Here is a 55,763-nt window from a genome sequence, read left to right on the forward strand (position 1 = left end):
GCCGACGGTGTAGACCGGCGTCAGCGCGGACAGCGGGTCCTGGAACACCATCGAGATGCGGCGGCCGCGGATCTTCGACAGCTCGGTGTCGCTCTGGCCGATGAGCTCGCGGCCCTGGAACCTGATGGACCCGGTGATGCGCGCCGAGGACGGCAGCAGGCCCATGACCGCGAGCGACGACACGGACTTGCCCGAACCGGACTCGCCCACGATGCCGAGGACCTCGCCGGGCGAGACCGAGTAGCTCAGGCCCCGCACGGCCTGGACCCGGCCGGCCTCGCTGGGGAAGGACACGTGGAGGTCTTCGACCTGCAGAACCGGTCCCTCGACGACACGGTCGGAAGGCGTGTCGAACTGGAGCTCCGAGGTGGTCATCAGGCGGCCTTCTCCTTGGTGTTCTTCTTCTCCTTGCGGCGCACGCGCGTCGAGGTGGGGTCGAGCGCGTCGCGGAGCCCGTCGCCCACCCAGTTCACCGCCAGCACGAACACGACGAGGAAGCCCGCCGGGAACAGGAACAGCCACGGGAAGGTGGTCGCGGACTCGGCGTTGCCGCCGATCAGCGTGCCGAGCGAGACGTCGGGCGACTGGACGCCGAACCCGAAGTAGCTCAGGCCCGTCTCGGCGAGCACGGCGGAGCCGACGTTGATGGTCGCGTCGATGATGAGCAGCGAGGCCATGTTCGGCACGATGTGCTTGGCGATGATCTTGCGCGCGGGCTGGCCCATGAACTTGGCCGCCTTGACGAACTCGCGCTCCTTCAGCGTCAGCGTCATGCCGCGCACGATCCGGGCGGTGATCATCCATTGGAACGCCGCGAGCATGAGCACCAGCAGGAACCACGACTTGCCGCGGAACCAGGGGCTCAGGATCGCGATGATCAGGAACGACGGCAGCACCAGCAGCAGGTCGACGACCCACATGAGCGCCTTGTCGGCGACGCCGAGGAAGTAGCCCGCCGCCGCGCCGACGATCGCCGCGACGGTGGTCGAGATCAGCGCCACGAGCAAGCCGATGACCAACGACTTCTGCAGTCCGCGCATGGTGAGCGCGAACATGTCGGTACCGATCTTGTCGGTGCCGAAGATGTGGTCGGCGTAGGGGGGCTCGAGGAACGCCGAGTAGTCCTGCTGGTCGTAGGTCCACTTCGACAGCAGCGGGCCGACGAACGCCATCAGGTACATCCCGACGATGATCACCAGGCCGACCAGCGCCAGCTTGTTGCGCGCGAAGCGGATGAGCACGAGCCTGCCGCGCGTCATCGCCTTGCCCGGGTCGGGCGCCGCGTCGACGGGGCTGCCGGAGGCGGCGCCGGTGGTTCCCGCCGAGTCGCCCTCGTTGAGGATCACGGTCACGTCGTCGTCACCTTGCCTAGTTCACGCGGATTCGGGGGTCGAGCGCGGCGTACAGCACGTCGGCGAGCCAGCCGGAGAACAGCACGCACACCGCGACGAAGAGCGTCACCGTGGCGGTGATGTTCGTGTCCTGCGCCGAGATGCCGGTGACGAGCCAGTCACCCATGCCGAACCAGCCGAAGATCCGCTCGGTGAACGTGCCACCGACGACGAGCAGGCCGAACCCGAACGCGAACAGGGTCGCCATCGGGATGAGCGCGGTGCGCAGGCCGTGCTTGAACAACGCCTTGCGGCGCGTCAGGCCTTTGGCCTGGGCGGTGCGCAGGAAGTCGCTGCCGAGCACGTCGAGCATCGACGAGCGCTGGTAGCGGCTGTAGTAGGCGATCTGGCCGAGCGCGATCGCGAGCGTCGGGATGATGAGGTGCTGCAGCCGGTCGCCGAGGTGCTCGAACCAGTTGCCCTGGAAGCCCGGTGTCGTCTCGCCGACGAAGATCAGCACGTTCGAGCCGATCGAGTCGTTGATCCCCTGCGCGCCCATCTTCAGCAGCGTGCCCAGCACGAACACCGGCGTGGACAGCAGTATGAAGCTGAACAGGGTCGCGAAGTAGTCGCTGAACTTGTACTGCCGGATCGCGCTCACCACGCCGAGCAGCACGCCGAAGAGGATGCCGATCGTGATGCCGAGCAGGAACAGCCTCAGGCTCACGCCGATGCGCCGGCCGAGCTCGTCGGTGATGGGGCGGTCGGTGATCGTGCGACCGAAGTCGCCCTGGACGACCCCGCCCATCCAGGTGACGAACCGCTGTGGGATCGGCTGGTCGAGGTGGAGGTCTCTCTTCTTCGCCTCGATCGAGGCCGCCGGGGGCGGTGGGTTGCGTTGTTGCAACACCCCGATCGGGTCAAAGGTGGCGGAGGCCAACGTGAACGCGAGGAACGTCGCCACGAGGGCGAGCACCACGTAGTTGACCAACCGCCGCAACAGAAATCCGGCCACCCGTGTTCAGTCCTCTCCCCGGTGGTTGCGACGTCGGCTCACTGGATTGCAGTGGACGAGTTGCAAGAGGTTAACCGCCGATGTGACGGACCGCTGCCCGCCCCCACCCGTTGCGGCGGAGGCCCGCTGACCGGGCCATAGTCACCCATGCGCAGGGGAAAAGCCGGTGGAACAGCCACATCAACAGTTGACTCTCGCGAATTGTGTGCTCAAGCGTGACCATTGTGCGTCCGGATCGCTGTATTCAGCGTGAAGTTCTGTCTCACCACGGATGGATGTGACGCATCCGGGTGAATGCAATGACCGGAAGACGTGGGACAAGCAGCGCAATGTGATCGTAAAGGGAACATCACGCTGTGGAGCGCTTCGTAACGGCACCGTGACTGGACCGACGCGGAGCAGGGCAGACGCCCGAGCGGCCCACCGCGGGCTGGACCGAACGGCGTGAACCGCGTCACAGCAGGACGGGGCCGGATGGCCGGGAGACCCTAACCGAGGCGCCACAGACGGCCGCCCGCGATCACGAAGACCTGGTCGCCGACCTTCTCCGCGGCCACCACCGCGCCCGACGGCCCCTCCGCGCGGCGTTCATCCTTTCCGGACACGAGTTTGACCCCGCCGTGGTCGACGACCAGCGTCGGAGTGCCGTTGACCGGAACCGGCGCGGCGAGGGTCTGGTCGTCGCCGACGGGGACGTCCGGAGTCGCGAGCTTCTTCCACTCCGGGCCCGACCACCAGGCGAGCCTGCCCCCGGCGCGGCCCACGACGTGGCACGTGCCGTCCCAGCAGCGGGCGGCCAGCGCGGCGTCACCGCCGGGCAGGGTCGCGGTGGTCCAGGTCGTGCCGTCGAACCGCCAGACCGCCGCGCTCACCTGGCCCTCCGCGATCTGCCAGCCGACGACCAGCGCGCCGTCGCCGTCCGGGGTGACCGACAGCGGGAAGCGCAGCAGCTCCTGCGAGCTCTCCAGGACGGTGCCGGCGGAGGGCTGCCGGGTCCAGGTGTCGGCGGCGTAGGTCCAGGCCGCGATGTCGAGGCCCGCCTTGGCGCTCTGCCACGTGCCGATGATCAACGGGCCCCGCGCGGTGCGGACCGGGCCGATCAGCTCTCCGGCGCCGTAGCCGCCGAACGTGCTGAAGGCCTGCGGTTTCTCGTTGATGACGCGGGCGTCGCCGGTCCAGGCGCTCCAGCGGACGTTGCCGTGCGCGCCACCGCGTTCGCCGCCGACGCCGGTGATCGTGGTGCCGTCGGAGGTGACGCCGTACCAGTGCGCTTCCTCGCCGTACGGGGTCGCCGGGGTGAGCCGGGCGTTGGCCAGCGTCCCGTCGGCGGACCTCAGGACGAGCTCCGGGTGGTCCGGCGTGCGCGTGCCGATGGCCAGCATGTCCCCGTGCACCGCCAACGCTTCCGGGGTCGCCGGGAGGTCCACGGCGGTGAACCCGGTCGCGCCCGGCTCTCCGCCGGAGGAGCAGCCGGCGAGGACCAGCAGAACAGCGAGCGTCAGCCTCCGCATGCGGGCCAGTATGACCACATGAGGCCGGAACCAGGTCAGGTGCTGCACTTCTCGGAAGATCCGACGATCACCCGCTTCGTCCCCCACCTCGCGGCGACCGCGCGGCAGCCCGGCGAGTACGTGTGGGCGGTGGACGCCGCGCGCTCCCCCGACTACTGGTTCCCGCGGCAATGCCCGCGGGTGCTGGCGTGGGACACCGCCGGCACGACCAGGGTGCACGCCGTCGAGTACGGGTGGCTCGACCGGATGCGGACCGTGGAGCTGTACGCGTACCGGTTCGACGCGGCGCCGTTCCGGCCGTTCCGCGAGAGCGGTGGCGGAGCGGGTTTCGCGGTGGTGGCGACCGAGCCGGTGGCGCCGCTCGGCCCCGCCGACCGCGTCGGCGACCTGTTCGCGCTGCACGAGGAGGCCGGGATCGAGCTGCGCGTGCTCGCGAACCTCTGGGCGTTCTGGGACGAGGTCGTGGCGGGTCCGCTGGAGCACAGCGGCATCCGGTTGCGCAACGCCCGGCCGCGGCCGGTGGGATGACCGTTGCCCGCGCGGGTGCCGGTACTCCGTCGGCCTCGGTCTCCCGCGGACCGGCCGCCGCGAACCCTGGTAAACGTGGAGGCATGGGACTTCTCAGCGGAATGATGGGGAACGCGTCGAAGCTCGACCCGCGGGACGCCGCGAAGGAGTTCGGCCGCCTGCTGGCGCACGGGGAGCAGATCCACGCGGCGTACCAGTTGCTGCGCGACTCGTTCCTGTTCACCGACCGGAGGCTGATCCTGGTCGACAAGCAGGGCGTGACGGGCAAGAAGGTCGAGTACCACTCGGTGCCCTACAAGGCGATCACCCAGTTCTCAGTCGAGACGGCCGGCCACTTCGACCTCGACGCGGAGCTCAAGATCCGGGTCTCCAGCCACGACGTGCCGATCGCCAAGCAGTTCGGCAAGGGCGTCGACGTCTACGAGGTGCAGGCGCTGCTGGCCGCCTTCGTGTCCCGGTAGGACCTGCGCGCCGATCGCGGCGGCGAGCTCGGCCAGGCCGACGGCGATCGCGGTGACGACGTGACCGGTGTCGAGCAGGACGTCCAGCACGGTCACGAGAACGGGCACGACCCGGCCGCGCGTCAGCACTCGCAGGACGGCGGCGGCGCAGCGGGTGGTGGACATTTCCGTTCCCTTCGCAGGACTTCGCCTTCACGACTACGTCGAACGAGCACGCGCCGAATCGACATCCGAAGGCCGGAAAACCCTGTCCCGCGAACAAAAATCCCCCGGCGGCCGATGGCCTCCGGGGGATTGCGGTCACCACTCCTAGCGGGCCCGCAGCATGGGGCGGAACTTGTCGCGGTAAGCCCACGCGAGGCCGATCTCGGCGGCGACGACGAACAGCGCCACGCCCGTGCCGGCGGGTTCCAGGAAGAGGTGGATGAGGAGGATGTTGACCACCAGCGGAGCGAGGACCGCGAGCGCCAGCGGGACGAACCGGCCGGCGAGCAGCAGGGCGCCCGCGACGACCTGGACGCCCGAGGACAGCTGCAGCATGTAGCCGGTGGCGTGGAGCGCGGTCGTGAACGCGACCCCGGCCGGCGCCATCGTGCTGGGATCGGGTGCGGGCATGAAGTCCAGGAACCCGTTCAGGCCGGTCACGGTGAACAGCAGGCCGGTCACCACGCGGGTCACGAGCGTGAGGTGGCGGGCGAACGCGGACCCGCGGACGCGGGTGGGGGCGGCGGTGGTGGTGACGGTCGCGGTCATGTCGGGGTTCCTCCTGGGCTGTCGTGTCCTTCCACTGATGCGTCGAACGGGCACCGGCCCGGATCGACACGGCGACCCAGAAAGTTGAAGTTTTCGTTCGCCCCGGTCAGAGCGCTAGGCGTTCACCTTCGCCGCCCGCACGTGCTCCGCGACGGGGCTGAGCTTGAGCCACTGCGGCAGCCCGCGCACCACCCAGCGCGAGCCCGTCAGCTCGATCGTGCCCGCGCGCACCGCGTCGAGCAGTGCGAACTCGCCCTCCCACATCCGGTAGAGCGTGGCGATGTCGGACGTCAGGACGGCGTCGACCTCCAGGCCGGGGTGGGTGTAGCAGACCGAGGCGTCACCGGGTTCGAGGACGAGCCAGAACGTCCGGCGCCGGTCGTTGACGCGGATCTCGACGGTCGCGCGCTTGCTCAGCGCCCCGGTGTCGATGCGGCCGTGCATCCACCACATCAGCACCTCGGGGTCGAGCTCGTCGGCGCGCGGGTCGCCGAACGCGTACCGGGCGCCCCAGTCGGCGAGGCTGAACACCAGCGGCCGCAGCGCCTCCCCCGCCTGCGTGAGCGCGTAGCCGTCGCCGGTGCGCCGCACCAGGCCGGCGGTCACGAGCTGCCGCAGCCGCCGTGACAGCAGCGCCCTCGACAGGCCCGGCAGGCCGCGGGAGATCTCGTTGAAGCGCGAGGCACCGACGAGCATGTCCCGCACGATCAGCAACGTCCACCGGTCGCCCAGCACCTCCACGGCGCGGACGATCGGGCAGTACTGCGCATAGGTCCTCACAACGGGAGTCTCCGCCGCGGAGGTGGTTTCGTTACCACCTCCCGGTTCACTTCCAGAACTACCCGCGGGCCTCGCGCGTTCTTACGTTCGTCCTATGACAACTCTTGAGACACGACCCGTGACCAGCACGTTCCCGACCGTCACCAGGGACGGCGACGCCGAGTTCGCCGACATGGCCGCCCGCATCGGCGCGATCGCGGCCCGCCACGCCTCCGAGCACGACCGCGACGCCACGTTCGTGAGCGAGGCGTACGAGGCCATGCGCGAGGAGGGCTACCTGGCGTTGGCCGTACCCGAGGAGCTGGGCGGGCTCGGCGCCACGATGCGCCAGGTCTGCTACGCCCAGGCCGAGCTCGCCCGGCACGACGGCGCCACCGCCCTGGCCGTCACCATGCACCTGTACCTGACGCTGATGCAGTGCTACCGCAGGCGCAAGGGCGCGCCGGACGCGGAGGGCGTGCTGCGGCGCGTGGCGGCGGAAGGCCTGGTCATCGCCACCAGCGGCGGGTCGGACTGGCTCTGGCCCACGACCACGGCCACCCCGGTGGACGGCGGGTTCCTGGTCTCCGGCCGCAAGTCGTTCTGCAGCCAGTCGCCGCGCGCGAACGTCGTGGCCACGTGCGCCGTGCTCGGTGAGGAGGTGCTGCACTTCAGCGCACCCCTGAGCGCCGAGGGCGTGCGCATCGAGGAAACGTGGGACACGCTCGGCATGCGCGGCACGGCCAGCCACGACGTCGTGCTGGAGGACGTGTTCATCCCGGCGGACAAGATCGCGGCCCGCCGCCCGTACGGCGAGTTCGGCGCACCCCTGTTCGCCGCGGTGGTCCACTTCGCACCGGTGTGCGGCGCGACCTACTACGGCATCGCGGCGGGCGCGCGGGACGTGGCCGTGCGGTCGACGTCGAAGAACGCGGTGCGCCAGATCGGGCTGATGGACTACAAGCTGCGCACCGCGTGGTGGTCGCTGATGGGCTCGATCGAGGAACTGGGCGACGACTACACCGCCGGCGCCGAGGCCGTCACCACCGTGATGCTGGCCAAGCGGCACGCCGTCCTGGAGGCCGTCGAGGTCGTGAACACCGCGATGGAGGTCCTCGGTGGACGGTCGTTCTTCAAGCGCTCACCGCTGGAACGCGCCTACCGCGACGTGCGCGCCGGAACGTTCCACCCGCTCACCCCGGAAGCCACGCTCGTCTACGCGGGCAAGGTCGCACAGGGTGACCCGGGAGTCACGGAATAGGTTCCGGTTGTAGGCGTGCCAAGGCTTTGCGAGTATGCGGTTCCATCTCCCCCGAAGGAGCGATTCCGGTGGCCACTCGCCTCAACCCGTACATCAGCTTCGACGGCCAGGCCCGCCGGGCGATGGAGTTCTACCAGTCGGTCTTCGGCGGCGAGCTGAAGATGAGCACGTTCGGTGAGTTCGGCATGCAGGACACGCCGCAGGCCGACCAGATCATGCACGCCCAGCTGGAGACCGAGGCCGGCTACACGATCATGGCCTCCGACACCCCGCCCGGCGTGGAGTACCGGGCGGGCTCGCGGATCACGGTGTCGCTGTCCGGCGACGAGGAGAAGCTGCGGGAGTACTTCACCGCCCTCGCGGAGGGCGGGAAGGTCGGGACGCCCCTGGAGAAGCAGATGTGGGGCGACGAGTACGGCGACCTCGTCGACAGGTTCGGCGTGAACTGGATGGTGAACCTCGGCGGACTGGGGTGACACGGGCCGGGCGGGGCCCCGGTCCCGCCCGCCGGGCCGGGTGGTGGGGCTTTCCCGGCCGGCCTGCGGCCGGACCGGGACCGCGGGCCCGCCGTGGTGGCCCCGCCCGCCGCCCTGACGCATCATGTGGACCATGAGCGAGCGTCTGCGGGAAGTGGTCGGCCAACTCGCGATCCGGCCCGGTGACCGGGTGCTGGAGATCGGCTGCGGGCAGGGCGTCGCCGCCACGATGGTGTGCCGGTTGCTGTCCACCGGCACGCTCACGGCGATCGACCGCTCCACGAAGATGGTCGAGGCCGCGACCCGCCGCAACGCCGCCTACGTGGCGTCGGGCAAGGCGGAGTTCCTCATCGCGTCGCTCGAGGACATGAACCTCGGCGACCGGCGGTTCGACCTGGTGTTCGCGGTGCGGGTCGGGCTGTTCCACCGCGATCCGGACCGGGCGCACGAGCTGGTGCGGCCGTGGCTCGCGCCCGGTGGCCGCGTGCTCTCGTTCTTCGACGAACCCGCGCGCAGCCGCGTCTAGACGCGGCCGAACAGGTCGGTGATCAGCTTCTTCGACGGCTCGACGCCCGCGGGCGACATCACCTCGATCTGCGTCCTGCCCCTGCGTGCGGCCACGGTGTGCTGGGCGGTCTCCGCGCCGCCTGCCGTCGTCTCGTAGGCCTCGTCGAACAGGCCCTCGACGGCCTTGGCCTTCTCGGGCCTGCCCTTCGCGAACGTCGCGGCCGTCGCGTTCGTCGTGAACCTCACCTCGACCGGCATGCCCGAACCGACGTACGTGCAGGTCGTGACGGCCTTCTCGACGCTCTCGCGCTGGCCCTGCAGCCTCAGGCCGAGCGCCTTGCCCACCACGGACGAGTTGGCGTTCGCGCAGTTCGGGCCGGTGCCGGCGGGCTGCTCGGCGGTGGTGGGCGTCTCCGGTGCCCGCGTCGGCGCGGCCTGCGGGGTCGAGGTGCAGGCGGCGAGCAGGAACGCGGTGGCGGCGAGGAGGGTGGGGCGCACACCCCTACATCGCGGTCCCGCCGCCGCCGCGTTACCCCGGTCCCGGCGCCCAGCTGAGCGGGCTCTCAGCGAACGGCGGCTAGCTTCGGGCGCGAAGGGGGGCCTGATGAAGATCGTGATTCCAGGTGGCACCGGGCAGGTCGGCGGCGTGCTGAGCCGCGCGCTGAGGGCGGCGGGCCACGAGGTGGTGGTCATCAGCCGCGGCGGCGGCGTGCGGTGGGACGGGCGCACGCTCGGGCCGTGGGCCCGTGAGATCGACGGCGCCGACGTCGTCGTCAACCTGGCCGGACGCAGCGTGAGCTGCCGCTACAACGCCGAGAACCTCCAGCAGATGATGCGCTCGCGAGTGGACTCGGCACGTGTCGTCGGTGAAGCCATCGCACGGGCCGAGGACCCGCCACGGGTGTGGTTGCAGATGAGCACGGCGACGATCTACGCGCACCGGTTCGACGCGGCCAACGACGAGAGGTCGGGGGTCCTCGGCGGACGCGAGGAGGACGTGCCGGGGTACTGGGCCTACAGCGTCGAGATCGCCAAGCGCTGGGAGGCCGAGCTCGACGAGGCCGACACGCCGGCCACCCGCAAGGTCGCGCTGCGCAGCGCGATGGTGATGAGCCCGGACCGCGGCGGCGTGTTCGACCACCTGTCGTGGCTGGCCCGGCTCGGCCTGGGCGGACCGGTGGCGGGTGGGCGCCAGTACGTCTCGTGGATCCACGACGACGACTTCGTGCGGGCGGTCGCCCTGCTGATCAGCGAGCCGATCTCCGGCGCGGTCAACCTGGCGGCACCGCACCCGTTGCCGCACCGGGACTTCATGCGCGAGCTGCGCAGGGCCTGGCGCGTCCCGGTGGGCCTGCCCGCGACCAGGCTGATGGCCGGGATCGGGGCGTTCGCGCTCCGCAGCGACACCGAGCTGCTGCTCAAGAGCCGCCGGGTCACGCCGGGCAGGCTCGTCGAGGCCGGGTTCGGCTTCCACTTCCCGAACTGGCGCGCGGCGGCGCAGAATCTGGTCGAGCGCAGGAGGTGAGATGCCGAGGATCAACGACGTCGGCGGCCAGGACGGCTTCGGCCCGGTTCAGGAGGAACTGGACGAACCGCCCTTCCACGCCGACTGGGAGGCCCACGTGATGGCCATGAACCGGGCGCTGATCAGGCGGGAGGTCTACAACCTGGACGAGTTCCGGGACGCCGTCGAACGGACGATGTCGCACGAGTCGTCCTACTACGAGAACTGGTTCCGCGCCATCCGGACGCTCCTGGAGGAGAAGGGCGTTGTCTGAGCGCTACCGCACCGGCGACCGCGTCCGGACGTCCACTGTGGATCCCGACCACCACACGCGGCTGCCGCACTACGCCCGCGGCCACGTCGGCACGGTCGTCGGCGGCGACGGCGTGCACCCGCTCGCGGACCTGAGCGCGCAGGGGGTTCAGGTACCGCAGCAGGTCTACCTGGTGCGGTTCTCCGCACACGACCTTTTCGGGCACGGCGACCACAACGTGACGCTGTCCCTTTGGGAGGATTACCTCAGCGATGAGTGACGACCACGACGACTCCCCGATCGCCGCGCGCGTCCGGGAACTGGAAGCGGTCCTCGAGGAGAAGGGCCTGCTGGACCCGGCCGAGCTGGACCAGGTGCTGGAGGCGTTCACGCACAAGGCCTCCCCGGCCAACGGCTTCCGGGTGGTGGCGCGGGCCTGGGTCGACGCCGGCTTCCGCGCCCGCCTGCTGCAGGACGCGAACGCGGCGCTGCCCGAGCTCGGGCTGTCGATGGGCGGCGGGCTGCAGGTGCAGCGGCTGCACGTCGTCGAGAACACCGAGGACGTGCACAACGTGATCGTCTGCACGCTCTGCAGCTGCTACCCGCTGTCGCTGCTCGGGCCGTCGCCCACCTGGTACAAGAGCCCGGCCTACCGCTCGAGGGTGGTGAGCCACCCGCGGGAGGTGCTGGAGCAGTTCGGCCTGACGCTACCCGGGACCACGAAGATCGAGGTCTGGGACGCGAACGCCGAGTCGCGGTACATGGTGCTGCCCCGCCGGCCCGAGGGGACGGACGGGCTGGGCGAGGCGGAGCTGGCCGGTCTGGTGACGCGCAACGGGTTGATCGGCACCGCGGCCGTGTGACGCGGGTGGGCGCCGCGGCCTGCACGACCGCGGCGCCACGTCCGGGGCCTACAGGCCCTTCATGATGGTGTCGATCGCCTTGCCGAGCTGCGCGTACTTCTGCGTGTACAGCACCGGGAACACGCCGGGCGGGTCCGCCGGGCGCACCGCGTCGACGTAGTCGGTGCCGAGGTTGCAGAACACGACCACGACGTACTGGCGGTTGCCCTTGCCGCGCAACGACTTCACGATGCCCGCGTCGGAGCCCGTGGTGTCGACCCAGCCGGTCTTGTGCGCGAACGTCACCTCGGCGGCGTCGTTGCACGGACGGACGTCGCGGTCGTACACGGCGTCGCCGACGGTCACGGTGCCGTCCGCCTTGATCCAGCGCGCCGGCACCTTCTGCGGGATGCCCTGGACCGGGTAGTCGCGCCCGCACCAGTTCGGCGTGGAGAGCATCTCGTTGTGGCCCTGGCCCGCGAGCGTCGCCTGGAAGAACTTCCTCGAGGAGTGGGACAGCTCGTCGCGGGTGACCTGCTTGCCCGCGCCGGTCGTCCACAGGACGTCCGGGCCGCCGTTGACCAGCAGCAGGAGCTTCGCGGTGTCGAGACCGCTCATGTTCGAGCCGATCCAGCGCGCGCCGTTGCCGGGGTTGGTGCCGGTGACCATGAGGGTCGGCATGCCGAGGTCGGCGAACGTGGCGTTGACCGCGTCCCAGGCGTTCCGGTCGTGGATCAGCTTGATCAGCGCGCAGGTGGACTCGTTCTGCGACTTCGTGATCATCTCGTCGAAGTGCTGCCGGACCTTCTTGACCGAGGCCCCGCCGCAGGCCGCGCTCACCGGGTTCGGGTTGTACTCGTAGTCGGCGTCGAGGTCGACCTTGCCCTGGTCGACCAGGCGCAGGACGCCGAAGCCCACCATCAGCTTCAGCACCGACGCCGGGTACGGCGAGGAGAAGTCGATCGGCGCGTTCTCCCGGCCCGGCAGCACGTCACGGGTGCCCTTGCCGCCGTTGACGTCCCATTCGGTGTCGTCCCACCAGCGGTAGCGCACCTGGTCGGTGGACAGGCCCGCCTTCGCCACCGGTACGACGACGCCGTTCGGGTACTGCGGGCTGAGCAGCACGTTCGCCACGGACTTCGGGCGTCCGTACAGGTCGAGCTCGATGATCGCCGCGTCCATGTTCGGCGTCTGGTGCAGCGGCTTGCCCGCCTGCGCCAGCCGCAACCGCGCGCGGTTCTGCAGCTCCGCCGGTGAAGCGTCGTACTTCTCCCGCTGACCGGCCGTCCGCGCGGCCGAGGCCGGTGCGGACAGGTCCGGCGGCGTCAGGTCGACGACGTCCTTGAAGTTCTGCGCGACGATCGCCTGGCGCAGGCGCTCCGCCAGCGCGTTCACGTCCCCGGCGGCCGAAGCCGCCGGTGTGACGGCCGCGCCGAGCACCGTGAGAGCCGTGCCGAGCACGGTGATCCGTTTGAGTCTCATTCACTCCCCCAGCCGAGTGGAATCCAACACCATTCGAAACCTATCGGTACGCCGGTGATCCCACGACCCCGGTTCATGATCTTGCACGCGCGCGGCGCCGCCCGCGTTGCACGGCTGGGCGATCCGCCTGGGCAACGGGCTCGTTCACCACCGTCCACACGGACCGGGACGCGAGCATCCCCGCGCACGCGACCAGGTGGACCGCCACGCACCCGAGCAGTGCGGCGGTGGTGCCGAACGCGTGCGAGACGGGACCGATCGCGAGCTGGGCCAGCGGGATCGCCACGAACGACCCGAGCATGTCGTAGGAGTAGACCCGGGCCAGGCGGTCCTGCGGCACGTGGTGTTGCAGCGTCGTCTCCCACGCCACCCCGAACTGCTCGATGCCCAGCCCGCAGACGAAGGAGGTGACGACCAGCAGCCAGGGCTCCGGGTGCAGCACCATGACCAGCGGCAGGCCCGCCATCACCGGCACGCACGAGACGCCGAGCAGCAGGCGGCGGCGCACCTCGATCCGCATGACCAGGAAGGCGCCCGCCACCATGCCCGCGGTCTGCGCCGCGAGGACGAGGCCCCAGGTCCCGCGCCCGAACGTGGAGTCGGCGAGCACCGGGCCGAGCACCATCACCCCGCCGACCAGTGCGGCGTTGACGAAGGTGAAGGCCAGGACGACGACCCACACCCATTGGCGTGACACGAACTCCGTCCAGCCGACCTTCAGCTCGGACAGCACCGACGGCTCGCGCCCGGCCCGGACGGTGGCCGGCACCCGCACGAGCGCGAAGAACACGCCGGCCAGCGCGAACGAGAGCGCGTCCACGGCGAGCCCCCAGCCGGGTCCGGTGAACGCGATCAGCAGGCCGCCGAGCGACGCGCCGCCGATGGTGGCGGAGTGCACGCCCAGCCGCAGCAGCGCGTTCGCCCGCAGCCGGACCTCGGCCGGCACCGTCTGCGGCACCAGCGACGACGAGGCGGGCAGCGAGAACGCGCTCGACATGCCGTTCACCGCCGCGAGCACGACGAACCACGTCACCGAGGCCGTGCCGGTCAGGACGAGCACCGCGATCGCGGCCTGGCTCGCGAAGCTGACCGCGCACGACCCGGCCAGCACGAACTGGCGCGGCAGCCGGTCCGCGACCACCCCGCCCCACAGCAGGAACACGACGTTGGTCAGCGACCGCGCGGCGACGACGACGCCGAGCGAGGTGACCGACGACGTGAGGTCGAGAACGGCGAAGGCCAGTGCGATCGGTGCCATCGCGTTGCCGGCGACGGTCGTGACCCGTGCCGCGAGCAGCCAGCGGAAAGCAGGATGCGCCATGGGCGCCGGTGATTCCCCCATGCGCCGCAACCTACAAGGCCGGGAGCCGCCCCGCCTGTGCGGCGCAGCGGCTCCCGGTCACCGCACCCTCGGGTGCGATGAGGCGATGACCACCGCGGCGGCGACGGTCACCAGGTTCTTCAGGATGTACTGGGCTTCGAAGGACGCCCGCAGCGGACCGGCCCACATCTCGCCGGGGAACAGCACCAGCGGTGTCGACACCAGCACGACGTGGCCGATCAGCAGCACCGCGCACCACCGCGGCACGCGGAAGCTCAGCAGCACCACCGCGATCCCGATCTCGCTGATCGCGGCGCCCACCCTGGCGAGGTCTCCGCCGACGATCCCGAACGTCAGCGCGGACACCGTGCGTTCGACGAGGTCTTCGGCGGGGCTGCCACCGGGGAAGAGCTTCAGCGCGCCGAACCAGAGGTACACGACCCCGAGTCCGATGCGCAGCAGTGGAACTCCGGACTCCCGCGCAAGTCGAGTCAGTCGATCCCGCGTGCCTTCTCCGCGCGTGGTTCCTGGACGTGACATCTGATCTCCCTCTCCTGTCCGGCTGCCACCACCCGGCCGGACGGGACGTGCGGAGGGGATCAGGCGATCGGGTCGCCCAGCGGGTTCAGCAGGTCGGCCTTGCCCTCGAAGGCGAACAGCAGCAGGTCGACCATGCGGAACGTGCTGGAGTCCGGTCCGAGCGTGGGCCGCCAGTACGGCGAGCGCACGATCGAGATCCGGCTGCCCTCCATCGCGCGGTGGAAGACCTCCGCGGTGAGGCGTCCGCCGACCGGGCCCATGAGCCCGCCACCGACCTCGGCCTCCCGCAGGACGTAGAACCACAGCGGCGTCGCCTCGACGAGCTGCGCCCTCTGCTGCTCGGACAGGCCTTCGACGACGGCGCCGCCGTTGCCGACGAGGATCTGCTCGGCCGTCAGCGGTGCGACCCCGAAGAGCTCGGCGATCTGCTGGCCCGTGGCCAGTTCCATCATCGAGGCCCTGGTGAGGTTGCGGAACGCGAGGTTGCGCTCGATCTCGCGGAACTGCGTGCCGCGGCCGCCGAACGTGCCGGCCGGCAGCTTCGTCAGCGGGTCGACCAGCAGCGTGTCGATCCGCTTGGTGACGTTGCCCCCGCTGAACTCCGCCGGCGCCGCCAGGTCGTCCCGGCCTGCCTCGGTGAAGTCGTAGAGCCTGCGGAAGTCAGCGATCCAGTTGCTGGGCAACGTGAAGATGTCGCCCCGCGTCACGTCGTCGAGGTCGCCGGGCAGCGCCGACGACGGGTCGAAGTTGCCGCTCACCCCGGTGAAGGTGAAGAGCTGGAACAACGTCGCCGGCTTCACGGACGGGCCGCCGGTGCGGAACACGCGGTTCCACTCGTACTCGCCGCGGACCTGGCTGTGCCCGAAGCGGTACGAGGCGACCGAGAACTCGATCGGCATCGTCGGCGAGTTGTCGCGGCGGTAGTGCTTTCCGGGCACCTCGAAGAACTTGCGCCCGTTGGTGAAGACGTCCTCCACGATCGCCGGGTCGATGATCCGCGGCAGGTGGTCGGTCCTGAGCATCCACTGGTAGTGCCGCACCACGAGCTCCTTCGCGGCGCGGAAGAGCCGTTCGCCGGACAGACCGGTGAGAGCGAGCTCGTCGACCACGCGGTTGTGGAAGCGGATGAACGCCAGGTGCGTCTGCGCCACCACGAGGTTCTCGTCGTTGCGGGCGTCCGGGATCAGCGGCAGCCGCCGGTCCGCCGCCGTGCCGGCCGTCCCGCCGCGGCGCGGCAGGTCGAAGCCCTCGAACGGGATGTTCGTGCCCTCGTCCGGGAACGGCACCGGAGTCGTGGTGCCGACCTTGAGCTTCACGCCGTCCTGGGCGTAGAAGACCTGGTCGTCCTTGTCGCGCGGGCCCCGGCCGTAGACCGAGTCGAGGTCGAGCGCCGGCGACCGGCCCTGCATCAGCTCGTCGAGGTTCACGTCCTGCCCGAGCTGCGACTCGGTGCGGTCCATCGTGAGGTCGTGGTCGACGAACTGGCCGAGGTAGGTGAACCCCGCCGGGACGACCGGGTCCGCCGAGTCGGGCTGCGGGACGTTCGCGGTCATCGCGGTCGCGAGGGCGGTCCGCGTCTCCTCGTCCGTCCGCGGGCCCTTCGGCCCCAGCCGTGAGAACCGGAACCTGCGCAGCTCCTCCGCCGTGGAGGGCTGACGCGTGATCGCCTCACCTTTGTCGTCGATTTCCAGAACACCCTCGCCCACGACGAAGAAACTGTCGCGCACGTGCCTTTTCATGTATCCCCCTGTGTTTCCCCTGTGCCGGCAACCTGTTCTCCCCAACAAGTTCCTGCCCACCGCCAGTCTCCAGACGGACGAAAAACACGTCGAAGCTTTTGCCCACGACCAAAATGTGCTCACCGAACGGATACGAGGTCCGCTGAGATATTCCTGAGGACCGGCGAATAGCAACTTGCAAGCCGAGGTTTGCAGACGGCCGAGATCGGGTACCACTGCGAAATGCTCGAAGTCACGGTGACCGAGTCGTCGCCTGCCTCCACCCTGCTCGCCGTGTCCGGCGAACTCGCCGGTTCCGGCGCGGAACGACTGCTCTCCCGGCTCGACCGCCTGCTCGACCAGGGCCACCGCTACGTGGTGCTGGACCTCTCCGCGGTCACCTTCTGCGACTCCAGCGGGATCAGCGCCCTCGTGCGCGGCCACGCCCGCGCCTCGGCCACGGCGGGCGGGCTGAGGCTCTCCGCCGCCTCCGAGCAGGTGGCGCGGGTGCTCGAGCTGTCCGGCCTGGCGAGGATGCTCGGCCTCAAGTCCACAGTGGAGCCCGAGGCCGTCCGCTAGCCCGTTCGCACCGCCCCTGCCCGTCGGTGCCTCCGGGGGTGTCATGATGGCGGGGTGGAGTCCACGCGCATCGACCGCTGGCTGTGGGCGGTCAGGCTGACGAAGACCCGCCCGGACGCCGCCCAGGCGTGCCGGGGCGGCCACGTGCGCGTCAACGACAAGCCCGCGAAGCCCTCCACCACCGTGGTGCCCGGCGACCAGGTGCGCGCCCGCGTCGGCGACAGGACCAAGGTCGTGGAGGTCGTCCGCGTGATCGGGAAGCGGGTCGGCGCGGAGGCCGCGGCCACCTGCTTCATCGACCGCACCCCGAAGCCGCCGCCGGAGATCCCGATCGCCCGCCGCGACCGGGGTGCGGGGCGCCCGACGAAGCGGGAGCGGCGCGAGCTGGACAGGTTCCGCTCGCAGCAGTCCTAGCCGTCCAGCTCCGAGAGCCTCTTCGTCTCCAGGCGGGCCACGTCCCCGTGGTCCAGCAGCGCCTCGAGCAGCGGCGGCACCGGCGTCACTTCGTCGACCGCGAATGTCACCATTCCTCACCCCACGACGACTTCCGCCAGTTCCGAGAGCGATTTCCCGAGCGGCAGGTCGACCCTCAGCGACGCGTGCGCATCGCCTCGCGTCTCGCCGCGGTTGATGATCACGACGGGGATTCCGGCGGTGGCGGCGCGGCGCACGAACCGCAGCCCGGACATGACTGTCAGCGAGGATCCGAGGACGAGCAACGACCGTGCGCCGTCCACGAGCGAGTAGCACTGCTCGACGCGGGGGCGGGGCACGTTCTCGCCGAAGAACACGACGTCCGGCTTCAGCACGCCGCCGCACGCCTCGCAGGGGACGACCCGGAAGCCGCGGACGGTCTCCTCGGGCAGGAAGACGTCGCCGTCGGGGTTGATCTCGTCCGTGGTCGCGTGGAAGTCCGGGTTGGCCTCGCGCAGGCGGCGGTCGAGGTCGACGCGCGGCGAGAGCAGCCCGCAGCCGAGGCAGATCACGCGGTCGAGGCCGCCGTGCAGCTCCACGACGTCCGCGGAGCCCGCGGCCTGGTGCAGGCCGTCGACGTTCTGGGTGATGACGCCGCGGAGCTTGCCCGAGAGCCTCGCGACGGCGTGGTGGCCCGCGTTCGGGTGCGCGCGGGCGATGGTGCGCCAGCCGACGTGGCTGCGCGCCCAGTAGCGCTGCCGGCCGCCCTCGCTGGTGGTGAACTCCTCGTAGGTCATCGGGGTGTGCTTGCGCAGGGACCCGCCCTCACCGCGGTAGTCGGGGATGCCGGACTCCGTGGAGAGGCCCGCACCGCTGAGCACCAGCACCCCGCCCCGCTCGACGATCGGGACGACCTCGGTCAGGGTGGAGGTGCGCGGCAGCGACGGGCCCGGGTTCGACCAGGTCAGAGTGGGCCTTGTTCGCACTTCACCAGCTTACGGAACAGCGGCAAGTCACCAGCTGGTGAACCACCGCCCCAGCTCGGCCTCCGCCGCCGCCACGTTGCCACCGGAGGGGGCCGTGACCAGCGCGAACTGCCGTCCGGACCCTCCGCGGAGCAGCAGCCTGTCACCCTGGACCGACGACGCCGCGGAGCTGATCACCAAGGGCGAACGCAGCGACTGCGGCAGGTGCAGCTCGGTCGGCGCGGCGCCGCCGTCCGAGTCCCAGACGAGCACGGCGAACGGCGCCGAGCCGACCACGGACCGGACGTTCGCCAGCGGGATCTGCTGCCAGCTCTGGTACGCGCGGTCCTCGTAGGTGAACGCGAGCGTGGTGCCCGCGACGGCCCGCGGGTAGACGCGGTCGACGATCGCGCGGTCGACGGTGAGCACGGGGGTGCCGGCCGCGTCGAGCCTCACGGCCGAGAAGTGCTCGTCGTTCATGGCGTCGCCGTCGGTCTTGACCTTGGCCGGGTTGTCGTTCATCAGCTCGCGGTGGCGGCCGTAGTTGGTGTCCCAGTGCCACTGGCTGCCCGAGAGCACGCTGCCGCGCGGCGCCGACCACCAGCGGGCGCCGGGCGCGGCGGAGTCGAGGCCCTGGTAGATGGCCTTGAGCACGGACGGCGTCTTGTCGGAGGTGAAGCCCGAGACCGGGTGGCCGAACTCGGAGACGATCGCGGTGGTGCCGAGCGCCCTCGCCCGGTCGCGGATCGTGCCGAACGCCTGCGTGTACTGGCCGTCCGCCGCCTTTCCCGGCATCAGGACGCCCGACTGGGCCTTGCCGTCGTAGAAGTGCGCGTTGAACACGAACCGCTCCCCCAGCGACGGCACGAGCGCGAGCCCGCCGGGTTCGGCGAAGAAGTCCACGTTCTGGTTCCAGAACACCAGCGGCTCCACGAACGCGGGCTTGGCCGCCCAGCCCACCTCGTCCATCTTGGCGCGGAAGCGCTGGTAGAACGGCATCAGCAGGTAGCGCTCCCACGTCTGCGACGTCTGCCCGGCGTCGTACTTGCCGGCGTAGGGCTCGTTGAGCGGGTCGACGCCGACGACGAGCTTGAACTCGTTGCCGGGCAACGCCTCCCTGACGTGCCGCAACGCCTCGCCGGCGGCGTCGACGAACGAGTCCTGAACGCCGTCGCGGTTGTGCCAGAAGTCGTAGGTGGCGGCGGTGACGGCGTTGTTGTTCTTCATGTTCTGGCCCCAGTGGAAGCAGAGGCCGCACGACTCCTTGGGGTACCCGCTCGCCGCCCACGCCGGGGCGCCGTCGCCGGTGTACCAGCTGTCCTGGTTGAACAGGTGCCGCGAGTAGAGGTCCTGGTGGAAGTCGAGGTAGACGCGGATCCCGAGGTCGGTGAACGCCCTGAGCTGCGCGGTCACGCCGTCGAGGTAGGTGTGGTCGATCCGGCCGCGCTGCGGTTCGATCCACGCCCACGTGAGCAGGAACCGCACGGCGTTGGCGCCGGTCAGCTGCTTCATCGCCTGCGCCGACCTCCGCGCGTCCTGCGTGGAGGCGAACGGGAGGCCGCGGTGTTCGGCGAGCTTGGCCGTGCCGGAGACGTTGAAGCCGCGCAGCACCACCTCGCGGCCGTGCTCGTCGCGGAAGACCCCGCCGGACACCCGCAGCTCGGAGCCGTCGAACTCCGCTCTGGCCGGGGCCACGAGCAGGGAGAACAGGAAGAGGACCACCAGGAGAACCGCTCGCCGCATCGCCGCCGCCTCTGGGAACGTGAACGAGATTCGCATCGAACGGTAGCGGGCGGGGACGGGCCGGGACAGGTCCGCTTTGCGCAATGCGGTCACCGGGGAGGAGCACGGCCCCTCCCCGGTCCCGGGATCAGCCGAGCGTCGCCGCCACGAGTTCGGCGGTCTCGGCGAGCAGCGGTTCGTCGGCGCCGCCGGTCGGCTCGTCCTTGCGCGTCGACAGCACGGCGATCACGATCGGCGCGCGGCCGGGCGGGAACGCGATGCCGGCGTCGTTGGTCGTGCCGTAGCTGCCGGTGCCGGTCTTGTCGCCCCAGCGCCACGCCGACGGCAGGCCGGCGCGGATGCGGTTGCCACCGGTCGTGTTGGCCAGCAGCCAGTTCGTGAGCTGGTCGGAGTCGTTGGGGTTGAGGGCGTGACCCAGCGTCAGGCGCGCGTAGCTCTGCCCGATGGCGCGCGGTGACGTCGTGTCGGTGACGCGACCCGGCTCAGCCGAGTTGAGCTCCGGCTCCCAGCGGTCGAGGCGCGTCACCGGGTCGCCGATCGAGCGGCTGAAGCGGGTGATCGCCGTGGGGCCGCCGAGCTCCCTGAGCAGCAGGTTCGCCGCGCAGTTGTCGCTGTGGGTGATGGTCGCCTCGCACAGGGCCGCGACGGTCATGCCGTTCGCCAGGTTCTCCGGCCTCCCGGTGACCGGACCGTACCCCGACCTGTCCACATCAGACCGCGTGTAGGTGATCACCTTGCGCAGCAACGACCCGTCGCGGTCACGGCGCAGGATCGCCGCCGCGGCGATGGTCTTGAACGTCGAGCACATCGGGAAGAGCTCGTCGGCGCGGTGCAGCACCGTGCGGCCGGTGCCGGTGTCCGTCGCGAACACGCCCAGGCGCGCGTTGTGCTGCCGCTCGAGTTCGCGCAGCCTGCCGGTGACCGTCGAGGCCTGCGCCTGAGCCGGCACGGCCACGGCCAGCGCCGCTCCGGCGCCCAGTGCCAGCACCGCTCGTCGGTTGACACCCAACGTCCTGCCCCCTTCTTCCGGAAACCTCTCCACAGGACAGGACGCGCGGGAGATCAACTGGTTGTTCACCCGATCCGGCGCCAGCACGCCAGGTACGTGAGCGCGGCGATCAGGGACCCCGCCGACGCGAACGCCCCGGCACCGAGGTAGATCACCCACTCGTCGGCGTTCAGCCCCTCCCCGGCCAGCGGGACCCCCCAGAGGACGCTCCCCGTCGCGAGGGTGCCGGCGGCGACGACGGACCAGAACACCACGAGCACGACCCGCCCGACCCGGCGCGGCCCGCTATAGGGCCGCAGGGATCCGTTGCGCTGCAACCACCAGGCGGCGAGCGCGGCGACGGCGAGCGCGATGCCGTCGGCGGCGAGGGTGTCGCTGAGGCGGTGCCACTTCGCCGTCAGCGTGTACTGCCCGATCGCCGTGGCCCACGGCAGCACGAAGAACAGCATCACGCCGCGCCACTTCCACGGCACCACGATGACCGCCGCGAACAGCACCGTCATCGCGATGGTCGTGTGTCCACTGGGGAGGCTGTTGTGCGCGTAGTCGCCGGTGACCTCGACGAGCGCGGGCCGCGGCAGGACGAACCGCTTGAGCGCCTGCACGACGACCTGGCCCGCGACGATCACACCGACGGCCGCGATCGTGAGGTCCCAGCGCTTCCTGAGCACACCGACCAGGGCGACGGCGGCCACCGCGGCGGCGAGGGAGTAGACGGTGATCTGGCCGAGCGCCTGCCAGGCGGCGTCCGTCTCGGACACGTCGTCCTGGTCGGCACCGCGCAGGGCCGCGTTCTCGATGGTCTGACCGGCCCTCGTCCAGACCGCGAGGACGTACACGAGCGCCGCGACCACGAGCCCCGCCGCCGCGACCACGGGCCACCGCCGATGCTTCACGCTGCGCCAGTGTGCCGCCATTCGGCCCAACGCGCTGGATGGAGATCAACGGACCCGGCCTAGCCGATCCGGTCCAGCACCGCCGTGATCGCGAGGTCGACGGTGTACTCGAACTCGGCCTCGCGGTCGAACGCGGCGAGGTGCGGCGCCGCCGCGACCACCGCCGACAGCCCCGAGCCCCGCAGGACCTCGTGCCGCGCCCCGTCGTCACCCCCGAACGCCGGAGCCGCCGACACCTCGCGCAGCAGCGTGCCGATCAACGTGGCGAGCAGCATCCGCAGCAGGTGCACGGCCTCGTCCGGGGACGCCCCCGCGGCCAGCAGCACCGCCAGCACCGCGTCGACGGGGGCGAGGCCCTCCAGCGACGACAGCTGACGGGTCAGCACGAGCGGCGCCGCGCCGGGGTGGGCGAGCGCGCGGTCCCGGAACGCCCGGGCGATGGCACGCAGGTCGTGGCGGGGGTCGCCGGTGGGCTCCGGCAGGACCAGGCCGCCCAGCAGCTGCTCGGCGACGGCGTCGAGCAGGCCGTCCTTGCCGTCGACGTGGTTGTAGAGGCTCTTCGCGTCCACCCCCAGCGCCCTCGCCACCGAGCGCATGCCGACCGCGGCCACGCCGTCCGCGTCGATGACCCGCAGCGTCGCGGTGACGATCGACTCGCGGGACAGCAGGGGCGTGCGGGGGCGGCCTCGGCGGGGTTCGGTCACGCGGCCATTGTGCCTTGCGGATGCCCACGGTGTGGGTTTAGCCTTCGGATAACCCACAGTGTGGGTATCGATGCCTTCCCGAGCCCTGCACAGGCCACGTTCGGCAAGTCCACTGAGGAGTGTTGATGTCATCCCGCTTCGTGCTGCCCTCCGAGGAAGTCCTGCGCGCCCGCGAGAAGCTCGTGCTGGACCACTTCCACGACGAGGTGGCGCACGACTGGGACGCCACGCTGTCGACGTTCCCGCACCCGCACTACGAGCTCATCGCGCAGATGGTCGTCCACGACGGCGAACAGGCCGTTCGGCAGTACTACACCGACACGCGCGTGGCGTTCCCCGACCAGAACCACGAGCTGATCGCGTTCCGGCACAGCGCCGACGCCGTGATCGTCGAGTTCTGGCTGACGGGCACGCACCTCGGGCCGCTGGGCAAGATCCCGGCGACCGGCGGGAAGCACCGCACGCGGATGACCGCGTACTTCCTCTTCGACGAGGACGAGAACCTCGTCACCGAGCGCGTCTACTTCGACCAGCTGTCCGTGCTGAAGCAGGTGATCAGCGGGATCGACCGGAGGAAGCCGAGCGGGCTGCGCACGCTGCTGCGGGTGTTGCGGGGCATGCTCGCGATGGCGGGAGGCCGGCCGGATCCGCGGCTGACCGCCACGACCCCGCCGGAGCTCGACTAGATCCGGATGAGCTTGCGTTCCACGGCGGTCCGCACGGCCGCCGTCCGCGTCTCCACGCCGAGCTTCGCGAAGATCCGCACCAGGTGCGTCTTCACCGTGGCCTCGCTGATGAACAGCGCCTTGGCGATCTCCCGGTTCGACAGGCCCTGGGCGAGGTTCTCGAGGATCTGCACCTCGCGCCCGCTGAGCTTCGGCGCCGGTCCGCGGACCTGGCGCAGCAGGCGTTGCGCGATGTCCGGGGACAGCACGGTCTGGCCGGTCGAGGCCGTGCGCACGGCCTCGGCGAGCGTCTCCGGCGCGCAGTCCTTGAGCAGGTAGCCGATCGCGCCCGCCTCGACCGCGCGGACGATGTCGGCGTCGGAGTCGTAGGTCGTGAGCACGACGACCTGGGGCGCCGGGGCGAGGGCCCGGATGCGGCGGGTCGCCTCCACGCCGTCGATGCCCTTGCCCAGCTGCAGGTCCATCAGCACGACGTCCACAGCGGACGCCCGGGTCACGGCCTCCTCGCCGGTCGCGGCCTGCACCACCTCGAAGTCGCGCGAGAGCAGCCCGGCCAGTCCGAACCGGACCACCGGGTGGTCGTCCACCACCAGCACCCTCACGGCGTCGGCACCGTCACGGCCACGGCGGTCCCCTCCCCCTGCGCGCTCTCGACGGACACCGTTCCCCCAGCTCGGCGATGCGGCCGCGGATCGACGCGAGCCCGTAACCCCGTCCACCGGCCGCGCCCACCGCCGCCGGGTCGAAGCCGCGTCCGTCGTCCACGACGTCCAGTGTCACCGCGTCTCCCAGGTACGACAACGTGATCGCGATCCGCGAGGCGGCGGCGTGCTCGGAGGCGTTGGCCACGGCGCCCTGGGCGACCCGGAGCAGCGCCACCTCGGTCTGCACGGTCAGCGGGTAGGGCTCGCCGTCCACCTCGACGTGCGCGCAGAGCCGGCGCAGCGCGTCGACCAGCGACCCGTGGATCGGCGCCAGGTCGCGCACGAACCGCCGCGCCTCGCCCAGGTTCTCGCGCGCGACCTCGGCCGCCTTCGTCGTCTCGCCGAGCGACAGCAGCAGGGTGATGCTGGAGAAGCCCTGCGCGAGCGTGTCGTGGATCTCGCGGGCGAGCCGCTGGCGTTCCTGCAGCACCCCGGCCTCGTGCAACAGCCGTGCGCGGTCGAAGAACACCGCCGCCGTCAGCACCGCGACGCCGACGGGCCCGAGCACCAGCGACCAGTCGAACGCCGCCGCCAGCCGGACCTGGGCCAGCACCACCGCCGCTGTCAGCACGGCCGCGATCGGCAGCGCCACCCGCGGCCGGAGCTGCCGCAGGCACTGGAAGAACAACGGGATGGCGCACCAGCCGAAGCTCGGCGCGAGCCACACCAGCACCAGCCACACGGCGAGCACGACCGGCAACGCCCGCGTCCACCGCACGCTCGCGGGGTAGGCGAGCCCCAGCGCCCCGGCCAGGCCGAGCACGACGGGATCGGCGCCGTGGTACGCGACGTACCGCGCCGCCGACGCCGTCAGCAGCACGTAGAAGCCCGCGTGCATCGCCCGGTGCAGCCACACGCCGGCGACTGTAGGCGAGCACCCAGGCGCCGCGGGTCAACCGATGGGTTGAACCGGAGTTCAACCGTCACCACCACGCCGTACGCCCGCGGCGGGACCATCGTGGTGGCCATGGACCTCAAGAAGATCGCCGTCGCCACCCTCGTCGTGCTGAGCGTCGGCGGCGGCTACGCGGCCGCAGACCAGCGCACCACCACCCGCACCGAGAAGGTGCTGACCGTCGACGCGGCCGTCCGCGCGGCCCAGGCCACCCTCGACGCCGCGGAGAAGGAGAACCAGCGCGTCACCGTGGCCGTCGTCGACCGCAGCGGCGACCTGGTCGTGCTGCTCGCGGGCGACGGCGCCGGCCCGCAGACCGAGGAGTCCGCACGGCGCAAGGCGTTCACCGCCGTCTCGTTCAACGCCCCGACCTCGGAGCTCGCCGGCCGCGTCACGGGCCAGGGCGCGACGTTGCGGGACATCCCGGGCACGCTGTTCCTGGGCGGCGGCGTGCCGGTGGCGGTCGACGGCACGTCCGTGGCGGGCATCGGCGTGGGCGGGGCGCCCACCGGTGAGCTGGACGAGAAGTACGCGAAGGCGGGTCTCGCGACCCTGAGGTGAGCCGGAACCGGCCGGCGCCTCAGCGGCGCCGGTCGGTGGCGCTCCACCCCGGCGGGATCCGCTCCGTCGCCTCCGGGTCGATCGCGTGCCGGGCCACGTGGCGTCCCGGCTTCGGCTTCTTGCCCATCAGCATCAGCACGACGGCCGCGACGAGCCCGACCGTGGCCAGACAGGCCGCGGAGACACGCGCGGCGGGGTGTTCCAGGATCAGCGTGCAGATCGTGAGGGCGAGCACGAGAGCGGCGATCGGGCCGATCACGGCGATGTCCGAGCGCTCCTCGGGCTCCGCGGCGGGCTCCGCCGGCGGCACGACCGGGGCGTGGACCTCGATCGTCTCGAAGTTCCCCCGGGGCTGTTCGTAGGGCGGGGGCCGTAAGCCGGGAGGGACCGTCACCCCGGCCATGCTGCCCGAGGAGGGCGCGTCGCCGCAAACCTCGCGTTCCGCGTTTACTACGTGTTCCCGTGCAGCGCTGGGTTCGAGGAGGTCCGTCATGTGCCGGTGGCTCGCGTATTCCGGTTCGCCGGTGTTGTTGGAGGAACTGCTCTACGCTCCGGAGAACTCGCTCGTCATGCAGTCCAAGCACGCGCGGCTCGGCGCGACGGCGGTGAACGGCGACGGGTTCGGCATCGGCTGGTACGGCAGCGCGAGCACGCCGGGGCTCTTCCTGAGCACGGAGCCCGCGTGGAACGACCGCAACCTGCGCGAACTGGCCGCGCAGATCACCGCCGACCGGGTCTTCGCGCACGTGCGGGCCTCGACGGGCGGCGCGGTGCAGCGGTCGAACTGCCACCCGTTCCGCCACGGCAGCTGGCTGTGGATGCACAACGGGCTGATCTCGAAGTTCCCGCTGGTGCGGCGCGAGCTCGTGCTGGCGATCGACCCCGCGCTGTTCCCGCTGGTCGAGGGCTCGACCGACTCGGAGGTCATGTTCTACCTGGCGCTCAGCTTCGGGATGGAGCAGGACCCGCCCGCCGGGGTGGCGCGCATGGTCGAGTTCGTCGAGGAGGTCGGCCGGCGCGCGGGCGTCGAGTACCCGGTCCAGATGACGGTCGCGGTCACCGACGGGTCGACGACCTGGGCGTTCCGGTACTCGAGCCGCGGCAAGTCGCGCACGCTGTTCCACAGCACCGACGTGTCGACGTTGCGCCGCCAGTACCCGGACAACCCCGCGCTGCACGACTTCGCGGACGACTCGCGGCTCGTCGTGTCCGAACCGCTGGGTGACCTGGTCGGGGCCTGGCAGGAGGTGCCGGAGTCGACGTGCGTCGTCGTCAGGACCGGTGTGGAAGAGGAGCTGCTGCCGTTCAAGCCGTGACGGTCAGCTCGCGAACGCCCGGTGCAGGACCACCCAGACCTCGCCGGGCCGTTCGACCGCGCCGGGGAACCAGCCCGGCGCGACGGCGTCGGCGAGCTCGTCCGAGCGCTCCAGCAACGTGGTGACCGCGGGCTCGCCGATGACGACCACCGCCGACCGGTCCACGCACGCCGGCAGGTGGTCCTGGGTGACGCCGGACCTCTGCTCCAGCACCACCATCAGCTCGTGGCCGGTGCTCGGGCCCGCGTCGACCTCGCTCACGCCGGGCACCTCGGCCTCCTCCGCCGGTTCCCCGCCGTCTCCGAGGTCCTCCTCGTCGTGGTACCGGGACCAGACGTGCCTGCCGACCGAGTGGATGGCGGAACTCATCGCGTCGGTCTGCTCCTCGGTCATGACCAGCGTGATCGAGCGCCCGTCGGTGAGCGTGAACGTCAGCTCGACCTCGGGCACGTCGCCGGAGCCGGGCACCGCCTCGGGGTTCCCGGCCACCTCCCCCGCGCGCACCGGGTCGGCTGTCGTCTCCCGGCCCATGCGCAACGACGGCAGGTTCGCCGCCACGTCGACGACGAGCCGGGCGGCGGCGAGGAGGTCGTTCCTGCCGCGGAACTGCCTGTGACCTGCCGTGAGCGTGCGGCCGATGCCGATCGGCTCGACGCGGGCCTCGACCGTTCCCCCGCGCCGGTCGCCGTCCCACGTGGCGAACACGGTCAGCCCGTTGGACATGCGCTTGCGGTAGTGCTCGCGCCGGTCCTCCCGGTACAGCTCCCAGCCCGCCACCGACTCGGGCCACCTGTCGTCGTGCACCCACGTCCCCCTTCGCGTCCGGGTGCCACGGTGTCACAAAGCGGGGCGCTGTCCGGGCTGATCGGCATGATCCACGACGTGCCGCAGGCGCGCGGGCACCCGAGGGCGCCGCGGCCGTGCGGTGAGGGAGCTCCGGCCCCTCACCGCGTCACTCGACCAGCTTGCCCGCCGTGTCGACGTCCCTCATCAACGCCGTGATCTCCGCCGGAACCGGTGGGATCTCCTCGCGTTCGACCCGGCCGGGACCCGACCAGACGAGGTTCACCTGCTGCGCGGGGTCGAGGTCCGGGAAGTCCGACCGGTTGTGGCAGCCGCGGGTCTCGCGCCGTTCCAGCGCGCACTCCAGGGTCGCGCGGGCGGAGATCGCCGACGACTTCAGGTCGAACGCGTGCGCGAGGTCCCCGAAACCGGCCAGGTCCGGGTGCACGCCGACGTGGCGGATGCGCTCCTCCAGCTCGTCGAGCTCCGCGAGTCCCTTGCGCAGACCGGCTTCGTCGCGCACGACGCCCGCGTGCTCGGTCATGGTGTCGCGCAGCGACCGTTGCAGGGCGCGGACGTTCTCCGGCCCGTCCGCGGTGACCAGGTCGTCGACCTCGGACCGCGCCTCGTCCACGGCGTCGCGCGAACGTCGTTGCGCGTCCAGGGAAGCGGAGTACGAGGCCGCGGCCTCACCGACGATCCGGCCGTACACCAGCAGCTCGATGAGCGAGTTGCCGCCGAGCCGGTTCGCGCCGTGCAGGCCGCTGGACGCCTCGCCGATGGCGTAGAGGCCGTCGACGCCCGTCGAGTGGTCGGACGGCGACACCCACACGCCGCCCATCGAGTAGTGCGCGGTCGGCGCGATCTCCACGGCCTCCCGGGTGATGTCCTTCATCTGCAGTTCGAGCAGCGTCTGGTACACCCTCGGCAGGCGGCTCATGATCTGCTCGCGCGGCAGGTGCGACACGTCGAGCCACACGCCCCCGTTCGGGGTGCCGCGGCCCTCCTTGATCTCGGTGTACGCGGCGAGCGCCACTCGGTCGCGTGTGGACAGTTCCATGCGCTGCGGGTCGTATCGCGCCATGAACCGCTCGCCCGCGGCGTTCGTGAGGATGCCGCCCTCACCGCGCGCCGCTTCCGAGACGAGCGTGCCGGCCGCGTTCTCCGGTTCGAGCAGTCCGGACGGGTGGAACTGCACCAGCTCGGGGTCGCGGATGCGGCCGCCCGCGAGCAGCGCCAGCCGGAACGAGTCGCCGGTGTTCTCGTCGCGGCGGCTCGACGTGCGGCGCCAGATGCGGGTGTGCCCGCCCGCGGCGAGGATCACGGCGTCGGCGTGGAACACGTACCGCGTGCCGTCGCCGAGGTCGAACCCGTAGGCGCCGAACACCACGTTGTCCCGCACCAGGATCCGCGTGATGTAGCAGGTGTCGTGGATGGGGATGCCGAGCTGCGCGGCGCGGTTCACGAGGGTGCGCTGGATCTCCAGCCCGGTGTAGTCGCCCGCGAACGACGTGCGGCGGAACGTGTGCGCGCCGAAGAACCGCTGCGAGATGCGCCCGTCGGTCTCCCGCGCGAACGGCATGCCCCAGCGTTCGAGGTCCTCGATGCCGCGCGGCGCCTGCTCGGCCACGACCCGGACGATCTCCGGGTTGGCGAGGTGGTAGCTCTCCTTGATGGTGTCCGCGGCGTGCTGCTGCCAGGTGTCGGCGGGGTCCATCGTCGCCAGCGCCGCGTTGATCCCGCCGGCGGCGAGGGCGGTGTGCGCGTCGGCCTTGGGCCGCTTGCCGACGACGATGACGTCGACTCCGCGCTCGGCGAGCCCGATCGCGGCGCGCAACCCCGCGCCGCCGCTGCCGATCACCAGTACCGAAGTTGCTGTCTGGACTTCTCGATGTGTCATCACGGCCTCCGTTGCCCGTACTTCCACTATGAGGACCGGGCAGGGCCGGGACGTGTGACTGTTAGCAGCGCGACATGCGTCGGCCGTCACTTCACTAGGATCGGTGGTGTGTTCGTGAAGCTCTGCGGTCTGCGCACCGAGTCCGACGTCACCGTGGCAGTCGACGCGGGAGCCGACGCCGTGGGCTTCGTGCTCACCGACAGCCCCCGCCGCATCGACGTCGGCCTCGCCCGCGAACTGGTCGTGGGCGTGCCGCCGCACGTGCTGGCGGTCGCCGTCGTGCGTGGGATCACGGCCACCGAAGCCGGTGAGATGGCGCTCAAGACAGGCGTGCGCGCGTTGCAGCTGCACGGCGACTACCCGAAGGAAGCCTTCGACGAGCTGGCGGACCTCCCGCTCCAGCTCGTCAGGGCCACCGCGCTCGGTCCGGAGACCGACGTGCGCACCGGGGCGTTCGGCGAGGAACTGCTCCTGATCGACTCGCCGGTGGCGGGGTCGGGTGAGCAGTGGGACATCGCGCGGCTCGCCGACAACCCGCCCACCGGGCACTGGGTGCTCGCGGGCGGGCTGTCGCCGGAGACCGTCGCCGGCGCGATCGGCGTCGCGCGGCCGTGGGGCGTCGACGTGTCCAGCGGCATCGAGTCGAGCCGGGGCGTGAAGGACCACGGCCGGATGCGCGAGTTCGTCGCCGCCGCACGCGGCTAGGCGGCGCTGTAGCCGGGGATGTCCTCCACGCGGTCGTACACCGGCAGACCGCGCTCACGGGCGATGCGCACGTCCTCGTCCGCGCCCGTCGACTCACCGGGCAGCCGCAGCACGGCGTCGCAGTGCCGGAGCAGCCGTTCCGCCGTCGGGTACATGATCTCGGAGGCGACCGGGTCGGCCGGTGAGGTTCCGCCGGCGCCGCGCAGCACCGGCAGGGCGACCCATTCGCCGATCATCGGCACGTGGCCGCTGCGGAAGATCGGCCACGCCGCCTCCTCCAGCCGTTCGAGGTTGCGCGCCATCAGCGCGGGGTCGTCCCCGGTGCCCGAGCGGTAGGGCCCTGCGATCAGAATCAGCATGACCCGACCATAATGTGCAAGACTCGGCAAAAACAAGGAGAAACGTGCATGCTTGCCGCTCAGCGCCGTGACCTGCTGCTCGAACGACTGCGCACCGACGGCCGGATCGTCGCCAAGGACCTGGCCGCCGAAGTCGGCCTCTCCGAGGACACGATCCGCCGCGACCTGCGCGATCTCGCGGCCGCGGGCCTCTGCCAACGCGTGTACGGCGGCGCTCTGCCCGTTTCTCCCGCTATCGCCGACTACGCCACGCGCCAGGGCGTCGAGGTCGACGGCAAGCAACGGGTCGCACGAGCGGCAGCGGCGTTGGTCGAACCCGGCAGCACCGTGATCCTCGACGGCGGCACGACGACTCTCGCGGTGGTGCGCGCGTTGCCGCTCGATCTCGAAGCCACGGTCGTCACGCACAGTCCGACGATCGCGAGCGCGTTGGAGGAGCACGGGAACGTGGAGGTCTACGTGATCGGAGGGCGGCTGTTCAAGCACTCGATGGTCGCGTGCGGTGCCGCTGCCGTGGAAGCCGCACGGGGCGTGCACGCGGACCTCTTCTTCCTCGGCGTCACGGGCGTGCACCCCGAAACAGGCCTCACGACGGGTGACGCGGACGAGGCCGCGATGAAGCGCGCGCTCGCCCACCAGGCCGCGGACACCTACGTGCTGGCCAGTTCGGAGAAGATCGGCACGGCCTCGCGGTTCTCCGTGCTGCCGTTCGGGGAGGTCGCCGGGGTGATCACGGACGCGGACAACGACGTCGTGGACGCCTTGGAGGTGCCGGTCATCAGGTGCTGATCCGCGGGTGCGGCGGTTCCTCCGGCAGCACAGCGTCCCGAGTGCACTTCCGGCTCGCCGCGGACGGCCGGAACCTTGACTCGGAGCGACCCGCTGGGCACGCTGCGAACCGTGACGAGCCTGGCTGAGGAGCACGTCAAACCGGCGGTGCGCTGGGGCATCGGCCACGCGCTGCCCCGTGCCGTGCTGCGGCTGGCCGCCCGCCGCGGCGACCTGCAGGGCCGCATCACCGTCGAGGCCTCCACCGGCGCCGACCTGACGGGCCTGTTCGACGAGATCCGCGCCCGCGGCCCGCTCGCCGCCACGAAGGTCGGCCACACCACGACCCGGCACGAGGTGGTGAAAGCGGTGCTGTCGGACGACGCGTTCGTCACGGCACGCCCGCGGTTCGGCGCTGGTGTCCTCGGCAAATTGGCGGCCTGGTCCGCCACGGACGTCATGCACCCCGTGCAGCCGCCGTCACTGCTGGCCGTCGAACCGCCCGCGCACACCCGTTACCGCAAGCTCGTCACACGCGTGTTCACCGCCCGTGCGGTCGAACAGCTGCGCGCCCGCACCCAGGAGATCGCCGACGACCTGCTCGACGGCCTCGACCCCGCGAACCCGGTCGACCTGATCGGGGCGTACTGCGGCCTGCTGCCCGTGACCGTGATCAGCGAGATCCTCGGCGTGCCACCGGGGGAACGCGCGACGGTCCTCGCCCTCGGCGCGGCCGCCGCCCCGAGCCTCGACCTGGGCCTGTCGTGGCGGGTGTTCCGCGACGTCGAGTCCACGCTCACGTCGTTCGACACCTGGCTCACGCGGCACCTCGACGCCCTGCGCGAGAACCCCGGCGACACCCTGCTGAGCCGCCTGATCGCCGCCCGCGAGGACGGCGAGGGCCTCACCGAACGCGAGCTCAAGGCCACCGCCGGGCTCGTGCTGGCCGCCGGCTTCGAGACGACGGTGAACCTGCTGGGCAACGGGATCTCGTTGCTCACCCGGCACCCCGAGCAGCTCGAAGCCCTCCGCGCCCGCCCGGAGCTGTGGGGCAACGCCGTCGACGAGGTGCTGCGGTACGACCCGCCCGTGCTGCTGACCGGCCGCATGTGCGCACGCGACACGACGGTCGCGGGCGTGGGGGTCCGCCGCGGCCGGCTCGTCACGACCGTCCTCGCCGGCGCGAACCGCGACCCGTCGGTCTTCGAGGACCCGCACGCCTTCGACGTGAGCCGCCCGAACGCCCGCGACCACGTCTCGTTCGGCGCGGGCCGCCACTACTGCCTGGGTGCCCAGCTCGCCCGCATGGAGGGCGAGATCGGCCTGCGGACGATCTTCGAGCGCTTCCCCGACCTCGCACCGCTCCCCGGCGCTCGCCGCCGCCCGACCCGCATCCTGCGCGGCTTCGAACGGCTGCCCGCCAGACTCACCAAGCCCAGCGGATGAGTCGCACCCGAGTTCCTCACCACCGAGCACTTCGTCGCGCTCCTCACGCGCCACGCCTGACGTGCGACGTCCGCAGTGAGCCGAACGGGGCATTTCCGCGCCGGCGCGTCCCGAACGCCGTCCGGCCTCCTCTAATCGGCGTGACGGGCCCCTGCACCCGCGCGGCATGCGCGGGCATCGCCCGCTAGGGAGTGTTGGAGGAACAGTGTTCTTGCGTTCACGTTCTCGCCTGCGCACCGCGGCCATCGCCGCGGTCGTGGGCGCAGGCGTCCTCACGGCGGCGACTCCCGCCGCCGCGGCGCCTCTCGCGGGCACGCGCTCGTACCTGGTCATCACGGCGCCCGGTGCCACCGCCGGTGCCGCGTCGGCCGTCGCGAGCAACAGCGGCACGGTCTGGTCCACCTACGACGCGATCGGCGTCATCGTCGCGCACTCGGGCGCGGCGGACTTCGCCACGAAGATGCGCGCCGTCTCCGGTGTGCAGAAGGTCGGTGCCACGCGCACCAGCGACATCCCCGCCGAGGCGGCCACCCCGCCGATCCCCGCCGCTCCCGCGCAGGCCACGCCCGCGACCACGGAGCCGCTGCGCACGGACATGACCCAGATCGGTGCCGACAAGGCGTGGGCGGTCAACACCGGCTCGGCCGCCGTCACGGTCGGTGTGCTCGACACGGGCGTCGACGACCTGCACGACGACCTCAAGGCGAACTTCGACGCCGCCAACTCCGCGTCGTGCGCCTACGGCAAGCTCGACACGCGTGCGGGTTCGTGGCGTGACACGGACACCCACGGCACGCACGTCGCCGGCACGATCGCGGCGGCCAGGAACGGCCGCGGCATGGTCGGTGTGGCGCCGGGCGTGAAGATCGCCAGCGTGCGCATCGCCGAGAAGCCGTCCGGCCTGTTCTTCCCCGAGAACACCATCTGCGCCATGGTCTTCTCCGGTGACCGCGGCTTCGAGGTGACCAACAACAGCTACTACACCGACCCGTGGCTGTTCAACTGCCCGGACAACGCCGACCAGGACGCGATCCTGGAGGGCGTGAAGCGCGCGGTGGCCTACGCCGAGGGCAAGGGCGTGCTCAACGTCGCCGCCGCCGGCAACGAGAACTACAACCTCGCGAGCAAGTCCCGTGACGCGACGAGCCCGAACGACTCCACCCCCGCGACGCGCACCGTCACCAACTCCTGCCTGAGCGTCCCGACCGAGGTCTCCGGCGTCGTCAGCGTCGCGTCGATCACCTCGTCGAACGTCAAGTCGTCGTTCTCCAACTACGGCACCGACAAGATCCACATCGCGGCGCCCGGCGACAGCGTCTACTCCACGGTCCCCGGCGGCCGCTACGGCACGAAGTCGGGCACGTCGATGGCGTCCCCGCACGTCGCGGGTGTCGCCGCGCTGCTCAGGTCGGTCGACCCCACCGCCACCCCGGCGCAGCTGCGCACGCTGCTCGCCACCCAGGCGGACGACCTGACCTGCTCCGACACCCGGTGCAGCGGCACCGCGGCGAAGAACAACTTCTTCGGCGAGGGCCGCGTCGACGCGCTGGCCGCGGTCGGCACCGGCACGCCTTCCGGCGGCTCGTTCGAGAACGCGAACGACGTGGCCATCCCGGACGCCGGCGCGGCCGTGACCAGCTCCGTCACGGTCTCCGGCATCACCGGCAACGCCCCGGCGACGCTGAAGGTCGACGTCAACATCGTGCACACCTACCGCGGTGACCTGGTCATCGACCTGATCGCGCCGGACGGCACGGCGTTCCGGCTCAAGGGCTCGGGCAACGACTCCGCCGACAACGTGGTGACGACCTACACGGTCAACGCCTCCGGCGAGGTCGCGAACGGCACGTGGAAGCTGCAGGTCCAGGACGTGGCACGGGCCGACACCGGCTACATCGACTCCTGGAAGCTCACCTTCTGATCGGCAAACGGACGAACCTCGGCGGCCGCGGCTAACCCCGGTCCCCGCCTGCAGCGATAGCAGTGACGTGGAACCGGATCTGTGGTCGGTGGCCGCCGAGGCCCTCGACGAGGACGAGCACGCCCTGGTGATGGCGCGGCTGGCGGGCACCGTCGTGCAGCCCGGCCAGACCGCGCGGCTCGCCAGGGGTGAGCGCGACGTCGTGTTCCTGCTGCCCGATCGGCTGGTGCTCGTGCGGCCCGAGCCGTTCTGGACGGGCTCGTACGACCGCGGGGAGATGGTGCGGATCATCCTCGCCGCCGGTCACGTCCAGTTCGACCTGACCGGCGGCGACAGCCTCGAGTTCTGGATCGACACCGACCTCTCCCCCGCCGAGCCGTTCGTGGAGCAGGCGGAGATCTGGCTCGCCCCGCGCAAGAGCTCCACGAGCGGCGCGGTCATCGGCTTCGGGCTCGCGATCGTGCTCGCGGTGCTGTTCGCGTTCGGCCCGGTCGACCTCATGCCCGCCGACGACCGGCTCACCGTGAAGTCGAGCTGCGGCGACTTCCTCCGCGCGGGCCTCGACGAACAGGTCGAGCTGCTCCAGCGGCTCTTCGGGCAGGCCGGCCGGCCCGGCGAGGCGGACAAGCCGGTCACGCTCGACGCGTCCCGCAAGCACTGCGGCGAGAACAACGGCGCGACGCTCGACTCGCTCGTCACCGGGAAATGAGCCCTACAGTGCGGGAGTGTTCGACACCCGCCAGCTAGAGGTCTTCGCGACGGTCGCCAGGACCGGCTCGTTCAGCGCCGCCGCCCGGCTGCTGCACTGCTCGCAGCCGGCAGTGAGCCAGCAGATGCGCGCCCTGGAACGGCAGGTGGGCGGGCCGCTGTTCGTGCGCACCGGCCGGGGCCTGCACCTCACCGAGGCCGGGCGGATCCTCGCCGAACGCGGGTCGGACCTGCTCGACCGGCTCGCGACCACGCACCAGCAGGTCAGTGCGATCGCGACGCACGACATCGGCACCATCCGGATCTGCGCGTTCCCGAGCGCCAACGTCTCGCTCGTGCCCGCGGCGGCGGCGATCCTGGCCGAGGAACGCCCCCACCTGCGGCTGGAGCTGGTCGAGCAGGAGCCGCCGGACTCGTTCGCGCTGCTGCGGCGCGGTGAGGTCGACCTGGTGCTGAGCTTCAGCTACCTGGACGAACCGCAGGACGAGGCCACCGTCAACGGCATGCTGGGCGTGCCCCTGCTGCGCGAGCCGCTCGCGCTGCTCGTGCCCTCGGGGCACCGGCTGGCCGGCCGGGAGCGGGTGTCGCTGTCCGAGGCGGCGGAGGAACGCTGGATCGCCGGTTGCGTGCGGTGCCAGCGCGCGTTGCACCAGGCGTGCGGGGCGGCGGGGTTCGTGCCGGACATCACCTGCTCGACCGACGACAACCTGGCCATCCAGAGCCTCGTCACCGCGGGCCTGGGCGTCGCGCTCGTGCCCCGGCTGCTGCTGTCGTTCCTGCAGCACCCCGGCCTGACCGCGGTCCGCGTGGAGTCGGCGGCGCAACGGCTCACCTCGCTCTACACGTGGCCGGACCTGATCCGGCTGCCGATCATGCGCGCGACGGTGGACGCGTTGATCTCCGCTTCGGCCAGGGCATAAGCGCGTCTTATGGGCCCCCAAGAAATGGCCATCTACTGCTGATAGGTCCCACTGGCCATCGTCATGGTCATGGGGACCGTCAGGACCACGCCGCGCACCGACTCCGTGCTACCCGGCCTCGCCGTGGTGGCGGGCGGGGTCGCGGTCGCGATGGTCGTGTCCTGGCTGCAGCCCTCGATCAGCGCGCTGACGGTCGCGGTGCTGCTCGGCGCCGTCGTCGCCAACGTCGTGACGCTGCCGCCGTCGGTCGCTCCCGGCGTGAAGCTCGCCGGGCGCCGCCTGCTGCGCCTCGGGGTCGTGCTGCTCGGGCTGAAGCTGGTCTTCCACGACGTGCTGAAACTCGGTTACGAGGTCCTGGCGCTCGCGGTCGTCGCGGTCGTGGTGACGTTCGTGACGACGCGCTGGCTCGGGCGGGTGCTCGGGGTGGGCGAGGGCCTGTCGCTGCTCATCGCGACCGGGTTCTCGATCTGCGGCGCCTCGGCCGTGGCCGCGATGAACAGCGTGCGGCAGCAGGACGAGGAGGACGTCGCCAAGGCGCTCGGCCTCGTGACGCTCTTCGGCACGGTCGCGATGTTCGGCCTTCCCGCCCTGTTCCCGCTCACCGGCCTGGCACCGGCGCAGTACGGGGTGTGGGCGGGCGGCAGCGTGCACGAGGTCGCGCAGGTCGTGGCAGCCGCGGGACCCGTCTCCGGCGCACTGGCCATCGCGGTGGCGGTCAAGCTGACGCGGGTCGTGCTGCTCGCGCCGATGCTCGCCGCGGTGAGCTTCGCCGAGCGCCTCAAGTACCCGGCGACCGGGCAACGCCCACCGCTCGTGCCGTTGTTCGTGCTCGGCTTCCTGGCCATGGCGGCGGTCCGGGCCACCGGCCTGCTGCCCGAGACCGTGCTGTCGGTGGCGACGTTCGTGGACAACGTGCTGCTGGCGGCCGGCATGTTCGCGCTCGGCACCGCGGTGCGCCTGCGCTCCCTGATCCGCTCCGGCCCCGCGGTGCTGCTGCTGGGCCTGCTCTCGACCGTGCTGATCGTCGTCCTGGTGCTGACGGGGACGGTGTTGATCAGCTGACCTCCGAGGAGGACCCGCTCGTGACGCACAGCCTGCTCTCCCCCACGGCCACGCTCCTGGTGAGCTCCCTCCGGGCCGCCATCGCGCGCGGCGGTGACGACGAGACCGTCGCCGCGCGGGTGTCGGCGACGCTCGCCGGGCACCTGACCGACCCGTTCCTGCTGAGCGCGGCGCAGCGCGAGCCCGACCCGGCCGCCTACCGCCAGCACGTCCTGCACGTCGAGCCGGACGGCAGCTTCTCGGTCGTCGCCCTGGTGTGGCTGCCGGGCCAGGAGACGTGCATCCACGACCACGTCTCGTGGTGCGTCGTCGGCACGTACGTCGGCGAGGAGGAAGAGACCACCTACCGGCTGGAGGGCGATCGCCTGGTCCCGTTGCGCGTCAACAAGACGCCGGAGGGCGTGGCGTCGTACCTCGTGCCGCCCGGCGACATCCACAAGGTGTGCAACAACTCCAGCTCCGTCGCGATCTCGATCCACGTCTACGGCGCCGACGTGAGCGTGCTGGGCACGAGCATCCGGCGCCGCTACGACCTGCCGGTCAGCGAGCGGTGATGCCGCGCTCGATGGCGCCGGTGGCGAACTCGACCAGCTGAGCGGGCTTGACCCGGTTGGTCCGCGCGCCCTGCGGCAGCAGGTCGTCGGCGAGGCCGATCAGCGAGTCCCAGCCCCGGTGCGGCAGCGCGGGATCGTCGTGGTGTTCGTCTGGGCGCTGTCGACCCTGTCGGTCTGATCAGAGCATCCGCGACAGGCCGCGCAGCGCCGCGGCGATCTGGTCGCGGTGCCCGTCCAGCGTCGCCCGCGTGACCCCGCCGGCCGCCGCCCTGGCCACGTCGTCCGTGGCCACCTTGAGCACGGCGCTCATGGCCGCGGCCTGCACGCGGATCTCGATGGTGTCCTGCGGCAGGCGCATGCGGGCGGCGAGGACCTCGGCCATCGCCTCCTCCGCCCGTTCGCGGAGCATCAGGTACGCGGCCCGCAGCGCGCGTTCGCCGTGGGTCAGGCGCACGACGGCGAGGACCGCCTCGATGTCGTCGTCGGTGGCCGCGTCGAGCAGCGGGGTGTAGGCCTCGCGCAGGTGGTCGATCAGCTCGAGTTCGGACGGCCAGGCGCGCAGCACGGCGCAGAAGGCGTCGACCATCTCGGTGAGCAGTGGTTCGACGCAGCTCTCCTTGTGCGGGAAGTGGCGCCAGAACGTCCGTTCGGACACGCCCGCGGCCTGGGCGATCTGCTCCCCCGACGTCGCGGCGACGCCCTGCTCGGCGAACAGGCGGACGGCGTGGCGCGAGATGTCGAGCCGCTGGCGGCGGCGCTGCTCGTCGCTCACCGGCGGCCGGCCCCGGCGCGGCTTTTCGGTCGCTACGTCCGTCATCGGCCGATTTAAGCACGTCACCCGCTCGGAAAGATTTATTGGCAGCGTCTGCCAACAAGCGCTACGGTCGGTGCATGAGCATTGACGCAGAGCGCCTGAAGCTGCCGCTGCCGAGGCCGAACGTCCTCGATCTCGCTCCGCTCTACGAGGTGCTGCGGCGCGAGGCGCCGATCGCGCCCGTGACGACACCCGCGGGAGATCCCGCCTGGCTGGTGACCCGGTACGACGAGGTCCGCCTGCTGCTGGGCGACAAGCGCTTCGGCCGGTCGCACCCGGAACCGGACAAGGCGTCCCGCATCTCGACCTCCGCCGTGCAGGACGGCCCGACCGGCGAGTACGCCACGGAGGAGGCCGACCACGCCCGCATGCGGCGCCTGCTGACGCCCGCGTTCTCCGCCAAGCGGATGCGGATGCTGGGCGACACCATGGAGGAGCTGGTCGACGACTGCATCGACCAGCTGATCGCCGAGCACGAGAAGACCGGCGTCGTCGACCTGCACCACGGACTCGCGTTCCCGCTGCCGGTGGCGATGATCTGCCGGCTGCTGGGCGTGCCGCACGAGGACAACGAGAAGTTCGCGTCGCTGTCCGAGCGCATGGCGGGCACGGAGATCGGCGAGGACGCGCACAAGGCGCGCGAGGAGTTCTTCCACTACATGGTCGGGCTCGTCGAGTCGAAGCGCGGGGCGCTCGGGGAGGACGTGATCTCCGACCTCGTGCGCGCGCAGGCCGAGGACGAGGCGTTCGACTACGTCCAGATGGTCCGGCTGTGCGTCGGGCTGCTGTTCGCGGGCCACGAGACGACGGTGAACCGCATCGGCCTCGGCGTGCTGTTCCTGCTCACCGAGCGCTCGCGCTGGGACGCCCTCGTCGCCGACCCGGACGGCCGCGTCGACGCGGTGGTCGAGGAGGTCATGCGCTTGGGCGCGCCCGGCGACCTCGGCCTGCTCCGGTACGCGAAGGAGGACGTCGAGCTCGCGGGCGTCACCATCCGCGCCGGGGACGCGCTCGTGCTCTCGATCAACGCGGCCAACCGCGACGCGGACGTCTACGGCAACGCCGAGGAGTTCGACCCCGACCGTCCCGAGAGGACGCACCTCGGTTTCGGCCACGGCGCGCACTTCTGCATCGGCGCGTCGCTCGCCCGCACCGAGTTGCGCGTGGTCTTCGCCGCCCTGGCCAAGCGCCTGCCGGGGATGCGCCTGGCCAAGGAGCTCGACCGGCTGCAGGTCCGCGCCACCCTCACCGGCGGCGTCGCGGAGCTGCCCGTCACCTGGAGGTCGGCGTGAAGGTCGTGGTGGACCAGGGCAGGTGCGTCGGCGCCGGGCAGTGCGTGCTGGCGGCGGACGACGTGTTCGACCAGCGCGACGACGACGGCCTGGTGGACCTGCTCGACGCGAACCCGCCCGCCGAGCGGCTGGCGGACGTGCGGCACGCGGCGGCGGTGTGCCCGGCCTCGGCCATCACGGTCGAGGAGTGACCTCCCGGGGGTGCCGGACCGTTCCGGCACCCCGGCCCGTCAGACGAAGTACGAGTCGTGCTTGACGCGGAACGCGGTGAGGTCCTCCTTCGCGACCTCACCGAGCTTCTCGAAGTACTCCTCGCGCGGCGCGCCGGGCGTGAAGAGCAGCAGCATCTCCGCCGGCTCGTCGGAGGCGTTGTGGAAGGCGTGCAGCCCGCCCTGAGGCACGTGGAGGAAGTCGCCCTTCCCCGCCTCGGTCCACCTCTCGCCGTCGAAGAGGCTGACGACGCCGTCGAGGATGAAGAACGACTCCGAGATCGTGCGGTGGAAGTGCGTGCTCGGACCGGGCGCCTTCGGCCGCATCATCACGCGGTAGAGCCCGAACTCGCCGCGCGTGGACTCGGTGGTGGCGAGGTAGTGGATGCCGTCGCCCTCGCGGCCGAGCTCCGGCGCGGTGGTCACCGGGCGGTACTGGGCGCTGACCTCGCCCGAGTCGCCGGAGTAGACCTCTTCCGGGTAGGACATGTGCTGTTCCCCTCATCGTCGGCTGCTGCAGACATGACAGCGCAGCCGGCGAGAATGTGACAGCGGATTCCCGGCCGGTCGGCCTCGAGGACCGTCCGCGCAGGTCAGGTGCGCTGCAGAGCGCTGGGGTACAGCCAGCTGCCGGGGGTGTCCTCCGCCGGGTTCGTGTAGAAGTCCCGCACGGCCGTGATGTACTCCTGCACGCTGATCGCCCCGTCACCGTCGGTGTCGAGGTGCGCGAACGCCGTCCCGCAGTCCTGCTCGGACAGCCCGCGCGCCTTCAGCAGCACCGCGAACTCGGAGGCGTCGACCCGGCCGTCGGAGTTGGTGTCCATGATCTCGAGCAGCGAATGGACGACCTCGAGGAAGTCCATGTTGATCGGGCCGCCCTCGACGAACGCCTCGATCATCGCCTCGCGGTACTCCGCCGGCCCGATCTTGCCGTCGCGGTCGGTGTCGCAGTGCCCGGCGAGCATCTCCCAGAACCTGTCGTAGGCCTCGACCAGCTCGCGGCCCCGCTCGGAGGACGCGGGCTCGCCGTACGCCCGCAGCAGCCGGTTGGCCAGCGCGTAGACGTCCGCCAGTTCGATGACGCCGTTGCGGTTGACGTCGTAGTGGGCGAAGGTCGAGTCGATCCTGTGCTGCAGCACCTGCTTCATGACCACGCACTGTGGTTGCGCGATCCCGGGAGCGCAACGCCCGTCCCCCTCCTGGGTGGTGTTGTTCAGCCGTCTCCGCGAAGCCGGTATAGTTATACCGGCACCCGCTGATGGAGGAACACGTTGATCGAGCTCAAGTCCCCCGCCGAGATCGAGCGCATGCACGTCACCGGCCAGTTCATCGCGGAGGTGCTCGACGAGCTCTCCTCCCGGGCCGCCGTGGGGGTGAACCTGCTCGACCTCGAGCACCACGCCCGGCACATGCTCGAGGAGCGCGGCGCGGTGTCCTGCTACTGGGACTACTCGCCGTCGTTCGGCCGCGGCCCGTTCCGCAACGTCACGTGCCTCGCGGTCAACGACGCGGTGCTGCACGGCCTGCCGAAGAGCTACGTGCTGCAGGACGGCGACGTGCTGACGATGGACATCGCGGTGCTCATCGACGGCTGGGCGGCCGACTCGGCCATGACGGTCATCGTCGGCACGCCCCGCGAGGAGGACCTGCGCCTGGTCAGGGCCACCGAGGTCGCGCTGGCGGCCGCCATCGAGGCCGCGCAGCCCGGCAACCGCATCGGGGACATCTCGGCGGCGATCGGCGAGGTCTGCACCGGGCTCGGCTACACGCCGAACCTGGAGTTCGGCGGCCACGGCATCGGCCGCACCATGCACGAGGCGCCGCACGTGTCGAACAACGGCCGCCGCCGTCACGGCATGAAGCTCAAGCCCGGCCTGACCATCGCCATCGAACCGTGGCTCGCGGCGACGACGGACAAGATCATCTACGACGAGGACGGCTGGACGCTGCGCTCGGCCGACGGCTCGCGCACCGCCCACTCCGAGCACACCGTCGCGATCACCGAGGACGGGCCGCTCGTGCTGACCCGCCGCAAGAGCGAGAGGCCCCAGGCGGCGCCCTTGGGTTCTAAGGGTCGTTGCAACACCTGAGTTGTTCAGGGGTTGCAGTGTTCGAGATCCGTGAGGACCGGTCGCCGCAGGGACGTAGGAAGTTGGTGGCGGAGCGCCGCCAATATCTTGATCTTGTGGCGAAGGGTGTGGGCACCGCGCAGGCGTGCCGGATTGTCGGGATCAACCGGCGGACCGGGCATCGGTGGCGGTATGGACGCAAGAGCCAGGCCGGACGGAAGGCGGATCAGCCGCCCGCCGTCCGGCCTGTGCCGTTTTCGGGCCGGTTCCTGTCGCTCGACGAGCGGATCGTGATCGCCGACCTGCTGCGGGCGGGGCGAGGGGTGCGGTCGATCGCCGCCGAGCTGGGCCGCCCGCCGTCCACGGTCAGCCGGGAGATCAAGCGCAACGCCCATCCCGGCTCGGGTGACTATCGGCCGCACGCGGCCCAGGACCGGGCCGACCGGCGCCGGCCGCGTCCGAAGACGCGCAAGATCACGGCCTGCCCCGAGTTGCGGGAGCGGGTGCAGGGCATGCTGGACGACCGGTTCAGCCCCGAGCAGATCAGCCGCCGGCTGCGCCGCGACCATCCCGACCGGCCGGAGCTGCACGTGACCCACGAGACGATCTACCAGACGCTCTACCTGCAAGGCCGCGGCGAACTACGCCGCGAGCTGGCCCGCGCGCTGCGCACCGGCCGCACCGTCCGCAAGCCTCACCGCGCACCGGAGCGGCGCCAGCCCCGGTTCACCCATCCGATGATCATGATCAGTGAGCGGCCCGCCGAGGCCGAGGACCGCGCCGTCCCAGGCCACTGGGAAGGCGATCTGATCATCGGCGGCGGCGGCACCTCCGCGATCGGCACCCTGGTCGAACGCGCCACCCGCTACGTGATGCTCGTGCATCTGCCCGCACGCCATGACGCCGAGACCGTCCGCGACGGCCTGATCACCACGATCGGCACCCTGCCCGCACATCTGCGCCAGTCACTGACCTGGGACCAAGGCTCGGAAATGGGCCGTCACCACGAGTTCAGCGTCGCCACCGGCACGCCCGTCTACTTCTGCGACCCGCACAGCCCCTGGCAACGCGGCTCCAACGAGAACACCAACGGCCTGCTACGCCAGTACTTCCCCAAAGGCAGCGACCTGTCCGTCCACAGCGCCGAGGACCTCGCCGCCGTCGCCGCACAACTCAACCGCCGCCCACGCAAAACGCTCGGCTGGGACACCCCAGCCGAGCGCTTGACCAAGCTCCTGGCCCAAGCCAGTTGATCGCCTGTGTTGCAACGACCCCTCGAATTCGCCGCCGGGGGCCTCCCAGCCGGCTCAGGCGCGGTTGCCGTAGTCCACGAGCTCGACCAGCAGTCCCGTCGCCGGCCCGAGGTGGGCGAACGCCACCCGCAGGCCGGGCCGTCCGCCCTGGCAGGGCTTCTCGTCGACGAGGACCGCGCCGCGGTCCTGCAACGCCAGCAGGTCCGCGTCGATGTCGTCGACCTCGAACGCCACGTGGTTGAGGCCCGGTCCCAGCCGCGCGAGGTGCCCGTGCACCGCGGCGTCGGGGCGCACCGGAGCCACGAGCTCGATCGAGGTCGTGTCGCCGGGGCACTGCCAGAACGAGGTGGCCACGCCGTAGGCGTTCACGTCGTCGGCGTAGGTGTTCTCCATGTCCATCAGGCCGAGGCCGATCCCGGCGGCGGCGAGGTCGCCGGTGACGACACCGACGTGGTCGATGCGCAGGATCATCCCGACTTCCCCTGCGCGGTCGTCACGGCGGCGACGAGGCCGCCGACGTCCTTGATGGCGAAGTACTCCTGCAGGTCGAGGCGCACCGCGAACCTCTGCTCGATGCCGGTGAGCAGGCGCAGCGCGTCGTAGCTCGTCCAGTTGCCGAGCGCCTCGAACCGCGCGTCGGCCGAGATGTCCTCGGCCGGCAGGTCCGTCACCTGACCGACGAGGTCGACCACGTCGACGAAAACCTCAGACATCGGCGGACTCCCTTTCCACGACGAGTGTCGTCCACTCGGGACTGATCTGCGGCCGCGGCAGCAGCGGCAGGGTGAAGCGGCCTTCCGACACCTGCTCGAACCCGGCGTCGGGGTAGAACGCGGCGGCGGCCCTGTTGCGGTCGGTGGCCCTGAAGTCGGCCTCCAGCCGCACGGCACCCGCCGAGAGGGCCCGGTCGGCGAGGTGCTGGACGACGGTGTGCTCGACGCCGCGGGTGAAGACGCGGCAGCTCATCACGAAGTTCTCGACGAGCCAGTGGTCGTCGTGCTTCGACACCCAGACGCCGCCGACGATCCCCTCGGCGCCGAACCGGTCCGCGACCTCGAAGACCAGCACGACGTGGTCGCCGGACGCGGCCATCTCCCGCGTGCGGGCCTCCGCGTGGGAGGTGCCGATCATGTTGAACTGGTTGGTGCGCTGCCCGAGCTGCACGAGCCGCGGCAGGCTGAACTCGTCGGCCTCCCGCACCGACACGGTGATCTCCAGGCTGCGCAGGTAGTCCTGCACGGAGCTGAACGAGTCGGCGAACTCGGTGCGTTCGGCGCGGGCCTTGTAGAGCCCGGTGCGCTCGCGGTCGGTCGCCGTGGTCGTCAGCACGTCGAAGGAACCGTTGCGCTGCAACGCCGTGACGTGGTCGGCCGGGTCGCCGTCGAGGTGCACCACGGTGACCTCGGGGATCGAGCCGCGGACGAGCTGGGTCTCGAACGTGCTGTCGTCGGCGAAGACGAAGCTGTCGAGGCCGAGGTTGAGCTGGGCCGCGAGCCCGCGGATGTTGTGGTCCTTGGGCTGCCAGTTGACCGCGCGGGCCGCGATGTCGGCCGGGCGGATCACCAGGTCCGGGTGGTCGTTCAGGACCTCGTCGACGATCGCCGCCTCGTTCTTGCTGGCCAGCGCGAGAACCACACCCTGCTTGCGCAGTTGCACGGCACGGCGCTGCATCTCGCGGAACGCGTTGCCGGGGTACATCGAGCCGATCTGGATGCCGCTCGGGCCGTCGTCGCCGACGACGCCGCCCCACAGCGTGTTGTCCAGGTCGAGCACGAGGACCTTCTTGGCCAGGCCGAGGAACGCGCGGCAGAAGTGCGCGGCCTCGGTCGCGTAGACCTGCTCGACCTCGGGCGTCCAGGCGGCGCTCGCGAACCGGTAGAGCCTCTCGTCGCGCAGCCGGGCCGGCGCGTCGACCAGGTACGCCTCCAGGTCCAGGGCGTGCACCTGGTCGCGGCGCAGCGCCATGCCGAGCAGGTCGCTGTTCAGCTCGCGCCACGCGCGGCCCAGCGCCGCCCTGCCGTCGAACGCCACGACCCCGCGCATCTCGACCGGCGACAGCGGCACGGTGTGCACGAGGACCGCGCTGCCGGAGCGTTCGGTGAAGGCGCCGACGAGGTTGTCGAACATGCCCCAACGGCCGCGAACGGCGCTCTGGAACGCCTCCGCGTCGTCCCACTCCGCCGGGACGAACCAGTCGTCGTGCAGCAGGCAGAGCGTCACCTGCGGCTCGAACGACGCGAGCGGCGAGTCCGGGCTGCTGAGGTCGACGGCCAGCTGGTCGAAGCCGGACACGTGGATCTCCGGCGCGATCCCCTTGCCCAGCAGCGCGACCCGCAGCAGCGGCGCCACGCCGGACGCGGTGAAGGTGCCGGTGATCGCGACCTTCAGCGGCTTGAGCGTGCCGAGCAGCCCCGCGGGTACCTTGGCGAGCAGCCGGCCTGCCTCCAGCAACGCCGGGAGGTCGGTCAGCGCGGCCAGGTCGCCGAGCACGGCCGGGTCGGCCTCGGCACCGGGTGCGGTCAGCCGGCGGATCCGCGCCAGCAGTTCTTTGATCTCCATCGTCTCTCCCCTAGATCGCCAGAAGCGTGCAGAGCCAGTGCATGCCGCTGGCCGTGCTGGTCAGTGCCACGACGTCGCCCTCGGTGAGCTCCCCGGCCGCGAGGTAGTGCTCGAGCGACATCAGCTGGTCGGCGCACCCGACGTGGCCGAGCGCCTGGGCCACCTCGGTGTTCGTCCACTCGGGACCGTGGTCGAGGTCCTTGGCGAGCAACGTCATCGCGGGCACGCTGTCGTGCAGGTGCAGGAGCTTGCGCAGGTCCGCGGGCGTGGTGCCGACGCGGTCGCAGGCGCGGCGCACCACCTCGTGGTTGTTGGTGCGGATGGTCGAGACGAACTCGAACATCTTGCGGATGTCGCCCGCGAAGAACTCCTCGAGCCGCTTCTGCGGGCTCTTCACGCCGATGTCCTGCTGGCCGGCGAACGGGCGGGCTGCGGCGCCGACGTCCATCATCATGAAGTCGGCGTAGCGGCCGTCGCTGATGATCTCGGTGGTGAGCCAGCGGTTGCGCGGGTGGTCGCGCTTCACCACGGCCGCGGCGGCACCGTCGGAGAAGATGCTGGTGTTGATCTCCATCCGGTTCCAGTACGGCTCGCAGACGCGGTTGGCGCCGATGATCAGCGCCGTCGAGTAGCCGGGGTGGGTGGCGAACTTGCCGGCGACGATGTCGAACGCCGCCACTCCCCCGCCGCACGCCTGGGTCAGCAGGACGTTCTCCGACCGGTGGGCGCCGATCTTGGCCTGCGTCGCGCCGGCCGCGTCCCAGTACAGGTGCTCGGACAGGTCGGACATGGCCAGCACGACCAGGTCGACCTCGTGCGGCTGCACGCCCGCGTCGCCCAGTGCCTTCGCACCGGCCTCGGCGGCCAGGTCGGTGAGGCCGACGCCGTCCCCGGCGCGGTGGAACGTCCGGTACCCCCAGCCCAGCACGCGGTCGACGTCCGCGGTGTAGCCGGCGGCGGCGGACGCCACGTCGACGGGGTCGCCGAGCACGTGCCCGAGCGACACGACTCCGAAGTGGACGGTCACGGGATCTCCTCGATTCTCGCTCCGGCGTCCGCGAGGAACCCGGCGGTGATCTGGTTGTGGGCGGTGCGGCGGTGGCGGAAGACGATGTCGCCGTGCTTCTCGCGCAGCTGCTGGAGCACGACGTCCTCGACGCCCTTGCCGAGCACGACGCAGGACAGCGAGAAGACGTCGACGACGCCTTCGCCGTTGATGCCCACCGCGCCGCTGATGCCGTACTCGCCGAACTTGTCCCGGACGTGGACCGCGAACACCTCGCGGTCCTGCGCCAGGTCGAGCTCCCCGGTGCCGAGGGTGAAGTCCTTGGCCCTGGACACGACCTCGACGACCTTGGCCGCCGAGTCCGGTCCCACGGGCCGGAGGTCGACCTCAACGTTCAGCCCGGCGACGAAGTCGGTGAGCGACACCGTCTTCTGCACCGCGCGCCGCGCACGACGGGGAGCGGTCTCCGGTGGCGGCAGGCGGTCCAGCAGCCCGGACCGGACGAGCTCGTCGCGCCAGGCGGCGGGCTTGGCACCGAGCCGCAGGAGCGCCGCGGACCCGGCCGGCACGCCCTCCGCCTCCGCCAGCTCGGAGACCGGCTCCTGCCCCTGCCTGAACACCAGGCGGGCGCCGGACTCGCGCAACCACCCCAGCGGTTCGCCGAGCGCGTCCGCCGACTCCCGGTCCACCACGACGACCCGCGGCGTCACGCCGTGCACCGCCCGCAGCACACCGGCGAGCGCGGCGCCCAGCTCGGCGAACACCGGTTCGGTGTAGGGGATCTTGGCGAACTTGAACATGGCGGGGTGGTGGGCCTTGCCCGTGCCGGCCGCGCGGACCGCCTGCTCGGCGTCGACCACCCAGGCGTCCGGCCGGCCCGCGAGCTCCGCCCGGATCGTCTCGCGCACCTCGTGCGCCGTGGCGGCCGTGCCGGCGGCCCGTCCGTCGTCGAGGTGCCCGAACACCCGTTCCTCCGGCACCGCGGGCAGGACGAGGACGAGGAACGACCCCCAGCGCCGTGCCGCGGCCATCGCGGCGTCGACCACGGTCAGCAGCTCGTCGCCCAGTTCCTCGAACCGGGGCGCCACCACGAGCACGTCCGGCCTGGCGGCCGCCATCACCGACGTGTCGTCGAGGCACTGCTGCACGATCTGGTTGTACGGCCCGGTGGTGAACGAGGCGGGCAGGCCCGCGTCGTGCAGGGCGGTGCCGAGGTAGGGCAGCACCGGGTCGATCGTGTAGCTCGCCAACAGCCCGGCCCTGATCACCGGGTTCACCCCGGTCCCGGCCATCTCCTGCCACCGGCGGCGCACCGCGGCGAGGTCCTCCACCAGGTCCATCAGACCTCGACCCCCTTGGCCCGCAGCACGTCGCGGACGTCCCGGACGGTCCGGGCGCCGGCGATCTCCTCGTAGTCGAACGACAGCCCGTAGGCCTCCTCCAGCGTCACGATCAGCTGGATGTGCCGCATGCTGGTCCAGCTCGACAGCGTGTCCTGCCCCGCGTCGTCGGTGACGTGCGCCGGATCGACGTCCAGCGCGCCCGCCACCACCTCGGTGAAGGTCATGACCGTCCTCTCAGGCTGAGCGGGCGCATGTCCGTCCACACGCGACCGATGTGCGCGAGGCACTCCTCCTTGGTGCCGCTGACCCCCGCGTCGCGCCAGCCCGGCGCGTTGTCCTTGTGGGCGGGCCAGAGCGCGTACTGCTCCTCGTCGTTGATCACGACCCGGTGCGTCATGGTGTTCTCCCCTTCGTCGTTCAGTCGGCCAGCGCGGGCTGGCGGTCGAGCGGCTTCGCTTCCGGCTCCGGCTCGTGGTCCGGCACGAGGGTCTCGACCTCGCGGACGTTGCGGCTGAGGAAGCCCGCGACACCCACGCCGGCGCCGAGCACACCGACGACCACGAACAGCAGCCCGATGCCCGAGCCCGGTCCGGTGCCGACCAGCCAGCCGAACGCGTCCGCGAGCGCCGTGTCGCCTCGCATGGCGGGTTCGAGCACCTTGTCGACCAGCGGTCCGGCGGCCGCGAAGCCGATCGGGACCGACAGGTTCTCGAAGAAGTTGCGGGCGGCGAAGACGCGTCCCTGCACGGCAGGGTCGACCTTCTCCTGCCAGATGGTCTGCGCGAGACCGTCGATGAACGGGATGGTCAGCTCGACGAAGAACATCGCCGCCGCCCACGCGATCAGGCCGTCACCCACGCCGTAGAGGATCCGGCCGACGATGCTGAACACGAGGATCGCGCCCAGCACGACCAGCATCTTGCGGCGCGGCGGCTTCATGAACGCGAGCAGCGTGCCGCCCAGCACACCGCCGACCGCGCCGATGCTCTGCACCAGGCCCAGCGTTCCCTCGTCGCCCAGCGTGCGGGCGAGCACCAGCGGCACGATCAGCGCCCACGCGAGGGCCGCCAGGAGGCTGATGGAGAACAGGACGACCTGCACCGCGAGCAGCGGAGGGCGTTCGACGATGTAGCGGAAGCCGAACACGCAGTCCTGCCAGAAGGTGCTCTTCTCGCGGTCTTGGCCCGGCACCCGCGGGATGTGCACGACGAGCACCGTGATGATCGCGACCACGTAGGTGAGCCCGTCGACGAGCAGGATCAGCTTGATGCCGGTGAGGCCGAGCAGGGTGGCGGCGAACGCCGGCGCGAAGATCACCGGGAAGCTCTTGACCGACCACATCATCGCGTTGGCCCGCAGGAACTTCCCCCGCTCCAACATGAGCGCGATGGTCGCCCCGAACGCCGGTCCCTGGATCGCGAGCAGCGCGCCGGTCAGCACGTTGACGAGGTACAGGTGCCAGAGCTGGGTCGAGTCGGTGAGGAACAGCGCCAGCAGGATGAACGTGACCGCGATCGACCCGATCTCGCTGACGATGATCGACGTCTTGCGGCTCCACTTGTCGATCAGGCTGCCCGCGACCGGGCTGAACAGCACGGTCGAGCCGAAGCCGCAGAACATCATCAGCGCCATCGACGTGGCCGAGCCGGTGTGCTGCCACACCCAGATGCTGAGCGCGAAGTTCGTCATGCGGGTGCCGAGGGCGGACAGCAGCTGTCCTACCCACATGATCGTGAACGCGCCGAATCCCGAAGGTTTGGGCATTACCTCGTCCTGTTCTGGTCAACGAGCCGGCGGAGCAGCTCTTCGATTCGGCCGAGCATCCGGCGCGCGGTCTCGGGCAGGTACATCTCGGTGCCGTAGTTCATCTCGATGCGGATCCGGTCGTCCACCAGCGATCCGACGACGTCGATCCGGCCGGGCCAGACGGTTCCCCTGTCCTGCAGGACGCCGAGCTCGGACTGGCAGAGGTCGAACAGCTCGCCGGCGCTGGAGAGGTCGGTGAACCCGAACGCCCCGGCGTAGTTGACGGTCAGCTGCGGGTCGGGCTTCTCCAGCCGCCGCCGCACGGCGGGATCGGGGTGGTTGTAGCGGAGCAGGCCGTAGCCGATGCCGTTCACGGGCACCGTCTTGAGCTGCTCGGCCAGCGACACGACCGCCTCGGTGTCGGCGCCCTCCGGCAGCGTGAGCCGGATCGGGTACATCACCTGGAACCAGCCGACCGTGCGGGACAGGTCGAGGCCGTCGAACAACGCCTCGCGGCCGTGCCCGGTGGTCGCGATCGTCCACTCGGGACTGCCGGAGCGTTCGGCGGCCATCCGCACGGACGCCCAGACGAGCAGGTCGCTGACACCGACCTGGTGCCGCTTGGCCAGCTCGCGCAGACGCGCGGTGGTCTCGGCGTCGATCGTCGTGTGGATGTCCAGCATGACGCCGAAGGTGTTGACACCGGGCAGGTCCGGGGTCAGCTCCTCGCTGCCGGGCGCCTGGCTCTCCCAGTACTCGAGCTCCCCCAGCGGTTGCGGGCCGCGGGCGTACTCGTCGATCCTCAGCGCCCAGTCCCGGAACGACGTCGTCTTCGGCCCGAGGTCGACGGGTTCGCCGGCGAGCACCTGGCGCAGCGCGTTCTGGAAGTCCTCCAGGACGAGGCTGCGCGAGACACCGTCGGTGACCAGGTGGTGGCAGATGACCATCACGCGGTCGGGCTCGTGGCCGCCGAGTCCGAAGTGGACGACCTTGGCCAGCGGGCCGTCCGCGATGTCGAGCGTCGGGTGCACCTCGTTCAGGTGGTCCTCGATCGCCTTCTCGCGGTCGGCCGCGTCCGAGACGTCGAAGGAGACGAACGGCATCGCGCCCTCGACCGGGCCGTGCGAGGCGTACCAGTCGATCCCCTCGCGGCGGAACCGCAGCCGCAGCCCGTCGTGGTGGGCGACCAGCGCGTTCGTGGCCTGCTCCAGCTGCTCGGGCGTGGCCGGCACGCGCAGCCGGAGGTAGTAGGGGTGGTTGAAGTGGGCGGGCGCGACCATCGACGTCGCCAGCGCCTCGAAGAACCAGCGCTGGGCACCGGTGGCCGGGAAGTCGCCCTCGACCGGTCCCTGGTCCACAACCGGCTGAGGCGCGGTCGCGGCGCACAGCTCGGCGATCGTGCGCCGGGCGGTCAGCTGGGCGGGTGTGAACTTGATGCCCGCCTGGTTCGCGAGCCACACCACCTGGATGGCGGTCATCGAGTCACCGCCCAGCTCGAAGAAGTCGTCGTGCGGACCGACCTCTTCCAGCTTCAGCACCTCGCACCACACGGCCGCAAGCGCTTGCTGCTCCGGCGTCATCGGGACGCGCAGCAGCGCGGCGATCGTGCGCTTGGCCGTGAGCTGGGCGGGCGTGAGCCTGATCCCCGCCTGGTTCGCGAGCCACACCACCTGGATGGCGGTCATCGAGTCACCGCCCAGCTCGAAGAAGTCGTCGTGCACACCGACCTCGGCGAGCTTCAGCACGTCCTGCCACACGGCGGCGAGAGCGCGTTCCTCGCCGGTGCGCGGGGCTTCCGCCGCCCCGGTCTCCTCCGGCAGCTCACCGCCGTGGACGAGCCGCGCGAGAGCGGTGCCCAGCACGACGTCCTGGTCGCCCTCGGCCGTCAGCAGGTCGACGACCGTCACCGCCGGGAAGCGGCGCGCCAGCCGGTCCGCCGCGTGCCCGAAGACACCGGGCCACGGCTTCTCCGTGCGCTCGGACGTGGCGAGAACCGCCGGCGCCGCGCCCGTGCGCTCGGTCCACCGCCCGATCGCGTCGCACAGCCGGGCGAACGCGATCTCGAACGCGGCGACGCCGCCCTCGAACAGGTCCTCCCAGCGCAGCAGCAGCGCGGTGATCTCCCGCTCCACCCCGTCGAGCCCCGCTTCCTGGTCCAGCAACGGGCGCAGGACCTGGCCGGCCGGTGTCGTGCGCACGGTGAGCGGCAGGCCGAGCTTGTCCGCCCACGACGACAGGACCGGCAACACGCCGTCGACCGGGCGCGACGACACGACGCTCACCGGCAGGCCGTCCACAGTGGACTTCGCCGTGCCCTCGACGACGATCGGCGTGTCCGGCGCGCCGACCAGCTCGGTCAGCTGCGCGACGAACGACCCGAGCAGCTCGTCGGCGCCGCAGGGGGTGAAGACGTCGGCGCTGTACTCGAGCGTCGCGGCCAGCTCGCCGTGCTCGGTGGTCAGCGTGAGGAACAGGTCGAAGTCGAGGCTCGTGACCGGCACCTCCAGCGGCTCCAGGTCGAGCCCGGGCCACGTCATCGCCTCGTCGGGCAGGTCCGCGTAGTTGAACGCGCACTGGTAGACCGGGTGCCGGCCCCTCTGCCGCGGCAGCACGTGGGCGACGCTGGAGAACGGCACGTCGGCGTGCTGGTAGCCGTCGACCATCGCGCGGTGCACCCGCTGCAGGACCTGCCGGAACGTGAGGCGCCCCGCCAGGTCGACGCGGATCGGCAGCAGGTCGGTGAAGCAGCCGACGAGGTGCTCGACCTCCGGGCGCGGCCTGCCCTGCTGCGGCACGCTCAGCACGACGTCCGGCTGCGCGCTGCGCCGGTACAGCACCACCGCGTACGCCGCGAGCAGCGTGGCGAACGGCGTGCTGCCCTCGGCGCGGGCCAGGTCCTTCAACGCTTGCGCGACGGTGGCCGGGACCTCGGACGAGGTGCGCCGGGTCTCGTTGCGCTCGGGACGTTGCGCCGGCAGCTCCAGCTGCGACGGCGCATCGGCGAGGTAGGAGCGCCAGTGGTTCGCGTGCGGTTCGAGGGCCTCGCCGGTGAGCAGCTCCTGCTGCCAGGCCGCGTAGTCCGCGTACTGCACCACCAGCTCCGGCAGGTCTGCCCGCGCGTACCCGGCGGACAGCTCGGCGAGCAGCACGCCCCACGACGTGTTGTCGCAGACGATGTGGTGCATGCCGAGCAGCAGGTGGTGCTCGTCCGTGCCGGTCCGCACCAGCCGGACTCGCAGCAGCGGCCCGTTCTCCAGGTCGTAGACGTGGCTGGTGTGCTCCAGGAGGAACTCGTCGGGCGAGCCGACGGCCTCGGGCAGCCAGCAGTCCAGGTCCGGGTGCACGACCATGACCGGCCGGCCGTCCCGCTCGGCGAACGTGGTGCGCAGGATCTCGTGCCTGCGCACGACCCGGGCCACCGCGGCGCGCAACGCCGGCACGTCCAGCGAGCCCCTCAACCTGACGGCGAACGTGGTGTTCATCCGGGTCGTGGTGGTGTCGAGCTGGGTCGCCGCCCACATCCGCTGCTGGATGGCCGACAGCTCCAGCGGGCCGGTGCGGGAGACCGGCGACAGCGGATGCCCGGTCTCCCCCGGCTCGTCGACGAGCTCGGCCAATGCCTCGACGGTCGGGTGGGTGAACAGCGCGTGCAGCGACACGTCGACGCCGAACTCCGCGAACACCTTCGACAGCAGCTGCGTGGCGAGCAGCGAGTGCCCGCCCAGCGCGAAGAAGTCGTGCGTGACGCCGACCTCGTCGAGCTTGAGGACCTCCCGCCACACCTTCGCGAGCCGTTCCTCGGTCCTGGTGCGCGGCGCGACGGGAGGCGTGTCGACCGCGACGGCCCGGACGGCGGGTGCGGCGCGACCGGCGAGCGAGGCCGGGTCGCCGAGCGCGGTGTCCAGCAGGTGCAGGCGCGGTGCGTCCGGGTGCAGCTTGCGGGTCAGCAGGATCGCCAGGGCGGCGAACGTCTCCTGCGTGTAGGGGACGTGGCCGAGCTTGTCGGCCTGCGGGTCGAACGTGGCGCTGACGGGCAGCGCCTTGGCCCAGTCCGCGAACCACACCGCGTGCACGCCGTCGGTCTGGTCGGCGAGCACGGCGAGCCGGTCGTCGAGGTGGCCGAAGGGCTGCCCGGACGGGCAGACGACGAGGAACAGCGGGGCGGCGGACCGCTGCCGGTAGGCGGTGACCGCGGCTTCGAGGTCCTGCCAGCTCGCCTCGACCGAGTCGCCGTGGCGCAGCCAGTCCTCCCAGCGCAGCAGCACGACGTCGGCGAGCCTGCCGCCGTCGCCGCCGAGCAGGTGCTGGACGATCTGCCCGTAGGGAGCCAGTTCGACGTCGACCGGCAGGCGCAGCACGCCGTTCAGGACGTCGAGCGGCTCGCGCACCGGGTCGGCGGTGAACGTGGCGGCGATCGAGATCCGGTCGCGCCGCCGCACCGGCTGTCCCGCCGCCAGCCCGCTCAGCACGGTCAGGAACTGCTCGCCCAGCTCACCGGCGGTCTCGTCGAGGTAGAGATCCGCGTTGTAGCCGAGGACGCCGCGCAGCTCGCCGTCCACTCTGGACAGCACCACGAACAGGTCGAAGTCGGTGAGCCCGTTGTCGACCTCGAACGGGCTGAACTCGACCCCGCCGGCCGTCTTGGCCGCCGGTGCCTCGGTGAGGCTGAGCATGGCCTGGAACAACGGGTTCTGGCTCGGGTCGCGCGGCGGGTCGACGGCCTCGACGACCCGTGCGTAGGGCGCGTCCTGGTGGGCGTAGGCCTCGCTGATCGCGCGGTGCGTGCCCCGGACGACCTCGTCGGCGTCGGCGCCGAGGTCGACCCGCAGCACCAGCATGTTCGCCAGCGAGCCGATCATCGGCTCCAGCTCCGGGCGACCGCGCCCGCTGACCGGCATGCCGAGCAGCACCCGTTCCTGGCCGATCAGCGCCGCGAACCCGCTGAGCACCACGGCGTTCAGCGACACACCGAGCTCACGGGCCCGTGCGGCGAGCTTCCCGGTCAAGTCGGCGGGCACGACGAAGTGACGTCGTCCGCCCCTGTGGGTCTGGATCGCCGGGCGCGGCAGGTCGGACGGCACCGTGGACCGCGCGGGGCTGTCCGCGAGCTTGTCCTTCCAGTACGCCAGGTGCTCGTCCATCACCTCGTCGGTCAGCCTGCGCCGCTCGGCCGCCGCGTGCCGCCCGAACGTCGTGGGCAGCTCGGGCAGCGTCTCACCGCCGTAGAACGCGACGAGGTCGGAGCCGAAGACCTCGGCCGAGGCGGCGTCGAACACGATGTGGTGCGCCGTCACCAGCAGGAGGTGCTCCTGCTCGCCGAGCACCACGAGCCTGAACGCCACCAGCGGGCCCGTGCTCAGGTCGAAGACGTGCCGGGCGTGCTCCAAGGCCACCTCCCCGGCACGTCCGGGGTCCGCCGTCAGGTCGGTGACCTCGATGGCGATGGAGACGTTGTCGCGTACCCGTTGCCGCAGCTCGCCATCACGCTCGAAGAACGTGGTGCGCAGCGCGGAATGGCGGTCGACGACCCGGCCCACCGCCACTTCGAGGGCGGTGCGGTCGAGCGGCCCGGTGAGCTTCAGCCCGAACGGGATCGCGTAGGCGGGGTTTCC

Annotated in this window: 60 protein-coding genes (2 of these 60 only partly in view); 26 read left to right on the forward strand and 34 right to left on the reverse strand. The window is 71.2% G+C overall.

Translation table 11 applies throughout. From position 1 onward, the window contains the following. From V1227_RS15860 to V1227_RS15875, 4 genes are all read right to left on the reverse strand, one after another. Positions 1-375: the 5' portion of an ABC transporter ATP-binding protein gene (locus tag V1227_RS15860; RefSeq protein ID WP_329793327.1), read on the reverse strand. It extends 1,755 nt beyond the left edge of the window; 375 of the gene's 2,130 nt are visible here — the first part of the coding sequence; its start codon is at positions 373-375; the stop codon falls past the left edge of the window. Further along, a complete protein-coding gene (locus V1227_RS15865) occupies positions 375-1,352 on the reverse strand; it encodes an ABC transporter permease (RefSeq protein ID WP_236219766.1) in 978 nt (325 codons plus the stop codon). Before V1227_RS15865 ends, V1227_RS15860 begins: the two co-directional genes overlap by 1 nt. Positions 1,353-1,368: 16 nt before the next feature. Further along, positions 1,369-2,346 (reverse strand): ABC transporter permease, encoded by a 978-nt coding sequence (locus V1227_RS15870; RefSeq protein ID WP_329793328.1) that lies wholly within the window; start codon positions 2,344-2,346, stop codon positions 1,369-1,371. Positions 2,347-2,834: 488 nt separating this feature from the next. Further along, the gene (locus V1227_RS15875) at positions 2,835-3,857 is read right to left on the reverse strand and encodes a hypothetical protein (RefSeq protein WP_329793329.1); all 1,023 of its coding nucleotides are present in this window, start codon (positions 3,855-3,857) and stop codon (positions 2,835-2,837) included. An 18-nt stretch (positions 3,858-3,875) separates the two neighbouring features. Between V1227_RS15875 and V1227_RS15880 the strand changes: the two genes are divergently transcribed. Both V1227_RS15880 and V1227_RS15885 read left to right on the forward strand, forming a co-directional pair. Continuing rightward, positions 3,876-4,385 (forward strand): DUF6886 family protein, encoded by a 510-nt coding sequence (locus V1227_RS15880; RefSeq protein ID WP_329793330.1) that lies wholly within the window; start codon positions 3,876-3,878, stop codon positions 4,383-4,385. A gap of 83 nt (positions 4,386-4,468) precedes the next feature. Then, positions 4,469-4,846, forward strand: coding sequence for a PH domain-containing protein (locus tag V1227_RS15885; protein WP_329793331.1), 378 nt, complete (start codon positions 4,469-4,471; stop codon positions 4,844-4,846). A gap of 309 nt (positions 4,847-5,155) precedes the next feature. On the opposite strand, the gene V1227_RS15890 is transcribed toward V1227_RS15885, so the two are convergent. Next, the gene (locus tag V1227_RS15890) at positions 5,156-5,599 is read right to left on the reverse strand and encodes a hypothetical protein (protein ID WP_329793332.1); all 444 of its coding nucleotides are present in this window, start codon (positions 5,597-5,599) and stop codon (positions 5,156-5,158) included. Between the two features lie 114 nt (positions 5,600-5,713). Beyond that, complete coding sequence (locus V1227_RS15895; RefSeq protein WP_329793333.1) at positions 5,714-6,379, reverse strand: winged helix-turn-helix transcriptional regulator; 666 nt, start codon at positions 6,377-6,379, stop codon at positions 5,714-5,716. 94 nt (positions 6,380-6,473) lie between these two features. Between V1227_RS15895 and V1227_RS15900 the strand changes: the two genes are divergently transcribed. The 3 genes from V1227_RS15900 to V1227_RS15910 all read left to right on the forward strand — a co-directional run bounded on the left by V1227_RS15900 (position 6,474) and on the right by V1227_RS15910 (position 8,621). Beyond that, positions 6,474-7,619, forward strand: coding sequence for an acyl-CoA dehydrogenase family protein (locus V1227_RS15900; protein ID WP_329793334.1), 1,146 nt, complete (start codon positions 6,474-6,476; stop codon positions 7,617-7,619). Between the two features lie 68 nt (positions 7,620-7,687). Next, entirely contained in the window at positions 7,688-8,095 is a 408-nt protein-coding gene (locus tag V1227_RS15905; RefSeq protein ID WP_329793335.1) for a VOC family protein, read from the forward strand. 133 nt (positions 8,096-8,228) lie between these two features. Beyond that, positions 8,229-8,621: a class I SAM-dependent methyltransferase gene (locus V1227_RS15910; protein ID WP_329793336.1), complete on the forward strand. Its 393-nt coding sequence runs from the start codon at positions 8,229-8,231 to the stop codon at positions 8,619-8,621. On the opposite strand, the gene V1227_RS15915 is transcribed toward V1227_RS15910, so the two are convergent. Continuing rightward, positions 8,618-9,100, reverse strand: a complete 483-nt coding sequence (locus V1227_RS15915) for a hypothetical protein (protein WP_329793337.1) — start codon at positions 9,098-9,100, stop codon at positions 8,618-8,620. The genes V1227_RS15910 and V1227_RS15915 overlap by 4 nt on opposite strands. 106 nt (positions 9,101-9,206) lie before the next feature. Between V1227_RS15915 and V1227_RS15920 the strand changes: the two genes are divergently transcribed. Genes V1227_RS15920 through V1227_RS15935 form a run of 4 tightly spaced genes read left to right on the forward strand, consistent with a single transcriptional unit; the run spans position 9,207 to position 11,222 of the window. Then, positions 9,207-10,127 carry an epimerase gene (locus V1227_RS15920; RefSeq protein ID WP_329793338.1) on the forward strand — a complete coding sequence of 307 codons (921 nt, stop codon included), beginning with the start codon at positions 9,207-9,209 and terminating at the stop codon, positions 10,125-10,127. A 1-nt stretch (position 10,128) separates the two neighbouring features. Then, positions 10,129-10,380, forward strand: a complete 252-nt coding sequence (locus V1227_RS15925; protein ID WP_329793339.1) for a hypothetical protein — start codon at positions 10,129-10,131, stop codon at positions 10,378-10,380. Next, on the forward strand, positions 10,373-10,639 hold the full coding sequence (locus V1227_RS15930; RefSeq protein ID WP_329793340.1) for an SH3-like domain-containing protein: 267 nt from the start codon (positions 10,373-10,375) through the stop codon (positions 10,637-10,639). The genes V1227_RS15925 and V1227_RS15930 overlap by 8 nt, the downstream gene beginning before the upstream one ends. Further along, complete coding sequence (locus V1227_RS15935; RefSeq protein WP_329793342.1) at positions 10,632-11,222, forward strand: nitrile hydratase subunit alpha; 591 nt, start codon at positions 10,632-10,634, stop codon at positions 11,220-11,222. The genes V1227_RS15930 and V1227_RS15935 overlap by 8 nt, the downstream gene beginning before the upstream one ends. A 48-nt stretch (positions 11,223-11,270) precedes the next feature. Here V1227_RS15935 and V1227_RS15940 read toward each other — a convergent pair whose 3' ends face one another. From V1227_RS15940 to V1227_RS15955, 4 genes are all read right to left on the reverse strand, one after another. After that, positions 11,271-12,683, reverse strand: coding sequence for a serine hydrolase (locus V1227_RS15940; RefSeq protein WP_329793343.1), 1,413 nt, complete (start codon positions 12,681-12,683; stop codon positions 11,271-11,273). 73 nt (positions 12,684-12,756) lie between these two features. Then, positions 12,757-14,025, reverse strand: coding sequence for an MFS transporter (locus tag V1227_RS15945; RefSeq protein WP_329793344.1), 1,269 nt, complete (start codon positions 14,023-14,025; stop codon positions 12,757-12,759). Between the two features lie 57 nt (positions 14,026-14,082). Next, a complete protein-coding gene (locus V1227_RS15950; protein WP_329793345.1) occupies positions 14,083-14,442 on the reverse strand; it encodes a hypothetical protein in 360 nt (119 codons plus the stop codon). 161 nt (positions 14,443-14,603) lie between these two features. Next, positions 14,604-16,283 (reverse strand): peroxidase family protein, encoded by a 1,680-nt coding sequence (locus V1227_RS15955; protein WP_329793346.1) that lies wholly within the window; start codon positions 16,281-16,283, stop codon positions 14,604-14,606. Between the two features lie 222 nt (positions 16,284-16,505). On the opposite strand from V1227_RS15955, the gene V1227_RS15960 reads away from it, so the two are divergent. Together V1227_RS15960 and V1227_RS15965 are read left to right on the forward strand one after the other, a co-directional pair. Continuing rightward, the gene (locus tag V1227_RS15960) at positions 16,506-16,841 is read left to right on the forward strand and encodes an STAS domain-containing protein (RefSeq protein WP_329793347.1); all 336 of its coding nucleotides are present in this window, start codon (positions 16,506-16,508) and stop codon (positions 16,839-16,841) included. A 54-nt stretch (positions 16,842-16,895) separates the two neighbouring features. Continuing rightward, a complete protein-coding gene (locus V1227_RS15965) occupies positions 16,896-17,255 on the forward strand; it encodes an RNA-binding S4 domain-containing protein (protein WP_329793348.1) in 360 nt (119 codons plus the stop codon). 116 nt (positions 17,256-17,371) lie between these two features. Here the strand turns inward: V1227_RS15965 and V1227_RS15970 are convergent, their stop codons facing one another. The 5 genes from V1227_RS15970 to V1227_RS15990 all read right to left on the reverse strand — a co-directional run bounded on the left by V1227_RS15970 (position 17,372) and on the right by V1227_RS15990 (position 22,572). Further along, complete coding sequence (locus V1227_RS15970) at positions 17,372-18,241, reverse strand: NAD-dependent protein deacetylase (protein ID WP_329793349.1); 870 nt, start codon at positions 18,239-18,241, stop codon at positions 17,372-17,374. Positions 18,242-18,268: 27 nt separating this feature from the next. Next, a complete protein-coding gene (locus tag V1227_RS15975) occupies positions 18,269-19,999 on the reverse strand; it encodes a cellulase family glycosylhydrolase (protein WP_329793350.1) in 1,731 nt (576 codons plus the stop codon). A gap of 91 nt (positions 20,000-20,090) precedes the next feature. After that, complete coding sequence (gene bla, locus V1227_RS15980; protein ID WP_329793351.1) at positions 20,091-20,972, reverse strand: class A beta-lactamase; 882 nt, start codon at positions 20,970-20,972, stop codon at positions 20,091-20,093. A gap of 65 nt (positions 20,973-21,037) precedes the next feature. After that, the gene (locus V1227_RS15985; protein ID WP_329793352.1) at positions 21,038-21,868 is read right to left on the reverse strand and encodes a phosphatase PAP2 family protein; all 831 of its coding nucleotides are present in this window, start codon (positions 21,866-21,868) and stop codon (positions 21,038-21,040) included. Between the two features lie 59 nt (positions 21,869-21,927). Continuing rightward, positions 21,928-22,572: a TetR/AcrR family transcriptional regulator gene (locus V1227_RS15990; RefSeq protein ID WP_329793354.1), complete on the reverse strand. Its 645-nt coding sequence runs from the start codon at positions 22,570-22,572 to the stop codon at positions 21,928-21,930. A 125-nt stretch (positions 22,573-22,697) separates the two neighbouring features. Between V1227_RS15990 and V1227_RS15995 the strand changes: the two genes are divergently transcribed. Further along, positions 22,698-23,258, forward strand: a complete 561-nt coding sequence (locus tag V1227_RS15995; protein WP_329793355.1) for an ester cyclase — start codon at positions 22,698-22,700, stop codon at positions 23,256-23,258. On the opposite strand, the gene V1227_RS16000 is transcribed toward V1227_RS15995, so the two are convergent. Continuing rightward, the gene (locus tag V1227_RS16000; protein ID WP_329793356.1) at positions 23,255-23,860 is read right to left on the reverse strand and encodes a response regulator transcription factor; all 606 of its coding nucleotides are present in this window, start codon (positions 23,858-23,860) and stop codon (positions 23,255-23,257) included. The two genes, V1227_RS15995 and V1227_RS16000, sit on opposite strands and share 4 nt — an antisense overlap. Before the next feature lie 13 nt (positions 23,861-23,873). Next, a complete protein-coding gene (locus V1227_RS16005; RefSeq protein ID WP_329793357.1) occupies positions 23,874-24,818 on the reverse strand; it encodes a sensor histidine kinase in 945 nt (314 codons plus the stop codon). A 111-nt stretch (positions 24,819-24,929) separates the two neighbouring features. On the opposite strand from V1227_RS16005, the gene V1227_RS16010 reads away from it, so the two are divergent. Continuing rightward, positions 24,930-25,418 carry a GlcG/HbpS family heme-binding protein gene (locus tag V1227_RS16010; RefSeq protein WP_329793358.1) on the forward strand — a complete coding sequence of 163 codons (489 nt, stop codon included), beginning with the start codon at positions 24,930-24,932 and terminating at the stop codon, positions 25,416-25,418. A gap of 19 nt (positions 25,419-25,437) precedes the next feature. Here V1227_RS16010 and V1227_RS16015 read toward each other — a convergent pair whose 3' ends face one another. Next, on the reverse strand, positions 25,438-25,812 hold the full coding sequence (locus V1227_RS16015) for a hypothetical protein (RefSeq protein ID WP_329793359.1): 375 nt from the start codon (positions 25,810-25,812) through the stop codon (positions 25,438-25,440). Between the two features lie 97 nt (positions 25,813-25,909). Here V1227_RS16015 and V1227_RS16020 point away from each other — a divergent pair, with 97 nt between their 5' ends. Further along, positions 25,910-26,734 (forward strand): class II glutamine amidotransferase, encoded by an 825-nt coding sequence (locus V1227_RS16020; RefSeq protein WP_329793360.1) that lies wholly within the window; start codon positions 25,910-25,912, stop codon positions 26,732-26,734. A 3-nt stretch (positions 26,735-26,737) separates the two neighbouring features. On the opposite strand, the gene V1227_RS16025 is transcribed toward V1227_RS16020, so the two are convergent. Together V1227_RS16025 and V1227_RS16030 are read right to left on the reverse strand one after the other, a co-directional pair. After that, on the reverse strand, positions 26,738-27,538 hold the full coding sequence (locus tag V1227_RS16025; RefSeq protein ID WP_329793361.1) for a hypothetical protein: 801 nt from the start codon (positions 27,536-27,538) through the stop codon (positions 26,738-26,740). 148 nt (positions 27,539-27,686) lie between these two features. After that, positions 27,687-29,417: an L-aspartate oxidase gene (locus V1227_RS16030; protein ID WP_329793362.1), complete on the reverse strand. Its 1,731-nt coding sequence runs from the start codon at positions 29,415-29,417 to the stop codon at positions 27,687-27,689. A gap of 108 nt (positions 29,418-29,525) precedes the next feature. Between V1227_RS16030 and V1227_RS16035 the strand changes: the two genes are divergently transcribed. Then, positions 29,526-30,122, forward strand: coding sequence for a phosphoribosylanthranilate isomerase (locus V1227_RS16035; protein WP_329793364.1), 597 nt, complete (start codon positions 29,526-29,528; stop codon positions 30,120-30,122). Here V1227_RS16035 and V1227_RS16040 read toward each other — a convergent pair. After that, positions 30,119-30,481 (reverse strand): DUF4406 domain-containing protein, encoded by a 363-nt coding sequence (locus V1227_RS16040; RefSeq protein WP_236219733.1) that lies wholly within the window; start codon positions 30,479-30,481, stop codon positions 30,119-30,121. The two genes, V1227_RS16035 and V1227_RS16040, sit on opposite strands and share 4 nt — an antisense overlap. A gap of 48 nt (positions 30,482-30,529) precedes the next feature. Here V1227_RS16040 and V1227_RS16045 point away from each other — a divergent pair, with 48 nt between their 5' ends. From V1227_RS16045 to V1227_RS16075, 7 genes are all read left to right on the forward strand, one after another. Beyond that, positions 30,530-31,270, forward strand: a complete 741-nt coding sequence (locus tag V1227_RS16045) for a DeoR/GlpR family DNA-binding transcription regulator (protein WP_329793365.1) — start codon at positions 30,530-30,532, stop codon at positions 31,268-31,270. Between the two features lie 111 nt (positions 31,271-31,381). Further along, positions 31,382-32,695 carry a cytochrome P450 gene (locus V1227_RS16050; RefSeq protein ID WP_329793366.1) on the forward strand — a complete coding sequence of 438 codons (1,314 nt, stop codon included), beginning with the start codon at positions 31,382-31,384 and terminating at the stop codon, positions 32,693-32,695. A gap of 205 nt (positions 32,696-32,900) precedes the next feature. After that, a complete protein-coding gene (locus tag V1227_RS16055) occupies positions 32,901-34,616 on the forward strand; it encodes a S8 family peptidase (protein WP_442916498.1) in 1,716 nt (571 codons plus the stop codon). Between the two features lie 67 nt (positions 34,617-34,683). Then, positions 34,684-35,325, forward strand: coding sequence for a hypothetical protein (locus V1227_RS16060; RefSeq protein WP_329793368.1), 642 nt, complete (start codon positions 34,684-34,686; stop codon positions 35,323-35,325). A gap of 16 nt (positions 35,326-35,341) precedes the next feature. Next, positions 35,342-36,244 (forward strand): LysR family transcriptional regulator, encoded by a 903-nt coding sequence (locus V1227_RS16065; RefSeq protein WP_329793369.1) that lies wholly within the window; start codon positions 35,342-35,344, stop codon positions 36,242-36,244. Positions 36,245-36,313: 69 nt separating this feature from the next. Continuing rightward, positions 36,314-37,306: a YeiH family protein gene (locus V1227_RS16070; protein ID WP_329793370.1), complete on the forward strand. Its 993-nt coding sequence runs from the start codon at positions 36,314-36,316 to the stop codon at positions 37,304-37,306. A 20-nt stretch (positions 37,307-37,326) separates the two neighbouring features. Next, positions 37,327-37,860, forward strand: coding sequence for a cysteine dioxygenase family protein (locus tag V1227_RS16075; protein WP_236219726.1), 534 nt, complete (start codon positions 37,327-37,329; stop codon positions 37,858-37,860). A gap of 178 nt (positions 37,861-38,038) precedes the next feature. On the opposite strand, the gene V1227_RS16080 is transcribed toward V1227_RS16075, so the two are convergent. Continuing rightward, positions 38,039-38,677, reverse strand: a complete 639-nt coding sequence (locus tag V1227_RS16080; RefSeq protein WP_329793371.1) for a TetR/AcrR family transcriptional regulator — start codon at positions 38,675-38,677, stop codon at positions 38,039-38,041. Positions 38,678-38,751: 74 nt separating this feature from the next. On the opposite strand from V1227_RS16080, the gene V1227_RS16085 reads away from it, so the two are divergent. Together V1227_RS16085 and V1227_RS16090 are read left to right on the forward strand one after the other, a co-directional pair. Further along, positions 38,752-39,966 carry a cytochrome P450 gene (locus V1227_RS16085; protein ID WP_329793372.1) on the forward strand — a complete coding sequence of 405 codons (1,215 nt, stop codon included), beginning with the start codon at positions 38,752-38,754 and terminating at the stop codon, positions 39,964-39,966. Continuing rightward, a complete protein-coding gene (locus V1227_RS16090; protein WP_236219714.1) occupies positions 39,963-40,157 on the forward strand; it encodes a ferredoxin in 195 nt (64 codons plus the stop codon). Before V1227_RS16085 ends, V1227_RS16090 begins: the two co-directional genes overlap by 4 nt. 39 nt (positions 40,158-40,196) lie before the next feature. Here the strand turns inward: V1227_RS16090 and V1227_RS16095 are convergent, their stop codons facing one another. Then, complete coding sequence (locus V1227_RS16095; protein ID WP_329793373.1) at positions 40,197-40,664, reverse strand: cupin domain-containing protein; 468 nt, start codon at positions 40,662-40,664, stop codon at positions 40,197-40,199. Between the two features lie 104 nt (positions 40,665-40,768). Next, entirely contained in the window at positions 40,769-41,323 is a 555-nt protein-coding gene (locus V1227_RS16100) for an EF-hand domain-containing protein (protein WP_329793375.1), read from the reverse strand. A 123-nt stretch (positions 41,324-41,446) separates the two neighbouring features. Between V1227_RS16100 and map the strand changes: the two genes are divergently transcribed. Both map and V1227_RS16110 read left to right on the forward strand, forming a co-directional pair. Further along, complete coding sequence (gene map / locus V1227_RS16105) at positions 41,447-42,265, forward strand: type I methionyl aminopeptidase (protein WP_329793377.1); 819 nt, start codon at positions 41,447-41,449, stop codon at positions 42,263-42,265. A gap of 95 nt (positions 42,266-42,360) precedes the next feature. Beyond that, on the forward strand, positions 42,361-43,497 hold the full coding sequence (locus V1227_RS16110) for an IS30 family transposase (RefSeq protein WP_442916534.1): 1,137 nt from the start codon (positions 42,361-42,363) through the stop codon (positions 43,495-43,497). A gap of 54 nt (positions 43,498-43,551) precedes the next feature. On the opposite strand, the gene V1227_RS16115 is transcribed toward V1227_RS16110, so the two are convergent. The 9 genes in view from V1227_RS16115 to V1227_RS16155 are tightly spaced (at most 10 nt apart) and all read right to left on the reverse strand, a layout consistent with a single transcriptional unit that may run on beyond the window. After that, the gene (locus V1227_RS16115) at positions 43,552-43,968 is read right to left on the reverse strand and encodes a VOC family protein (protein ID WP_329793379.1); all 417 of its coding nucleotides are present in this window, start codon (positions 43,966-43,968) and stop codon (positions 43,552-43,554) included. After that, positions 43,965-44,210 (reverse strand): acyl carrier protein, encoded by a 246-nt coding sequence (locus V1227_RS16120; protein ID WP_329793380.1) that lies wholly within the window; start codon positions 44,208-44,210, stop codon positions 43,965-43,967. The genes V1227_RS16115 and V1227_RS16120 overlap by 4 nt, the downstream gene beginning before the upstream one ends. Further along, on the reverse strand, positions 44,203-46,056 hold the full coding sequence (locus V1227_RS16125) for an HAD-IIIC family phosphatase (RefSeq protein ID WP_329793381.1): 1,854 nt from the start codon (positions 46,054-46,056) through the stop codon (positions 44,203-44,205). Before V1227_RS16125 ends, V1227_RS16120 begins: the two co-directional genes overlap by 8 nt. A 10-nt stretch (positions 46,057-46,066) precedes the next feature. Then, positions 46,067-47,083 (reverse strand): 3-oxoacyl-ACP synthase III family protein, encoded by a 1,017-nt coding sequence (locus V1227_RS16130; protein WP_329793382.1) that lies wholly within the window; start codon positions 47,081-47,083, stop codon positions 46,067-46,069. Further along, entirely contained in the window at positions 47,080-48,402 is a 1,323-nt protein-coding gene (locus tag V1227_RS16135; RefSeq protein ID WP_329793383.1) for a hypothetical protein, read from the reverse strand. The genes V1227_RS16130 and V1227_RS16135 overlap by 4 nt, the downstream gene beginning before the upstream one ends. Continuing rightward, the gene (locus tag V1227_RS16140; protein ID WP_090099296.1) at positions 48,402-48,629 is read right to left on the reverse strand and encodes an acyl carrier protein; all 228 of its coding nucleotides are present in this window, start codon (positions 48,627-48,629) and stop codon (positions 48,402-48,404) included. The genes V1227_RS16135 and V1227_RS16140 overlap by 1 nt, the downstream gene beginning before the upstream one ends. After that, positions 48,626-48,826, reverse strand: coding sequence for an MbtH family protein (locus V1227_RS16145; protein WP_442916535.1), 201 nt, complete (start codon positions 48,824-48,826; stop codon positions 48,626-48,628). The genes V1227_RS16140 and V1227_RS16145 overlap by 4 nt, the downstream gene beginning before the upstream one ends. Further along, positions 48,823-50,169 carry an MFS transporter gene (locus V1227_RS16150; protein ID WP_329793384.1) on the reverse strand — a complete coding sequence of 449 codons (1,347 nt, stop codon included), beginning with the start codon at positions 50,167-50,169 and terminating at the stop codon, positions 48,823-48,825. The genes V1227_RS16145 and V1227_RS16150 overlap by 4 nt, the downstream gene beginning before the upstream one ends. Beyond that, on the reverse strand, positions 50,169-55,763 hold the 3' portion of the coding sequence (locus V1227_RS16155) for a condensation domain-containing protein (RefSeq protein ID WP_329793385.1). 135 nt of this gene lie beyond the right edge of the window; only the last 5,595 of its 5,730 coding nucleotides appear in the window; its start codon lies beyond the right edge, outside the window; its stop codon occupies positions 50,169-50,171. The genes V1227_RS16150 and V1227_RS16155 overlap by 1 nt, the downstream gene beginning before the upstream one ends.

The organism is Lentzea sp. DG1S-22 (assembly GCF_036321065.1).
In the GTDB taxonomy this organism is placed as follows: Bacteria; Actinomycetota; Actinomycetes; order Mycobacteriales; family Pseudonocardiaceae; genus Lentzea; species Lentzea jiangxiensis.

What these genes read in the sequence shown, in the direction of transcription:
- V1227_RS16010 (WP_329793358.1), top strand. Translation starts at nt 24,930, where the DNA reads ATGGACCTCAAGAAGATCGCCGTCGCCACCCTCGTCGTGCTGAGCGTC.
- V1227_RS15940 (WP_329793343.1), bottom strand. Translation starts at nt 12,683, where the DNA reads ATGAGACTCAAACGGATCACCGTGCTCGGCACGGCTCTCACGGTGCTC.
- V1227_RS15960 (WP_329793347.1), top strand. Translation starts at nt 16,506, where the DNA reads ATGCTCGAAGTCACGGTGACCGAGTCGTCGCCTGCCTCCACCCTGCTC.
- V1227_RS16070 (WP_329793370.1), top strand. Translation starts at nt 36,314, where the DNA reads ATGGGGACCGTCAGGACCACGCCGCGCACCGACTCCGTGCTACCCGGC.
- V1227_RS15955 (WP_329793346.1), bottom strand. Translation starts at nt 16,283, where the DNA reads ATGAAAAGGCACGTGCGCGACAGTTTCTTCGTCGTGGGCGAGGGTGTT.
- V1227_RS16080 (WP_329793371.1), bottom strand. Translation starts at nt 38,677, where the DNA reads ATGACGGACGTAGCGACCGAAAAGCCGCGCCGGGGCCGGCCGCCGGTG.
- V1227_RS15880 (WP_329793330.1), top strand. Translation starts at nt 3,876, where the DNA reads ATGAGGCCGGAACCAGGTCAGGTGCTGCACTTCTCGGAAGATCCGACG.
- V1227_RS15945 (WP_329793344.1), bottom strand. Translation starts at nt 14,025, where the DNA reads ATGGGGGAATCACCGGCGCCCATGGCGCATCCTGCTTTCCGCTGGCTG.
- V1227_RS16150 (WP_329793384.1), bottom strand. Translation starts at nt 50,169, where the DNA reads ATGCCCAAACCTTCGGGATTCGGCGCGTTCACGATCATGTGGGTAGGA.
- V1227_RS15885 (WP_329793331.1), top strand. Translation starts at nt 4,469, where the DNA reads ATGGGACTTCTCAGCGGAATGATGGGGAACGCGTCGAAGCTCGACCCG.
- V1227_RS16140 (WP_090099296.1), bottom strand. Translation starts at nt 48,629, where the DNA reads ATGACCTTCACCGAGGTGGTGGCGGGCGCGCTGGACGTCGATCCGGCG.
- V1227_RS15925 (WP_329793339.1), top strand. Translation starts at nt 10,129, where the DNA reads ATGCCGAGGATCAACGACGTCGGCGGCCAGGACGGCTTCGGCCCGGTT.
- V1227_RS15910 (WP_329793336.1), top strand. Translation starts at nt 8,229, where the DNA reads ATGAGCGAGCGTCTGCGGGAAGTGGTCGGCCAACTCGCGATCCGGCCC.
- V1227_RS15900 (WP_329793334.1), top strand. Translation starts at nt 6,474, where the DNA reads ATGACAACTCTTGAGACACGACCCGTGACCAGCACGTTCCCGACCGTC.
- V1227_RS15890 (WP_329793332.1), bottom strand. Translation starts at nt 5,599, where the DNA reads ATGACCGCGACCGTCACCACCACCGCCGCCCCCACCCGCGTCCGCGGG.
- V1227_RS16125 (WP_329793381.1), bottom strand. Translation starts at nt 46,056, where the DNA reads ATGGAGATCAAAGAACTGCTGGCGCGGATCCGCCGGCTGACCGCACCC.
- V1227_RS16120 (WP_329793380.1), bottom strand. Translation starts at nt 44,210, where the DNA reads ATGTCTGAGGTTTTCGTCGACGTGGTCGACCTCGTCGGTCAGGTGACG.
- V1227_RS15875 (WP_329793329.1), bottom strand. Translation starts at nt 3,857, where the DNA reads ATGCGGAGGCTGACGCTCGCTGTTCTGCTGGTCCTCGCCGGCTGCTCC.
- V1227_RS15975 (WP_329793350.1), bottom strand. Translation starts at nt 19,999, where the DNA reads ATGCGAATCTCGTTCACGTTCCCAGAGGCGGCGGCGATGCGGCGAGCG.
- V1227_RS16135 (WP_329793383.1), bottom strand. Translation starts at nt 48,402, where the DNA reads ATGGACCTGGTGGAGGACCTCGCCGCGGTGCGCCGCCGGTGGCAGGAG.
- V1227_RS16040 (WP_236219733.1), bottom strand. Translation starts at nt 30,481, where the DNA reads ATGCTGATTCTGATCGCAGGGCCCTACCGCTCGGGCACCGGGGACGAC.
- V1227_RS16030 (WP_329793362.1), bottom strand. Translation starts at nt 29,417, where the DNA reads ATGACACATCGAGAAGTCCAGACAGCAACTTCGGTACTGGTGATCGGC.
- V1227_RS16095 (WP_329793373.1), bottom strand. Translation starts at nt 40,664, where the DNA reads ATGTCCTACCCGGAAGAGGTCTACTCCGGCGACTCGGGCGAGGTCAGC.
- V1227_RS16115 (WP_329793379.1), bottom strand. Translation starts at nt 43,968, where the DNA reads ATGATCCTGCGCATCGACCACGTCGGTGTCGTCACCGGCGACCTCGCC.
- V1227_RS16100 (WP_329793375.1), bottom strand. Translation starts at nt 41,323, where the DNA reads ATGAAGCAGGTGCTGCAGCACAGGATCGACTCGACCTTCGCCCACTAC.
- V1227_RS15935 (WP_329793342.1), top strand. Translation starts at nt 10,632, where the DNA reads ATGAGTGACGACCACGACGACTCCCCGATCGCCGCGCGCGTCCGGGAA.
- V1227_RS15920 (WP_329793338.1), top strand. Translation starts at nt 9,207, where the DNA reads ATGAAGATCGTGATTCCAGGTGGCACCGGGCAGGTCGGCGGCGTGCTG.
- V1227_RS16020 (WP_329793360.1), top strand. Translation starts at nt 25,910, where the DNA reads ATGTGCCGGTGGCTCGCGTATTCCGGTTCGCCGGTGTTGTTGGAGGAA.
- V1227_RS16045 (WP_329793365.1), top strand. Translation starts at nt 30,530, where the DNA reads ATGCTTGCCGCTCAGCGCCGTGACCTGCTGCTCGAACGACTGCGCACC.
- V1227_RS16085 (WP_329793372.1), top strand. Translation starts at nt 38,752, where the DNA reads ATGAGCATTGACGCAGAGCGCCTGAAGCTGCCGCTGCCGAGGCCGAAC.
- V1227_RS15995 (WP_329793355.1), top strand. Translation starts at nt 22,698, where the DNA reads ATGTCATCCCGCTTCGTGCTGCCCTCCGAGGAAGTCCTGCGCGCCCGC.